General features: G+C 39.1%; 56 protein-coding genes and 1 other annotated feature (2 of these 57 only partly in view). Of the genes, 5 read left to right on the top strand and 51 right to left on the bottom strand.

From position 1 onward, the window contains the following. From pyrF to ADM90_RS04470, 13 genes are all read right to left on the bottom strand, one after another. A protein-coding gene (gene pyrF, locus ADM90_RS04530) for an orotidine-5'-phosphate decarboxylase (protein ID WP_053993861.1) crosses the window boundary here: on the bottom strand, window positions 1-303 show its beginning. Its footprint begins 402 nt before the window's first position; the window shows 303 of its 705 coding nt (coding positions 1-303); its start codon is at window positions 301-303; the stop codon falls past the left edge of the window. Further along, entirely contained in the window at window positions 303-1,214 is a 912-nt protein-coding gene (locus tag ADM90_RS04525; RefSeq protein WP_053993860.1) for a dihydroorotate dehydrogenase, read from the bottom strand. The genes pyrF and ADM90_RS04525 overlap by 1 nt, the downstream gene beginning before the upstream one ends. Next, a complete protein-coding gene (locus ADM90_RS04520; protein WP_053993859.1) occupies window positions 1,211-1,984 on the bottom strand; it encodes a dihydroorotate dehydrogenase electron transfer subunit in 774 nt (257 codons plus the stop codon). The genes ADM90_RS04525 and ADM90_RS04520 overlap by 4 nt, the downstream gene beginning before the upstream one ends. Window position 1,985: 1 nt before the next feature. Next, complete coding sequence (carB, locus tag ADM90_RS04515; protein WP_053993858.1) at window positions 1,986-5,183, bottom strand: carbamoyl-phosphate synthase large subunit; 3,198 nt, start codon at window positions 5,181-5,183, stop codon at window positions 1,986-1,988. Beyond that, a complete protein-coding gene (gene carA / locus ADM90_RS04510; protein WP_053993857.1) occupies window positions 5,176-6,276 on the bottom strand; it encodes a glutamine-hydrolyzing carbamoyl-phosphate synthase small subunit in 1,101 nt (366 codons plus the stop codon). Before carA ends, carB begins: the two co-directional genes overlap by 8 nt. Then, a complete protein-coding gene (locus ADM90_RS04505; RefSeq protein ID WP_053993856.1) occupies window positions 6,276-7,553 on the bottom strand; it encodes a dihydroorotase in 1,278 nt (425 codons plus the stop codon). The genes carA and ADM90_RS04505 overlap by 1 nt, the downstream gene beginning before the upstream one ends. Before the next feature lies 1 nt (window position 7,554). After that, window positions 7,555-8,433 carry an aspartate carbamoyltransferase catalytic subunit gene (locus ADM90_RS04500; protein ID WP_053993855.1) on the bottom strand — a complete coding sequence of 293 codons (879 nt, stop codon included), beginning with the start codon at window positions 8,431-8,433 and terminating at the stop codon, window positions 7,555-7,557. Between the two features lie 192 nt (window positions 8,434-8,625). Beyond that, window positions 8,626-9,936, bottom strand: a complete 1,311-nt coding sequence (locus tag ADM90_RS04495) for a solute carrier family 23 protein (protein ID WP_053993854.1) — start codon at window positions 9,934-9,936, stop codon at window positions 8,626-8,628. A 14-nt stretch (window positions 9,937-9,950) separates the two neighbouring features. After that, window positions 9,951-10,499, bottom strand: a complete 549-nt coding sequence (pyrR, locus tag ADM90_RS04490; protein ID WP_053993853.1) for a bifunctional pyr operon transcriptional regulator/uracil phosphoribosyltransferase PyrR — start codon at window positions 10,497-10,499, stop codon at window positions 9,951-9,953. A gap of 245 nt (window positions 10,500-10,744) precedes the next feature. Next, window positions 10,745-11,644, bottom strand: a complete 900-nt coding sequence (locus ADM90_RS04485) for an RluA family pseudouridine synthase (RefSeq protein WP_053993852.1) — start codon at window positions 11,642-11,644, stop codon at window positions 10,745-10,747. Continuing rightward, window positions 11,641-12,120, bottom strand: coding sequence for a signal peptidase II (gene lspA, locus ADM90_RS04480; protein ID WP_053993851.1), 480 nt, complete (start codon window positions 12,118-12,120; stop codon window positions 11,641-11,643). Before lspA ends, ADM90_RS04485 begins: the two co-directional genes overlap by 4 nt. A 151-nt stretch (window positions 12,121-12,271) precedes the next feature. Beyond that, complete coding sequence (locus ADM90_RS04475) at window positions 12,272-13,840, bottom strand: sodium/solute symporter (protein WP_053993850.1); 1,569 nt, start codon at window positions 13,838-13,840, stop codon at window positions 12,272-12,274. 24 nt (window positions 13,841-13,864) lie between these two features. Further along, window positions 13,865-14,200, bottom strand: coding sequence for a DUF485 domain-containing protein (locus ADM90_RS04470; RefSeq protein WP_053993849.1), 336 nt, complete (start codon window positions 14,198-14,200; stop codon window positions 13,865-13,867). Window positions 14,201-14,371: 171 nt separating this feature from the next. Here ADM90_RS04470 and ADM90_RS04465 point away from each other — a divergent pair, with 171 nt between their 5' ends. After that, a complete protein-coding gene (locus ADM90_RS04465; RefSeq protein WP_235473314.1) occupies window positions 14,372-15,613 on the top strand; it encodes an AraC family transcriptional regulator in 1,242 nt (413 codons plus the stop codon). Between the two features lie 104 nt (window positions 15,614-15,717). Here ADM90_RS04465 and ileS read toward each other — a convergent pair whose 3' ends face one another. From ileS to ADM90_RS04310, 31 genes are all read right to left on the bottom strand, one after another. After that, window positions 15,718-18,486 (bottom strand): isoleucine--tRNA ligase, encoded by a 2,769-nt coding sequence (gene ileS, locus ADM90_RS04460; protein WP_053993848.1) that lies wholly within the window; start codon window positions 18,484-18,486, stop codon window positions 15,718-15,720. A 117-nt stretch (window positions 18,487-18,603) separates the two neighbouring features. After that, window positions 18,604-18,827, bottom strand: a binding site (T-box leader). Window positions 18,828-18,915: 88 nt separating this feature from the next. Further along, window positions 18,916-19,440, bottom strand: coding sequence for a DivIVA domain-containing protein (locus ADM90_RS04455; RefSeq protein ID WP_053993847.1), 525 nt, complete (start codon window positions 19,438-19,440; stop codon window positions 18,916-18,918). Window positions 19,441-19,535: 95 nt separating this feature from the next. Continuing rightward, window positions 19,536-20,324 (bottom strand): YlmH family RNA-binding protein, encoded by a 789-nt coding sequence (locus ADM90_RS04450; protein ID WP_053993846.1) that lies wholly within the window; start codon window positions 20,322-20,324, stop codon window positions 19,536-19,538. 325 nt (window positions 20,325-20,649) lie between these two features. Then, window positions 20,650-20,931, bottom strand: a complete 282-nt coding sequence (locus ADM90_RS04445; RefSeq protein ID WP_053993845.1) for a YggT family protein — start codon at window positions 20,929-20,931, stop codon at window positions 20,650-20,652. Window positions 20,932-20,951: 20 nt separating this feature from the next. Beyond that, window positions 20,952-21,449, bottom strand: coding sequence for a cell division protein SepF (locus tag ADM90_RS04440; protein WP_053993844.1), 498 nt, complete (start codon window positions 21,447-21,449; stop codon window positions 20,952-20,954). Further along, window positions 21,433-22,137 (bottom strand): YggS family pyridoxal phosphate-dependent enzyme, encoded by a 705-nt coding sequence (locus ADM90_RS04435; RefSeq protein ID WP_053994885.1) that lies wholly within the window; start codon window positions 22,135-22,137, stop codon window positions 21,433-21,435. The genes ADM90_RS04440 and ADM90_RS04435 overlap by 17 nt, the downstream gene beginning before the upstream one ends. A gap of 117 nt (window positions 22,138-22,254) precedes the next feature. Then, entirely contained in the window at window positions 22,255-22,491 is a 237-nt protein-coding gene (locus ADM90_RS04430; RefSeq protein WP_031418925.1) for a PRC-barrel domain-containing protein, read from the bottom strand. Between the two features lie 220 nt (window positions 22,492-22,711). Further along, on the bottom strand, window positions 22,712-23,485 hold the full coding sequence (sigG, locus tag ADM90_RS04425; protein ID WP_053993843.1) for an RNA polymerase sporulation sigma factor SigG: 774 nt from the start codon (window positions 23,483-23,485) through the stop codon (window positions 22,712-22,714). Window positions 23,486-23,599: 114 nt separating this feature from the next. Then, window positions 23,600-24,307: an RNA polymerase sporulation sigma factor SigE gene (gene sigE / locus ADM90_RS04420; protein WP_083448453.1), complete on the bottom strand. Its 708-nt coding sequence runs from the start codon at window positions 24,305-24,307 to the stop codon at window positions 23,600-23,602. A 13-nt stretch (window positions 24,308-24,320) separates the two neighbouring features. Continuing rightward, a complete protein-coding gene (locus tag ADM90_RS04415) occupies window positions 24,321-25,154 on the bottom strand; it encodes a sigma-E processing peptidase SpoIIGA (RefSeq protein ID WP_053993841.1) in 834 nt (277 codons plus the stop codon). Between the two features lie 191 nt (window positions 25,155-25,345). Then, window positions 25,346-26,503 (bottom strand): cell division protein FtsZ, encoded by a 1,158-nt coding sequence (ftsZ, locus tag ADM90_RS04410; protein ID WP_053993840.1) that lies wholly within the window; start codon window positions 26,501-26,503, stop codon window positions 25,346-25,348. Between the two features lie 53 nt (window positions 26,504-26,556). Beyond that, window positions 26,557-27,840, bottom strand: a complete 1,284-nt coding sequence (ftsA, locus tag ADM90_RS04405; RefSeq protein WP_053993839.1) for a cell division protein FtsA — start codon at window positions 27,838-27,840, stop codon at window positions 26,557-26,559. A gap of 94 nt (window positions 27,841-27,934) precedes the next feature. Beyond that, window positions 27,935-28,306, bottom strand: coding sequence for a small basic family protein (locus ADM90_RS04400; RefSeq protein ID WP_053993838.1), 372 nt, complete (start codon window positions 28,304-28,306; stop codon window positions 27,935-27,937). A gap of 3 nt (window positions 28,307-28,309) precedes the next feature. After that, complete coding sequence (locus ADM90_RS04395) at window positions 28,310-29,029, bottom strand: DUF881 domain-containing protein (RefSeq protein WP_053993837.1); 720 nt, start codon at window positions 29,027-29,029, stop codon at window positions 28,310-28,312. 121 nt (window positions 29,030-29,150) lie between these two features. Continuing rightward, window positions 29,151-29,876, bottom strand: a complete 726-nt coding sequence (locus ADM90_RS04390; RefSeq protein ID WP_053993836.1) for a DUF881 domain-containing protein — start codon at window positions 29,874-29,876, stop codon at window positions 29,151-29,153. Next, window positions 29,857-30,687 carry a cell division protein FtsQ/DivIB gene (locus tag ADM90_RS04385; protein ID WP_053993835.1) on the bottom strand — a complete coding sequence of 277 codons (831 nt, stop codon included), beginning with the start codon at window positions 30,685-30,687 and terminating at the stop codon, window positions 29,857-29,859. Before ADM90_RS04385 ends, ADM90_RS04390 begins: the two co-directional genes overlap by 20 nt. 20 nt (window positions 30,688-30,707) lie before the next feature. Then, window positions 30,708-31,787 carry a putative lipid II flippase FtsW gene (ftsW, locus tag ADM90_RS04380; protein WP_053993834.1) on the bottom strand — a complete coding sequence of 360 codons (1,080 nt, stop codon included), beginning with the start codon at window positions 31,785-31,787 and terminating at the stop codon, window positions 30,708-30,710. 40 nt (window positions 31,788-31,827) lie between these two features. Beyond that, complete coding sequence (gene murD, locus ADM90_RS04375) at window positions 31,828-33,177, bottom strand: UDP-N-acetylmuramoyl-L-alanine--D-glutamate ligase (RefSeq protein ID WP_053993833.1); 1,350 nt, start codon at window positions 33,175-33,177, stop codon at window positions 31,828-31,830. Continuing rightward, window positions 33,177-34,148 (bottom strand): phospho-N-acetylmuramoyl-pentapeptide-transferase, encoded by a 972-nt coding sequence (gene mraY, locus ADM90_RS04370; protein ID WP_053993832.1) that lies wholly within the window; start codon window positions 34,146-34,148, stop codon window positions 33,177-33,179. Before mraY ends, murD begins: the two co-directional genes overlap by 1 nt. A gap of 126 nt (window positions 34,149-34,274) precedes the next feature. Further along, complete coding sequence (locus ADM90_RS04365) at window positions 34,275-36,191, bottom strand: stage V sporulation protein D (RefSeq protein WP_053993831.1); 1,917 nt, start codon at window positions 36,189-36,191, stop codon at window positions 34,275-34,277. A gap of 74 nt (window positions 36,192-36,265) precedes the next feature. Continuing rightward, window positions 36,266-38,488 (bottom strand): penicillin-binding transpeptidase domain-containing protein, encoded by a 2,223-nt coding sequence (locus ADM90_RS04360; RefSeq protein WP_053993830.1) that lies wholly within the window; start codon window positions 38,486-38,488, stop codon window positions 36,266-36,268. Continuing rightward, window positions 38,485-38,853: a cell division protein FtsL gene (ftsL2, locus tag ADM90_RS04355; protein WP_053993829.1), complete on the bottom strand. Its 369-nt coding sequence runs from the start codon at window positions 38,851-38,853 to the stop codon at window positions 38,485-38,487. The genes ADM90_RS04360 and ftsL2 overlap by 4 nt, the downstream gene beginning before the upstream one ends. Beyond that, entirely contained in the window at window positions 38,854-39,804 is a 951-nt protein-coding gene (gene rsmH, locus ADM90_RS04350; RefSeq protein ID WP_053993828.1) for a 16S rRNA (cytosine(1402)-N(4))-methyltransferase RsmH, read from the bottom strand. A 61-nt stretch (window positions 39,805-39,865) separates the two neighbouring features. Beyond that, the gene (gene mraZ, locus ADM90_RS04345) at window positions 39,866-40,297 is read right to left on the bottom strand and encodes a division/cell wall cluster transcriptional repressor MraZ (RefSeq protein ID WP_053993827.1); all 432 of its coding nucleotides are present in this window, start codon (window positions 40,295-40,297) and stop codon (window positions 39,866-39,868) included. A 254-nt stretch (window positions 40,298-40,551) separates the two neighbouring features. After that, complete coding sequence (bshC, locus tag ADM90_RS04340; RefSeq protein ID WP_053993826.1) at window positions 40,552-42,168, bottom strand: bacillithiol biosynthesis cysteine-adding enzyme BshC; 1,617 nt, start codon at window positions 42,166-42,168, stop codon at window positions 40,552-40,554. A 473-nt stretch (window positions 42,169-42,641) separates the two neighbouring features. Next, complete coding sequence (locus tag ADM90_RS04335) at window positions 42,642-43,037, bottom strand: DUF3397 domain-containing protein (protein WP_053993825.1); 396 nt, start codon at window positions 43,035-43,037, stop codon at window positions 42,642-42,644. Beyond that, the gene (locus ADM90_RS04330) at window positions 43,034-43,936 is read right to left on the bottom strand and encodes a ketopantoate reductase family protein (RefSeq protein ID WP_053993824.1); all 903 of its coding nucleotides are present in this window, start codon (window positions 43,934-43,936) and stop codon (window positions 43,034-43,036) included. The genes ADM90_RS04335 and ADM90_RS04330 overlap by 4 nt, the downstream gene beginning before the upstream one ends. Window positions 43,937-44,091: 155 nt before the next feature. Further along, window positions 44,092-44,469 (bottom strand): transcriptional regulator, encoded by a 378-nt coding sequence (locus ADM90_RS04325; protein WP_053993823.1) that lies wholly within the window; start codon window positions 44,467-44,469, stop codon window positions 44,092-44,094. Between the two features lie 110 nt (window positions 44,470-44,579). Beyond that, complete coding sequence (locus ADM90_RS04320; protein WP_053993822.1) at window positions 44,580-45,347, bottom strand: enoyl-CoA hydratase/isomerase family protein; 768 nt, start codon at window positions 45,345-45,347, stop codon at window positions 44,580-44,582. A 163-nt stretch (window positions 45,348-45,510) separates the two neighbouring features. Then, the gene (gene rpmF / locus ADM90_RS04315) at window positions 45,511-45,684 is read right to left on the bottom strand and encodes a 50S ribosomal protein L32 (protein ID WP_004224819.1); all 174 of its coding nucleotides are present in this window, start codon (window positions 45,682-45,684) and stop codon (window positions 45,511-45,513) included. A gap of 23 nt (window positions 45,685-45,707) precedes the next feature. Further along, window positions 45,708-46,241: a YceD family protein gene (locus ADM90_RS04310; RefSeq protein ID WP_053993821.1), complete on the bottom strand. Its 534-nt coding sequence runs from the start codon at window positions 46,239-46,241 to the stop codon at window positions 45,708-45,710. Between the two features lie 168 nt (window positions 46,242-46,409). On the opposite strand from ADM90_RS04310, the gene ADM90_RS04305 reads away from it, so the two are divergent. Continuing rightward, window positions 46,410-47,621, top strand: a complete 1,212-nt coding sequence (locus tag ADM90_RS04305) for a nucleotidyltransferase (RefSeq protein WP_053993820.1) — start codon at window positions 46,410-46,412, stop codon at window positions 47,619-47,621. Window positions 47,622-47,660: 39 nt separating this feature from the next. Here ADM90_RS04305 and ADM90_RS04300 read toward each other — a convergent pair whose 3' ends face one another. Then, a complete protein-coding gene (locus tag ADM90_RS04300; protein ID WP_083448452.1) occupies window positions 47,661-48,707 on the bottom strand; it encodes a SepM family pheromone-processing serine protease in 1,047 nt (348 codons plus the stop codon). A 118-nt stretch (window positions 48,708-48,825) separates the two neighbouring features. On the opposite strand from ADM90_RS04300, the gene ADM90_RS04295 reads away from it, so the two are divergent. Then, window positions 48,826-49,725 carry a hypothetical protein gene (locus ADM90_RS04295; RefSeq protein WP_235473312.1) on the top strand — a complete coding sequence of 300 codons (900 nt, stop codon included), beginning with the start codon at window positions 48,826-48,828 and terminating at the stop codon, window positions 49,723-49,725. A gap of 215 nt (window positions 49,726-49,940) precedes the next feature. Here ADM90_RS04295 and ADM90_RS04290 read toward each other — a convergent pair whose 3' ends face one another. The 4 genes from ADM90_RS04290 to ADM90_RS04275 all read right to left on the bottom strand — a co-directional run bounded on the left by ADM90_RS04290 (window position 49,941) and on the right by ADM90_RS04275 (window position 54,647). Further along, the gene (locus ADM90_RS04290; protein WP_053993818.1) at window positions 49,941-51,371 is read right to left on the bottom strand and encodes an IS4 family transposase; all 1,431 of its coding nucleotides are present in this window, start codon (window positions 51,369-51,371) and stop codon (window positions 49,941-49,943) included. 715 nt (window positions 51,372-52,086) lie between these two features. Next, entirely contained in the window at window positions 52,087-52,578 is a 492-nt protein-coding gene (gene coaD, locus ADM90_RS04285) for a pantetheine-phosphate adenylyltransferase (RefSeq protein WP_053993817.1), read from the bottom strand. Between the two features lies 1 nt (window position 52,579). Further along, entirely contained in the window at window positions 52,580-53,146 is a 567-nt protein-coding gene (rsmD, locus tag ADM90_RS04280; RefSeq protein ID WP_053993816.1) for a 16S rRNA (guanine(966)-N(2))-methyltransferase RsmD, read from the bottom strand. 73 nt (window positions 53,147-53,219) lie between these two features. Further along, window positions 53,220-54,647, bottom strand: coding sequence for a hypothetical protein (locus ADM90_RS04275; RefSeq protein WP_053993815.1), 1,428 nt, complete (start codon window positions 54,645-54,647; stop codon window positions 53,220-53,222). A gap of 56 nt (window positions 54,648-54,703) precedes the next feature. On the opposite strand from ADM90_RS04275, the gene ADM90_RS04270 reads away from it, so the two are divergent. Continuing rightward, on the top strand, window positions 54,704-55,096 hold the full coding sequence (locus tag ADM90_RS04270) for a DUF7147 family protein (RefSeq protein ID WP_053993814.1): 393 nt from the start codon (window positions 54,704-54,706) through the stop codon (window positions 55,094-55,096). A gap of 2 nt (window positions 55,097-55,098) precedes the next feature. On the opposite strand, the gene ADM90_RS04265 is transcribed toward ADM90_RS04270, so the two are convergent. After that, window positions 55,099-55,371: a YlbG family protein gene (locus ADM90_RS04265; protein WP_053993813.1), complete on the bottom strand. Its 273-nt coding sequence runs from the start codon at window positions 55,369-55,371 to the stop codon at window positions 55,099-55,101. Between the two features lie 626 nt (window positions 55,372-55,997). On the opposite strand from ADM90_RS04265, the gene ADM90_RS04260 reads away from it, so the two are divergent. Next, window positions 55,998-56,915 (top strand): glycerophosphodiester phosphodiesterase, encoded by a 918-nt coding sequence (locus ADM90_RS04260; RefSeq protein ID WP_053993812.1) that lies wholly within the window; start codon window positions 55,998-56,000, stop codon window positions 56,913-56,915. Window positions 56,916-56,962: 47 nt separating this feature from the next. Here the strand turns inward: ADM90_RS04260 and ADM90_RS04255 are convergent, their stop codons facing one another. Beyond that, window positions 56,963-57,671: the 3' portion of a tartrate dehydrogenase gene (locus ADM90_RS04255; protein WP_053993811.1), read on the bottom strand. It continues 344 nt past the right edge of the window; 709 of the gene's 1,053 nt are visible here — the last part of the coding sequence; the start codon falls outside the window, past its right edge; it ends in the stop codon at window positions 56,963-56,965.

The raw sequence follows: 57,671 nt of genomic DNA, 5'->3' as shown, positions 1-57,671 counted from the left end.
AAGTCCTTCTAGTGCGGCCTCCATCATAGGACGCCCGCCCGCAGCATGGACATTGACTAAGTCTACGCCTAATTTTGCTAGTCCTTTCATTGCAGACCCTACTGTATTTGGAATATCATGTAATTTTAAATCTAGGAAAATATCATGTCCTAAATCCTTTACTTTGCGTACAATAGTAGGTCCTTCTTGCATATATAATTCCATACCAATTTTTACGAAAAGAGGCTCATTGAACTGTTGAAGAAAATCGAATACTTCTTTTTCTCCAGGAAAATCTAATGCTAATATAGGTTTGGTGTTCATCAACGATGGCTCCTTCCGATAATATCTGCTATATGCTCTACGCCTAATGCATCAAGCTTTGCTGGTAATTCATCAATAATCGTTGGGCAAATAAAATGGTCAACAAAGTTTGCTGTGCCTACTGCAACGGCTGAAGCACCTGCAGACATAAAGTCAATAACATCCTGCGCTTCTGTTACACCACCCATACCAATAATTGGAATATCAACAGCCTTATACACCTCATAGACCATGCGAATGGCTACAGGCTTAACAGCAGGACCAGATAAACCACCCGTGCCATTTGCGATCACTGGCTTCCCTGTACGCTCATCTAATCGCATCCCTACTAACGTATTAATCATCGTAATCCCATCTGCACCACCTGCTTCCACAGCTACCGCAATATCCACAATGCTTGTCACATTTGGAGACAGCTTGACATAGACTGGTACTGCTGAAACAGCTTTTACAGCCGCCACTAGTTCGCGTGCTGTTGCTGGGTCCGTACCAAATTGAATACCACCACATTTAACATTTGGGCAAGAAATATTCAGCTCCAATGCGTGAACGTTGGGTGCTGTTGAAATACGACGTGCCACTTCTACATAGTCTGCCGTCTCTGTCCCCGCAACATTGGCGATAATCGGCACATCATAGCCCTCTAAAAATTTTAGTTCCTCACTCATGACTTTTTCAATGCCAGGATTTTGTAGCCCGATGGCATTTAACATCCCTGCTGCTGTTTCAGCAACTCTTGGTGTTGGATTCCCAGCACGCGTTTCAACCGTTGTTGCCTTAATCATAATTGCGCCTAACTTTGATAAATCATAAAGTTGCGCATATTCACGTCCAAAGCCAAAGCAGCCTGAAGCTGGCATTATTGGGTTTTTTAAATCTAAGCCTGGTAGTTGAATTGTTAAACGACTCATAGTGCCACCGTACCTTTCGGGAAAACTGGTCCGTCCGAGCATACCTTGACATAGTCTTTGTCAATTTGATCAGTTGTTTTACATACGCATGCAAAGCAAGCGCCAATGCCACAGCCCATACGCTCTTCAAATGATAGATAGCCCTCTTTTTCAGGATAAAAACCTTCTAAAGCTTTTAACATTGGTAGTGGACCACAGGAATAAAAAACATCAAATTGTGGCGCACGTGATGCTAATACATTGGTAACAAAGCCCTTTGTTCCTTTAGAGCCATCCACTGTAACATAATGTGTTTCGCCAAGTGCATTAAATTCATCCTCATAAAAGCAGACCTCCTCTGTTTGGAAGCCTAACACATGGATTGTTTTTACACCACGTGCGTTTAACTGCTTGGATAGCTCATGCAATGGAGGTACACCAATGCCACCACCTACTAGTAGTGCTGTGCCTCCCTCTTGCACCACATCTACAGGGAAGCCGTTGCCTAATGGTCCAAGCACATTGACCTGCTGGCCCTCACGATTTGTTGCTAACACTTTTGTGCCGCGGCCCTCTGCACGATAAATCATTGTAAATTCACTATTGGCTTTATCAATATTTGCAATACTAATTGGTCGACGTAAAAGCGGCTCCAATGAATCTGACACCTTGACATGGACAAACTGGCCAGGAGTCATATCCTGAACCAGTTCCCCATGAAGTGTCAGTTCGAAAATGTTTTTCGCAATTTGCTTTTGAGAGACGACCGTCATTTTCTCCTGACGTATCATATTAGTGTATTACCTCCGCTTTTGGCATTTGTTCTGCTGTAAATGTCATTGATTCGATAACACGTACCATTGCTTCTGCTGTATCTAAAGATGTGAGACAAGGTACACCATTTTCTACAGATTCACGGCGGATTCGGAAGCCATCACGAGCTGGTTGTTTGCCTTTTGTTAAGGTGTTGACAACAAGCTGAGCTTCACCATTTTGGATAAGGTCAATTAATGTTTGCCCCTTTGCACCAATCTTGCCAACCACATCCGTACGTACACCTGCCGCTTCAAAGCTTCGAGCTGTACCTTCAGTAGCTACAATGCGATAGCCAACTGTCGAGAAACGTTTTGCTAGTGCAATTGCTTCTTCCTTATCTTTATCGGACACCGTAAACAATACTGTACCTTCTGTGCGAATTTCCATACCAGCTGCTACTAAGCCTTTATAAAGAGCTTTTTCTAATGTTGCATCTTTCCCCATTACTTCCCCTGTCGATTTCATTTCAGGGCCTAGCGTAATATCCACACGACGTAGTTTTGCAAAGGAGAATACTGGTACTTTGACAAAGACACCTTTTTGCTCAGGTGCTAAGCCTGTTGGATAGCCTTGCTCTACAATCGATTTGCCAAGAATCGCTTTTGTCGCGATATTGGCCATCGGGATATTCGTAATTTTACTTAAGAATGGTACTGTACGTGATGAACGTGGATTCACCTCGATCACAAATACGTCTCCCTGGGAAATAACATATTGAATATTCATTAAGCCAATAATGCCAAGACCTTTCGCAAGGCGGGTTGTATAATCCACTAATGTATCTTTTTGTGCCTGTGTTAGCTTTTGTGGAGGATAAACAGAGATAGAGTCACCAGAGTGCACCCCTGCACGCTCGATATGCTCCATAATCCCTGGAATTAATACATGTTCACCATCACAAATTGCATCTACTTCGATTTCTTGACCTGTTAAGTAACGGTCTACTAGCACTGGATGATCTGGAGATGCTTCTACTGCGTTCTCCATATAATGGTGTAGCTCTTCTTCGTTATAAACAATTTCCATTGCACGTCCACCGAGTACATAAGAAGGACGAACAAGCACTGGGAAGCCTAAACGTTGACCAATAGCAAGAGCTTCCTCTGTCGAAATAGCTGTTTCTCCTTTTGGCTGAGGAATATTTAACTCATGCAAAGCTTGCTCAAATTTATCACGGTTTTCGGCACGATCAATATCTTCCAGCGATGTGCCTAAAATTTTCACGCCATTGGCAGCCAATTTATCTGCAAGGTTAATCGCAGTTTGACCACCGAATTGAACAACAACACCAATTGGTTGCTCTAAGTCGATAATATGCATAACATCCTCGATTGTTAATGGCTCAAAGTACAATTTATCTGAAATCGAGAAATCTGTTGATACCGTTTCTGGATTTGAGTTAATAATAATAGCTTCATAACCTGCTTCTTGAATCGCCCATACAGAGTGTACAGTTGCATAGTCGAATTCTACCCCTTGACCGATACGGATCGGGCCTGAGCCAAGTACCACAACAGAAGGTTTATCTGATTTAATGGATTCGTTTTCTTCCTCATATGTGCCATAGAAATACGGTGTTTCTGAAGCAAATTCTGCTGCACATGTATCGACCATTTTATAGACAGGAATAATGCCCTGCTCTTTGCGATAAGCATAAATAGCCTCCGGTGTTGTTTCCCAAAGCTCTGCAATTTTCTTATCGGCAAAGCCTAAACGTTTTGCTGTACGCAATACTTCTTTATCATTTTTATGGTTAGCAAGTGTTTGCTCCATATCAATGATATTTTTAAATTTATTTAAGAAGAATAAGTCAATCTCTGACCATTCATGAATTTGTTCAATTGTAACACCACGGCGTAAGGCTTCGCCAATAAAGAATAAACGCTCATCCCCAGCTTTACGGATACGTTTTTCAACCCAAGCATCTGAGTTTTCCTCAGCATGTTTTAGCTCTAAGTGTACTTGACCTGTTTCCAGTGAGCGCACTGCTTTTAACATCGCTTCCTCAAAGGTACGACCTAGTGCCATTACCTCACCAGTTGCCTTCATTTGCGTACCAAGATTACGTTTTGCTGATTCAAATTTATCGAACGGCCAGCGTGGAATTTTCGCGACAATATAATCCAACGCAGGTTCAAAGCATGCATATGTTGAGCCCGTTACAGGGTTTTTAATTTCATCTAATGTTAAGCCTACTGCAATTTTCGCCGCTAGCTTAGCAATTGGATAGCCTGTTGCTTTTGACGCTAATGCAGATGAACGAGAGACACGTGGATTTACTTCAATTACATAATAATTAAAGCTATATGGATCAAGTGCTAGCTGCACATTACAGCCGCCTTCAATTTTTAGTGCACGAATAATATCTAATGAAATATTGCGTAGCATTTGGTTTTCACGGTCCGATAATGTTTGTGTTGGTGCTACTACAATAGAATCACCTGTATGAATACCTACTGGGTCAACATTTTCCATATTACATACAACAATGGCATTGTCAGCCGCATCACGCATTACTTCATATTCAATCTCTTTATAACCAGCGATTGATTTTTCAAGTAAGCACTGTGTTACTGGCGAGTATTTTAAACCAGATGTTACGATTTCCTCTAAATCCTGATCGTTATAACAAATACCGCCTCCTGTACCGCCAAGTGTAAAGGCTGGACGAACAATAACAGGGTAACCAATTTTTGCGACAAATTTTTTCGCTTCATCTAAATTATGAATAATATCAGATTCAGGAACTGGCGCACCTAATTCGTACATTAAATTACGGAATAAATCACGGTCTTCCGCCTTATGAATCGCCTCTAATTTTGTTCCAAGAATTTCAATGCCAAGCTCGTCTAAAATACCTGATTCATCTAATTCAATCGCCATATTTAAGCCTGTTTGCCCACCAAGTGTCGGTAAAATAGCATCTGGACGTTCTTTACGTAAAATACGTGAAACAAAATCAAGTGAAATAGGCTCAATATATACTTTATCTGCAATTTCTGTATCTGTCATAATTGTGGCAGGGTTTGAGTTGATTAAAATAACGCGGTAGCCCTCTTCTTTTAATGAAAGACAAGCTTGTGTTCCTGCATAGTCAAATTCTGCTGCTTGTCCGATAACAATTGGGCCTGAGCCGATTACTAAAATAGTTTTAATATCTGTACGTTTAGGCATGTTGTTTCCCCTTCCCTGCTTCTGCTTCCATCATTTCGATGAATTCATCAAATAAGTGATTTGAATCCTCTGGTCCTGGTGATGCTTCTGGGTGATACTGCACTGTGAAAATTGGATATTTCTTATGGCGTACACCCTCACATGTACTGTCATTTAATGCAATATGTGTTAATTCTAAATCTGTAGCCTCTAATGAGTCGATATCGATGGCATAGCCGTGATTTTGAGATGTTATATCCGTACGACCTGTGCGTAAATCTTTCACAGGATGGTTGCCTCCACGGTGTCCAAACGGTAATTTAAAAGACTTTGCTCCACAAGCTAATGAAAAGATTTGATGACCTAGGCAAATACCAAACATTGGTACTTTGCCGATCAAATTACGCACTGTTTCAATACCTTCTGGCACCTCATCAGGGTTCCCTGGCCCGTTCGACAGCATAATGCCATCTGGATGCCAAGCTAAAATTTCCTCAGCAGGTGTATTGTAAGGAACAACAAGCACATCACAGTCACGCTTGTTTAATTCACGAAGAATACCATGCTTCATGCCAAAATCAATTAAGACAACTCGTTTACCACGTCCAGGAGATGGATAAGCCGCTTTTGGCGATACTTCACGTACATGATGCGTAATGGCTGGAGTTGCTTGTAATTGTGCCACAATGTCATCCACATTTACTTCTTCATCAGCAGCCGTTAAAATCGCTTTTACTGACCCTTTACTACGAATAATACGTGTTAATTTACGTGTATCAATCCCTTCAATACCTGGGATATCCTTTGATGTTAAATAGTCATCAACCGTTAAATCACAACGGAAGTTAGAAGGTGTTTTCGCTAATTCACGTACAACAAATCCACGAATAACAGGTGTAATAGATTCAAAATCATCACGATTAATGCCGTAATTCCCAACTAATGGATATGTGATAGTTACAATTTGTCCGTAAAATGAAGGGTCAGAGATGGATTCCTGATAGCCCGTCATACCTGTTGTAAATACAACCTCACCTTGTGAAGCGCGATCACTACCAAATGCCGTACCTGTAAACACTGTGCCATCTTCTAATATTAGTAAACGTTTTTTCATTACTCTGCCTCCTGATATACGATATTGCCTTCAAAAATTGTTACGACTGGCCAGCCTTTCGCTACCCAACCATTAAATGGTGTATTGCGTCCCTTTGAAACAAAGCCCTGTGCATCAACTGTTTGCTCTTTTTCAAGATCAATTAACACCATATCAGCCGAAGCACCTACTGCTAATGTGCCATATGGAAGGTCAAAAATAGCTGCTGCTTTCACCGTCATCCAATCGATTAATTGCTTTAATGACCATTTTCCTGTTTCCACAAATTGTGTATAAAGCAATGGGAAGGCTGTTTCAAAGCCAACGATGCCAAATGGTGCGCCCACCATACCACAGCATTTTTCCTCTACTGTATGTGGTGCATGGTCTGTTGCGATACAGTCAATTGTACCGTCAAGTAGTGCTACATGTAATGAATCCTTATCATCAGCTGCACGTAATGGTGGATTCATTTTCCAGTTTGCATCATCTGCTGGAATATCCATTTCTTCAAGTAATAAATGGTGTGGACAAACCTCTGCTGTAACACGAATTCCTGCTGCCTTTGCATCTCTTACTGCACGTACAGATTCCTTTGTTGATACATGGCAAACATGATAACGTGCGCCTGCTGCCTCAGCTAATAAAACGTCTCGTGCAATTTGTACAGATTCACAGATTGAAGGAATGCCTGGAAGACCAAGCTCCTTATTACGCTTTCCTTCATGCATCACACCATCGTAGATTAATGAGTTATCTTCACAGTGTGCCACAACAACCATATCGTGCTGCGCTGCGTCCTTCATTTGCTCATACATTGTAGCCGCTAGCTGAATGCCTACACCATCATCTGAAAATGCAACAGCACCTTGCGCTTTTAATTCTTGGATATTTGTTCGAACCTCACCTGAAATATCCTTTGTAAGGGAGCCATATGGGAGCACACGAATTACAGCACTTTCTTGAATAAGCCCATTAATAAGCTGCATATTTTCAATGGAATCTGGTACTGGCTTTGTATTTGGCATCGCACAAATTGTTGTAAAGCCGCCTTTTGCTGCTGATGCTGAGCCTGTCGCAATCGTTTCCTTATGCTCAAAGCCTGGCTCACGTAAATGTGTATGTACATCGACAAAACCTGGCGCAACAATAAGTCCATTCCCTTCAATAATTTCAGCATCCGCTACAGAAACGTTCTGTCCAATTGCTGTAATCTTGCCATCTGCCATAGCGATATTTACTGTTTGTAGCTCACCTTGCTCATTTACCATTTGCACATTTTGAAGTACCTTTGCCATCCTATTCTCTCTCCTTTAAAATAGTTTCGATAATAGCCATGCGTGTGTAGACACCATTTCGCACTTGCTCAAAAATACGTGACCGTTCACACTCTACTAGCTCAGAAGCAATTTCTACATCGCGATTTACAGGCGCTGGATGCATAATAATTGCAGATTCTTTCATTTGTTGCTCTCGTTCGATTGTTAAACCATATTCTTGATGATAGCTTTCTTTTGAAAAGCTTTTATTCACTTTATGACGTTCATGCTGAACACGTAGTAACATAATTACATCGCTTATTTCGATTAAATCATCCCATGAATGATGTGCCTCAAAACTTCCTGCCCATTCTTCTGGACAAAGGAAGTGGACGTTTGCACCTAAGCGCTGGAGTGCCACTGCATTTGATTTTGCCACACGGCTATGGGAGATATCCCCAGCAATGGTAATATTCAATCCTTCGAACTTACCAAACTCTTTTTTAATTGTATAAAGGTCCAATAATGATTGTGAAGGATGCTGACCTGCGCCATCTCCGGCATTAATAACAGCCACATTAATACCGCTTAGCAGCTCATTGTAATATTCGTCCTCCGTTGCACGTATCACAACTGCATCTAAACCGATCATTTCTAATGTTTTAACCGTATCATACATCGTTTCCCCTTTTGTAACACTTGAAAAACCAGCATCGAAAGGTATAACCGTACAACCAATTTTACGCTCCGCCATTTCAAAGCTTGTTTTTGTACGAGTGCTCGGTTCAAAAAATAAATTGGCTACATGGTGTGTACGAGCTAACGACGATGCTTCACCATTTTCAAATGCTTGGGCAAGATCAAGGATGTGGTGAATTTCCTCTATTGTTAAATGCTCCATCGATAGTAAGTTTTTCATTATGTGACCTCCATTCAGTTGTGTGCCATAAACGTCTATTTATGACGTTCTCTGCATAAAGTAAAAGCCCCATTGATCGCATCAATGAGGCAGAAGGAGGCGTGACAAACTATAGCAGGATCTACTCCCTACTTCAGCTTGTCCACAGCTTCCCTTTTCTTGCCTCTCTGGACAATTCATTAAAAGGTACGACTATGAATTTTTATGTTGATTCTCTTGTACAGGTATTGCCGCTTCTTCCTTGCCGGGTAAAATGGCATTCAAAAGCACGCCAATAATGGCTGCTAGTGCCATTCCCTCGACACTTAATGATTCTGAAATCACAAACTTTGCACCGCCAATACCAATCACTAAAATGACAGAGGCAATGACTAGATTACGGCTATTGCCAAAATCAATGCGATTATCCACTAACATACGTAAGCCACTCGCTGCAATAATACCAAATAGTAAGATAGAAACGCCACCAAGTACTGCGGTTGGAATGGTTGCAATCACTGCCATTGCTTGCCCGAAGAAGGATAAGACAATGGCTACAACGGCTGCACCTGCAATCACATAGACACTATAAACACGAGTAATCGCAAGGACACCAATATTTTCACCATACGTTGTTTTGGGTGGTCCACCGATCAACGCACTGAGAAATGTGCCAAGTCCATCGCCGAGCAATGAGCGGTGTAAGCCAGGCTCTTTAATATAATCACGCTCTACAACTTTCCCTAAAACAAGCTGGTGACCAATATGCTCTGAAATGGTCACAATTACAATGGGAACCATCGCGAGCAGAATTTTAGATGTAATTTCAAATTCATAATGCACACCTGGTATTAAAAAATCAGGTGTTGTAAAAAATTTAGCAGCCGCAATTGGTGTATAATCGACAATACCAATAATCATTGAGTAAATATAGCCTACGATTAATCCCATTAAAATTGGCATGGTGCTTAAAATACCTTTAAAGGCAATCGTGAAAATAATCGCGGTAAAAACTGTTACTAATGCAGCAGAGAAGTGTAAAAAGCTATAGTTGCCATCAACATTCATCGCCATATTAACAGCCGTGCCAGATAGTCCTAGACCTATCACCATAATAACAGGTCCCACTACAATCGGTGGTAAAATTTTCATAATCCATTTATAGCCGCTTTTCCAAATGATTAAAGCGACAATTCCATATGTAAGCCCAACAGCCATTGCACCAATCATTGCATGTCCTGGGTTTACACTTGTACCATCCTTATTTAAGCCACCTGCCACAAGCAAAATCGGCGCAATAAATGCGAAGGATGAGCCTAAATACGCAGGTACTTGAAATTTCGTAATTAATAGGAAGAACAGCGTAGCAATCCCACTTGTTAATAGCGCAATGGCTGGGCTTAGTCCTACTAGCTGTGGCACTAAAATCGTTGAGCCAAACATGGCAAACATATGCTGGAAGCTTAATGTCACCAGTTGAAGTCCAGTTGGTTTATCCTTAATATCTAACACTGCATTTGACATATTGCTTCCTCACTTTATTGTTCATCTTCTTTATAAATAATCACGCAATCTTCTCCATCAACTTCTTGTAAATTGACAACAATGCGTTCAGTACCTGATGTCGGCACATTTTTTCCTACATAGTCTGCTCGAATTGGCAGCTCTCGATGACCCCGGTCCACCAGGACTGCTAATTGGATTTGTGCAGGTCTCCCTAAATCCATCACAGCATCTAATGCTGCACGAACTGTTCGTCCTGTATAAAGCACATCATCTACTAAAATAATCTTTTGATTTTTTACAGTATAGTCAATATCCACTTGTTCCACATATGCTTGTTCATTTTCGTGCTTTGTTGTTAAATCGTCCCGATAAAGCGTAATATCTAGCTCGCCTGTCCGAATCGCTCGCCCTTCGATTTTTTCAATTCGTTGCGCTAAACGCTTGGCTAGAAAAGCACCTCGTGTTTTAATACCGACTAAGATACATTCATCAATGCCTTTATTGCGTTCAATAATTTCATGGGCAATACGTGTCAAAGCTCTTGTCATTGATGGACCATCTAATAATTCATTTTGTGCCATCGCCATTTCCCCCTTTCTATTGTCATATGTCCATAAAAAAACCTCTCAAGGCGAATTGCCTGAGAGGGTTATATACGTGTTGAAAAAGCATGTCGAAAAATTTGCAGCACAAATTTCCACAACACTATTATATGAACCTTCTCAGCCTCTCTGGACTGCCATTAAAGGTGAATACTATTTAGTTGTATTGTTCTTATTCACTGTCGTTAGTATAGACCTTCTTGACATATACGTCAATGCCTATTTCATAAATCCTTTAATAATTGCTCATAATCAGCAGGAAGGGGCGCTTCAAACTCCATATATTCCCCTGATACAGGATGATCGAATCCCAGAACGCCCGCATGCAGCACTTGTCCACCAAAATCAAGCGTTTTTTTCGGACCATATTTTGGATCACCTACAAGCGGGAAGCCAATATAATTCATATGCACACGAATTTGGTGTGTACGTCCCGTTTCTAAACGACATTCCACTAGCGTATAGTCACCAAAACGTTCAACAACCTGGAAGTGTGTAACAGCATGCTTACCATTATCAACGACTGCCTGTTTTTGGCGATCTTTTTGATCACGTCCAATTGGTGCATCAATTGTCCCCTTATCATGTGCAATATGCCCATGGACAAGCGCTGTATATTTACGTGTGACTGTTTTATTGACTAACTGATTTACCAATGATTCATGGGCTACATCGTTTTTTGCCACCATTAATAAGCCTGATGTATCTTTATCGATACGATGGACAATTCCGGGTCGTAGCACACCATTAATCCCTGATAAATCCTGACAATGAGCCATTAATCCATTTACCAGCGTGCCTGTCAGATGTCCAGGTGCTGGATGTACCACCATACCCTTTGGTTTATTCACAACAAGGACATCTGCATCCTCATAAACAATATCTAAATCTAAGTTTTCTGCAACAACATCCAATTCTTCAACTTCTGGTACATCAATAACAATGATATCACCAGCTTTCACCTTATATTTTGCCTTCACAGCATCGCCATTTACTTTGATAACTCCCTCACTAATCCAGTTGCCAATTTGTGTGCGTGACCATTCTGATTGTAGGCTTGAAAGTGCCTTATCAATGCGCTCTCCTTGCTGCTGTTCTTCAATAGTATATGTTACTTGCGTCATTGTTTCACCTGTCTCTTTTCTTTTTTATCTTCCACAATTAAGCCAATCATTAAAAGTACAACTGCTATCGTTAACGCAGCATCTGCCACATTAAAAATAGGGAAGTCATAGTTAATAATAGGAATTAAAACATCTGCAAAATCGACTACTTCTCCTCTAAATAAACGATCAATAAAGTTGCCAAGCGCACCACCTAACAACAGCATTAAACCAACTTGAAAAAGGGGCTTACCCTTTGCCTCTTTATGATAAAAATAGATAATCGCACCGATCACAACAACGGTTACAATACTAAATAGCCATATTTGTCCCTCTAGCATTCCCCATGCTGCGCCTCGATTGCGATGAGATAAAAGTCCAAACCATGGGTCCCACAGCGCAATACGCTCCCCATACTCCATATTTTTGACAATTAGCCATTTTGTCCATTGATCGAGTAAAATGACAAAAGCAGCCAATCCATAATATTTATACACAAACATTCCTCCGATCGCTCAACATCTAACCTATTCTACCATAACAGCATCATTCACAATAACTAATAGCATGTGAAAATCTAGCAGTGACAGCAGAAAAAAGCTATTTCCATCACCTCTTAAGCAACAGAAATAGCTATGACTTTTGATATTAAACGGTTTCAGATTCTTTTGAATGTACTCGCTTCATAAAATCATTCACATCCGCAGGTACTTTACGATCTAGCATTGATACAATAATAACCGATAGGAAACCAACAGGCACTGTCACAATCCCTGGAATTTTAAACTGTAAGAAGCTTGGCAATGTTCCCGGTAAAAAGATCATCCACATGGATACACCAAGCCCGATCAATAACCCAGCAATTGCTCCCTTCTCTGTCATCCCTCTCCACCAAATACCTAGTATAAATATTGGTGTAAATGTACTTGCTGCAACCGTAAAGGCAAGTGCCACTAAATGACCAATAGATGCATCCTTCACCAGCAGACCCAAAGCCCCATATAAAATCCCTAATAATACAATGGCTACTTTACCCGCAATAACGCGCTGTTTTTGCGTTATATCTTTTTTCATAATAGTAGCGTATAAATCGTGTGCTAGTGCCCCAGAGCTTGTAATAAATAACCCTGAAAGATTGGAGAAAATAGCTGCAAATGCCCCCGCGATTACTAAACCAAGCAGCCATTTCCCGCCTAGTGCAAGTGCTGTAGTAGGAATGACCATATTATTTCCGCCAAGCACTAAATCACGCATAACCTCTTCACTCGCTGTTCCAGAGATAAAAATAGCACGTCCTACAACCCCTAAATAAACCGCTAATAAGAAGAATGCACTAGCAATTCCGATTGCCATTAACGCTGATTTTCGAGCTGCTTTGGCACTTGGATTTGTATAAAAGCGTAATAATATATGTGGAAGCCCAATTGTTCCGAGGGCTAAACCTATCGTCATACTAACGGTTTGCCAAAATGTTGGGAAATAGAAGCCTGTCCCTGTCCAAGCAGCACCATCAAAATTGATATCTTTACCATCTAACGCATAGGGTGAAGTCCCTGTAATAGGACCAGTGAAGGAATTAATAGCTGCAAGAATTTTATCGTAATGCAGACCGCCATAAATCGCTGCGATGAGCATCACCACAAACGCTCCAAGACGAATCCATAGCTCTAAAGCCTGGTTAATCGTTGTTCCTTTCATCCCACCAATACCTACATAAAAAATCATCACAATACATGTGAAGATAATACCAAATTCATAGGAAGTCCCAAAAAACATACTTAAAATTTGGGCAGCACCTAATAATTGAGGAGCGGCATAAAAGCCTGAAATCGCTAAAACGACTACAACAGCTACTAATCGCGCTCGTTTACTATGGAAACGATAGGCTAAAAAATCAGCAACCGTAAATGCACCAAAACGTCTTAAAGGACCTGCTACAAAAATAGCTAATAAGGTTAAACCAATGGAGAAACAAAAAGCATAATAAGCCCCGTCATATCCTAATTGAAATGTTAAACCCGCAATTCCTAGGAATGTTGCTGCACTTAAATAATCTCCACCAATAGCAGAACCATTTGTAAACCAGCCAAAGCTTCGGCCTCCAACAAAGAAATCCGACGCCGTTGCATTTCGCTTTGTCATATACGTGATGTACACTATCGTCCCCATTAAAGCAATGGTCATTAACATCTTCGGTTCTAATAAAGCTGCCATCATTCAACATTTCCCCCTTCGTTACAACTACCTATTTGCTAGATCGTATTTTTTTAGGCGCTTTTCGTATAAGGCCGTATGCACATAAGCAATAATAAATGCCATAGCCATCATAATGACTGTTGTCACAAACCATGTTACGGTCATGCCACCCCAAATTTTCTTAAATGCAAATGCTGGCGCAAACCAGTTCATCACAGGAATACTAAAAATTAAAATAAAGTAAAATATCGTTAAGCCAAAACCTGTTGTAAATTCATCTTTCATAATTTTGCTAGTTGCTGCATCTAGTGGTGGAAGATCTTTCACATCCACTGTTCCAGCTTCCACATAGTCATAATCATGACTTCCTACTTCTGCCATACGTCAACTCCCCTTTCTTTATACAGTAAATAATTATCTGAAATTTCAAATTATTATTCACTACAATTATTCTATTCTATTTCTCAGACAATATAGTTATAAAATATTGCTGTATTAGTACAAAAAAATGCTATTTTAAGGTAAAATACTTTTATCATTCTATTTAAGGGAGTGGATAACATTTTAAAGGTGGCATGGTATATTGAAAGCTCATTTGATAGAAAGCAGATGGGCGCATGGCTAGAAGAGGCTTTACCAAACGCTTTTGAGAATTGTACAGAGCCACAAGCAGAGGATGAGTGCATTATCATCTACGAAATTAATCGTTTATTCGATTGGGTAAAAATCAATCGTTTAAAAAGACATTACCCTAACAGCATCATTGTTCCGATTGTTACAGAACACCTTACCTATTCAACTGGTATAGCAATTGAACTGGTTCTACCTACACTTCTAATTAAACCATTACAAAAATCAAAATTTTTACGTGCTATAAAAAAGCTCCACACCTCCTATCAGGAAAAAAAGGCTAGTACGCTTACATTACTGGAACTATCACAGCAAGTACCCCAAAGTCATGCTTCGCCCTTTAGGGAAGCATTTTTAAAGCGCCTTATACGTGGAGAAATTAATGATGAGCTAGAAATTATACAATCTGCCTCATTTTTATCAACAAATTGTATACCAAATATTGTGTTTTTAATTCAGGGCTACATTGATGTCAATGAGCAGAGAGCCATTGCTGCTCCTTATGATGCAAGTAGTATTATTACTCATGTTTTTCGCCAAAATTTTGCGGGAAAAGCACCCATATCCTTTTTATATTTTGAGCGCTATCTGCTGCTTCTTATGCGGGTTCCAGATGAATATAATTCTTTCAAGCATTGGATGGAAGGAGAGGCATGTTTATTAGAAGTTATTGAGACGCTAAAAAAAGACTATAGCATTCATCTTTTTATGGGGGTCGGCGGTGTATTTCAGGATGCTATGCAGGTGAAAGAATCTTATAGTCAAGCCCGCAAAGCCCGTAGAAAGCCACCTATCCAGAATATTCATATACGTTATTATGAGGATTTAACGAAGCACGAGCAGCTTCAAAAGGCTATTTATTATATTGAAGAGCATTATGACGAGCAAATTACAATTAGCGATGTTGCTAAATTTATTAACTTTAGCCCGACACATTTTAGCAGACTATTTAAAAAAGAAACGGGCCGTAATTTTGTTGATTATGTGGCATTTACTCGTATCATTAAAACATTACCGTTTCTACGAAAGTATGATTATACGATAGAAAAAATTTCCTCAATTTGCGGCTTTAACACACCTAATTATTACAGTTTAACATTTAAAAAATACGTGGGCATATCGCCAACAGACTACCGCCATACAAAAGAGATTTTATTTAAATAAAACGCAAACCTCCAGCAAGGAGGTTTGCGCAATAATGGGGCTATCAGGTACATTCATCACTTCCTGACAGCCCCATTTTCTTTATTCAATGAAAGTTTGTTGTTTTAAGCATAGTATTTTTCTACAACCGTTGCACAGCGCGCGCATACAGTTGGTTGTGCCTCATTAGCACCAACTGTTTCAGAAATGGACCAGCAGCGCTCACATTTCTCGCCTGCTGCCTTTTCCACAACAATCGATACATGCTCAAGTGCTAAGGCATGATCAGGTGCTTCTGCTAATGCGGCTACCTCAAATGCAGAAACAATGGAAAGCTGTGCAAAATCAATCGTTGTATCATTCAATAATGCGACAATATCGTCTTTCGCATAGACAGTTACTTTTGCTTCAAGTGATTTACCAATTATTTTAGCATTACGCGCTTCCTCTAATGCTTTTAAAATATCATCACGCACATCAATGACTTTCTCCCATTTTTCACGAAGGCTGTCAAAATTCGCTTGCTCATCTACCTCAGGGAAGTCTGTTAATTGGACAGAAGCTTCCTCGACAAGACCTTGTGCGTATAGGTAAGACCACATTTCATCTGTTGTATGTGGAATAATTGGTGTCATCACTTTCACCAACGTCATTAATGTATCGTAAATAACCGTTTGCATTGCACGACGGTCTTGGTTGTCATAGCCCTCAATGTAGACAACATCCTTCGCAATATCTAAATAGAAGGAAGATAACTCTACAGCAACAAAGTTATTCACAACATGGTAGACAGCAGCGAAATCATAACGTTCATAAGCAGCTCGCACCGTTTTTAAGACGTCTTGCAAGCGCATATAGACATATTGATCCATTTCACGAAGCTCTGCATAAGCGACACGATCTTTCTTTGGATCGAAATCGGCGATATTGCCGTGTAAGAAGCGCAATGTATTACGGATTTTACGATATACTTCGGACACTTGCTTTAGCATATCCATTGAAATACGTACATCGGCTGTATAGTCAACAGAAGCCACCCATAGACGCAAAATATCTGCCCCATATTGATCCATGACCTTTTGTGGAATAATAACATTGCCCAATGACTTACTCATTTTACGCCCTTCACCATCAAGCACAAAGCCGTGTGTTAAAAGCCCTTTATAGGGTGCATAGCCATTGATTGCTACAGATGTAATAAGGGACGAGTTAAACCAGCCACGGTGTTGGTCAGAGCCTTCTAAATAAAGGTCAGCTGGATATTTCATACCACGCTCTACTAAGACACCTTGGTGTGAAGAACCTGAGTCAAACCATACGTCCATAATATCATTTTCTTTTGTAAATTCACCATTCGGGCTACCTGGATGTGTAAAGCCTTCTGGTAATAATTCTTTCGGCTCTTTTTGGAACCAAATATTTGATCCATGCTCACGGAATAATGCAGCTACATGGGTAATTGTTTCTGGTGTAATAATGGGCTCACCATTTTCAGCGTAGAAAATTGGAATCGGTACGCCCCATGCACGTTGACGTGAAATGACCCAGTCGCCACGGTCACGAATCATATTATAAAGACGTGTTTCACCCCAAGCAGGTGTAAATGTTGTTGCTTTTACGGCCTCTAATAGCTCGCCGCGGAATGCTTCAACAGACGCAAACCATTGTGGTGTTGCACGATATATAACAGGTTTTTTCGTACGCCAATCGTGCGGATATGAGTGTGTAAAGAAGTCAAGCTTTTCTAATGCCTCTACTTCTTTTAACTTTTCTGTAATTAGTTTATTGGCATCATTATAAAAGACACCTTCAAAGCCAGGTGCTTCATCTGTATAACAACCACTATTATCAACAGGGCTAAGAATGCCTAAACCATATTGTTTACCGATATGATAATCGTCTTCCCCGTGTCCAGGTGCTGTATGAACACAACCTGTACCCGCTTCAGCTGTGACGTGTTCACCTACCATAATAAGCGATTCACGATCATAGAATGGATGCTGCGCTACAAGACGATCAAGCGCCTCACCTTTCACTTCCTGTACAACCTCATAGTTTTCCCAGCCAAGCGTCGTTGCCACTGACTCTAATAATTCTTTGGCAATAATGAATTTTTTATTAGCCACGGCAACTACGACATAGATAAATTCAGGATTTAAAGAAATCCCTAAGTTTGCTGGTAATGTCCAGGGTGTTGTTGTCCAAATAATAAATTTCGCATCTACTGGCACAACGCCTTTGGCATCTTTAATCGCAAAGCTGACATAAATAGATGGTGATTTAATATCTTTATACTCGATTTCAGCTTCTGCAAGAGCCGATTCAGAAGATGGTGACCAATAAACAGGTTTTAAGCCTTTATAAATATAGCCCTTTTCTGCCATTTTACCAAATACTTCAATTTGACGTGCTTCAAATTCAGGCTTTAATGTAATATACGGGTTTTCCCAATCACCACGTATACCTAGACGTTTAAATTGCTGACGTTGATTGTCGATTTGCTCATAGGCATACTTTTCACAAAGCTGACGGAATTCTGCTACAGACATTTCCTTACGTTTAACACCCTTGTTTGTCAGTGCCTGCTCAATTGGTAGACCATGTGTATCCCAGCCTGGCACATAATTCACATGATAGCCAGACATAGAACGATGACGTGTAATCATATCTTTTAACACTTTATTTAATGCGTGACCAATATGAATATCACCATTTGCATAGGGGGGGCCATCATGTAAAACAAACTCAGGACGACCCTCTGTACGCTCCATCTGTAATTTATTAATGTCCATGTCATTCCATTTTTCTTGCATTTTTGGTTCATTTGCCGGTAAATTCCCACGCATTGGGAAATCTGTTTTTGGCATTAATAACGTATCTTTGTATTCAACCATTAAAATTCCTCCTTAAAAATTACCAATAAAACATTGTATAGACATCTACAACAGTTATCGGCAAACATCACAATTCTTAATGCTTCTACTGGCAAATAAAAAAAGCCCTCAATCCCTAAAAGGGACGAGAAGCTTCTACTCGCGGTACCACCCTAGTTGCAGCACAATTCAAATTGCACTGCCTCTTCAAGCACGTTAACGTTGTGCACTACGAAATAACTTACTGCTTTCAGTTATTTAGCTCGGAAGTGATCTTCATTGTTAGTTGTTTGTTTGGGCTTGCACCATCCCCAAATCGCTTCACTACACCTAACAATTACTGTCTTCGTCTCTGCCTATATGCATATCTGCTCAAGTAATTGATAGTATAAAGTATATGAAATTCAAACATTCACGTCAAGTTTCAATTATAATGGGGCAAGAGAAAGGTTACAGATCTTCTGAATCTTGTGCTTCCTCTACAGACGCTTGAATTTCTGTTAAATCAATATCATATTGCAGCAAATGATCCCAATCATCTGCATTTAATAGATCGAGCTGTGCCTCTACAAGCATTTTAAAGCGATTTCGGAATACCTTGGATTGTTTCTTCAGCTCATCAATTTCAATCGTCACCTTACGTGCCTTTGTTAACGCCTCATTGACAATTCGATCAGCATTTTTCTCAGCCTCTTTCACAATAAGCTTTGCCTCTTTTTGTGAATTTCTACGTACCTCATCTGCTGCCTCTTGTGCCACAACAATGGATTTTTGTAAGGTTTCTTCTAAGGAGTTAAAATGCCTCGCTTGCTCTAAAGCAATTTCTAACTGTCGATCAACTTCTTTTTTTTCACGCAATAAAATTTCGTAATCTTTAATAATCTGATCTAAAAATTCATTGACCTCGTCCTCAGCGTAGCCCCTGAAGGTCTTTGTAAACTCCTTATTATGTATATCAATAGGTGATAATGGCATACAATCCTTCTCTCCTTTACGTGTACATTCGTATTTCCTATTATACAATTGTTGCGACAACTTAGCAGTAAAAATTAATGAAAATTACTTCAATTTCAAGCTTTTTGGGCCAATCGACCGATTTGTAGACGAATTTTATCTTTTTTTGTACGGCCTTCAGTCATAATAATTTTAACACGACCACTTCCTCGTACCGATAAAATATCACCCTCTTGTAATTCAAAAGCAACAGTATCGCGCTCTGTCCAATTAACACGTACTTTGTTCCCTGTAATAAGCGCTTGTGCTTTTTGACGTGAAACGTTTAAAACCGTCGCAATAATCACATCTAAACGCATCGAAGACACCGTATGAGATTCTTCCAACCATTCGTCCTCATTGATAAGCAGAGGCTCCATTTCCTTCATTGCCTCTACATGCACCTTCACTTTGCCAATGCCTGTTAAATGTAAACGAACATATTCTGCAACCTCTTGTGCAACAACGAATTGCACTTGATGCTCATTCACGCGAATATCCCCAAACTTACCACGATTTAAGCCCAATGCTAGCAATGCACCTAAAACATCAGGGTGTCGTAGCTGAACAAATTTTACAGGATAGTGTATCGTAAACGCTACAAACTGAAAATCATCCTCAGTTGGTTCATAATAAGTAGGAAAAATCAGCATACGCTGCCTCTCCGCCTCATCAAATAACCCTGCACTCGCTATTTTTAAGGTATCATTCTGTCCAATAATCGATGTCACAATAAAGCGCTGTCTGGGGTCAAGAAAATCCGTTAGCTTTGGTGCATAGCGGTCTTCCACCTCACGCTGCCAGTTGATCACTTGTTCAATAAAGGGCTGTTCTTCTTTTCGAAAATGCTGAATTAAATGTTCCATTTTTCTTATCTCCTTTGTTCCCTATTCTTCTCCATTTTATGGGCTAGCTAAACGTTATAACGTGGGCTGTGCCATTATTTCAAGCGAACTGTCCGGCATTTGATGGGAGACTATCCGCTTCTTCTATCCATTCTATTACTTTATTTCCTTCTCTTTCGATCATCTATCATGCACATTCAGGGTTCTATCTGCTACATTTCTCATCCTATCCATCACTTTTAGCATTTTATCCTATATAGTTCAACGGGCTTTCTGCCACCCTCAGCCATTGATTCATCGCTTCTCACAGCACTAAAAAATCCTCACTACATTGTGAGGATTTTTTTTAAAGAAACATAAAGTATATTTTCTGAATGACTATATAAAGCCCTCTTTCTATAAAATTCAACATAAAGATCGCCACGATTGGTGAAATATCAATCATGCCAATAGGTGGAATAAATCTTCTAAAAATTCCTAAATACGGCTCACATACTTTTGCCAGCATGCGTCCAAATGATGAATTTTGAGCGGCAGGCACCCACGACATTAAGATATATATAATTAGCAAAAATGAATAGATCCTAAATGCTAATGATACATATTTAAGTATAATCAAAAAAGTCATATAAACTACAATCCTCGCTATTAATTATCGTCTAAAATAAAGTTCGTAATTTCCCCGGTTACTTCTACATTATCTGGTGTGCAAAGGAAAATATCTTTACCAATTCGTTGAATATCTCCTCCAAGGGCATATACTGTACCACTTAGAAAATCAATAATTCGTTTTCCTTGCTCACGTTCAATGCGTTGTAAATTAACAATTGTGGCCCGTTTATTTTTTAAATGCTCTGCGATATCTTGTGCTTCCGCATACACTCTAGGCTCAATTAAAACAACTTTCGCTCCTTTAGAGTTCATTGCTGCCTGTAAGCTGACAATATTGTTAGGTGTTGCTGTACTTTGTGGCATAATTTCATGAATGGGTGCTTTGCGTTCTTTCATCACTTTTTTAGGCTTTGCTGTGTGAATTGGTTGCTGCTGATGCATGGGCTGTTGCTGTTGAATAGGAGCTTGCGTGATCTCTTCTTCTAATTCCTCTTCAAGGTAAAAGAAGTTTTTAATTTTATTCTTCATGCTCATCCTGTTCCCCTCTTTCATTTCCAACAAGAGCCGTACCGACTCGAACAAAAGTAGCCCCTTCCTCTACCGCAATTTCAAAGTCATTAGACATACCCATTGATAACTCGGTACAAGGCGCATGTGCGAATCCTTGCTCGGCTATTTGCTGTTGACATTGTTTTAATTGCTTGAAAACAGAGCGAATAAGTGCTTTGTCTTCTGTATTTGGTGCCATTGTCATTAAACCTACAACTTGAATTTTTGTAAAGCTTGTTAATGTTTCTATAAAAGGTAAAACTTCTTTAACGGTTAAGCCATGTTTAGATTCTTCTTCTGAAACATTTACTTGTACAAAGCATTTAACAGGTTTTTCTGCTCGTTTTTCAATTTCTTGTGCCAAACTCAAACGATCTAAGGAATGTAAATAATCAATGTGGTGAATGACTTGTTTTACTTTACGTGTTTGTAGTGACCCAATATAATGCCAACGTACATCGGCTTGAATTACTGCAATTTTATGATTTAAGCCTTCAGGTCTATTTTCTCCTAAATGAATGAGTCCTGCATTAATTGCTTCTTGTGTTCTTTCTACAGAAACCTCTTTTGTTACTGCAATAATTTGAACATTACTAGCATTACGATTGCCTCGTTTTGCTGCTGCTATGAGTAAATCATTTATTTTGCTTAAATTTGTTAAGATTTTTGTCACTGTTTTTCCCAACTTTACAACAATAGTTTCTCTTATTGTAACAAGCAATGATTGATTTATCAATGAATAGCCTGACCTATATCAGCATAAGCTCGCATAAAAAGCGAATCTTCTGTCTTATGAGAGTGCCTTGACTAAAATAACATCCTTACCAACGACAAGCACATCTTTCATATACACTTTTCTTACAGATTCTTCCCCTTTAAAAAAGCCAAGATACTTGCGGGGCTCTGCAATCAAAAATGCCGTAACATAGCCTGTTTCTTTCGATACTTCAGCATCTACAACAAACCCTATAAAACGTCCATTTCCTGCTTCAATTACTTCTTTTTGCTGTAACATCGAGAATCGCAATAAAATTCCTCCTCTATCTATTACGTTTATCCATCCATCTATTCCTATCATAAAATGTTGCCATCACTTTATATTTATGTATCAATTGTTCATTGAATGAGGAGAAAAACAAACTTGTTGAGAAACGATCTAGCATTATAAAACATCCACTCTTCACTCTGCCAAAGATCGTTTTTCAACCACAGAAAAATGCGCACCGAATAGTTGGGTGCGCATTCTTTTATTTGTAATCTTTTTGCATTGTTTCAATTGCATTTTTTTCGAGGCGTGAAATTTGTGCTTGTGAAATGCCTAATTCCTTGGCAATTTCGGTTTGTGTTTCACCATAATAAAAACGCTTTGCCACAATCATTTGCTGGCGTTCATCTAACTTTTGTAAGCTTTCCTTTACCGAGACATAGGCAACCCATTGATCCTCTGATACATCATCATCACGTAATTGGTCCATCATATAAACAGCGTCTCCACCATCTGAATAAATAGGCTCCTGTAGAGAAACTGGATCTTGAATGGCATCTAAAGCAAATAACACGTCCTCTTTTTTCATATCAATCATATCAGCAATTTCTTCAATCGTAGGTTCTCGCAAATTATCAGTTATCCATTGCTCTTTTGCCTGCATTGCCTTGTAGGCTATATCTCTTAAAGAACGAGAAACTCGCAATGCATGATGATCACGCAGATGGCGACGAATTTCACCAATAATCATTGGTACAGCATATGTCGAAAATCGTACATTATGCTTTAAATCAAAATGATCAATGGCTTTCATAAGGCCAATACAGCCTACTTGAAATAAATCATCTGCCTGTTCACCTCGATAGGCAAATCGACCAACAATACTTAGCACTAACCTTAAATTGCACATCACAAGCTCTTCTCGGATTTCCGTTTCTCCAGCTTGTAAACGGATAAAGAGCTCCTTCATTTCCTCGTGCTTTAAAATTGGCAAAGTCGATGTATCTAAGCCGCAAAGATCTACTTTTGTTCGCATATTCGATTCCTCCGGATGTTATTCTCTGACTAAACCGTGACATCAGTTTGTCCGAGAGCAACAAGAATATGCACAAAAGCTGCGACCAATTTTAGGTAGGTTAAATTTCCCTTTCTATGATATCGGTTGATTTAAGTTTTCACGTAAATCTTGAATAATTTTCTTTTCTAAGCGGGAAATATAGGATTGAGATATTCCTAAGTGATCGGCAACCTCTTTTTGCGTCATTTCCGCCTTTCCATTGAGACCAAAGCGACATTCCATAATATAGCGTTCACGTGCACCGAGTAAATTAATCGCATGGAACATATGCTGCCGTTCAATTTTTCTCTCTACATTATCTAAAATAATATGCTCTTCTGTTCCTAAAATATCTGATAATAATAATTCATTTCCATCTGCATCGGAGTTGAGTGGTTCATCTAATGAAACCTCACCCTTCATGCGACTTGTTTTTCGTAAATGCATTAAAATCTCATTTTCAATGCAGCGTGATGCGTATGTTGCAAGTTTAATATTTTTATCTGTATTGAATGTTTCAATCGCTTTGATTAATCCAATAGAGCCAATACTAATTAAATCCTCAATTGGCGTACCTGTATTATCAAAACGTCTAGCAATATAAACAACAAGACGCAAATTGCGTTCAATTAGTGTATCTCTAGCTCGTAAATCACCATTCATAAAGGATGCAATCACTGTAACTTCTTCTTCTCGACTTAGTGGCACTGGCAATGAATCATTTCCCCCTATATAGTACGTTTCACGACTTCGAAACTTACTCCATAATTTTTTCAAGCTAGCAAGTAGCCTAAGAAGCAATCGTTCTCCCCCTCTATGAGTTATTTGAAAGCGCTGAAAAATGTAAAATTGCTGCTGTGCTATGTGGAAAATTTTTAGCTTTTTTGGTTAATACGATATATTCATTTGTTTTCACTTGTGAAGGCTCTCCCTTGATATGCCATTCTTCAAATCGAAAACCAAGTACAACGGTTTGCTGCTGTACAGTATTAACATGGATAAATCGTATATAACGCTGATAATCTTCTGTAAACATGGATACATTGTACGGATCGGTTTCTTGCCACTCCATTAAGGATTTGCGGAAAGCTTCGGGTAAATGTGGTCGTAAAGCTGTATAAGACACAAAGTGAACAGGTTTTCCTGAAAGAGGCTCAATCGCTTGATTGCCTGTATCAACAAAGGCTGTGAGCGGTATTGTTGCACCAAAAATTCTCAGCGTTGTATCAAAGACAAATCGACCACTTAAGCGCTCAAGCTTAACGAAACCCCATTGCTTATAAAATACAATAAGATTCGCTACTGCAAGCAAGAAGCATATACTAATAAAATGAGTGACAGAAAGATTTTTTAAATAAGGTTGTACAGCTGTTAATAGACCACCAATCACAATGGTTGCTGTTAAAGCAATAGGACCTTGCTTTTGAAAGCTTCGAAGCTTAAAGCGAAAAGCTATACCAATAAGTAATAAAAAGCTTAACACCGTTGTCCACAGCATTTGACCGCCAATAACAGCTACTAAGCTACTGCAAATCGAACTCATTAATAATCTTGAATTCTTCACAAAAACTCCTGTTACTCTTGCCGTAAACGTGAGTATCGCTAGATTAAAAAGCGTATTAATGAGCACCAGCCATTCTCCATACATAACAGCCGCCTCCTACATACAAAGTTAGCATGTTCCTCCCACAAATATTGTCAAACAATCGCATCATTTTCTGAAAATGTTTTGACAAAAAACATGGTTTCCTTACACATTTGAACATGCTCACCACCAATAGAAAAAGCTCGTATTCTACATATGTAAAATACGAGCTTTTTAGAAGTTGTCTATTTCATTTACCCACGATTTTTACGATTGCGTAAAAATGCTGGTACTTCAAGCATATCATCTTGTGCATAATTTTGTTGATTTTGGCGTGGCTGCTCTTGTTGCATAGGCATTTCTTGTCGTTGTTCACGAATAGGAGCCTGTTGCTGTGGAGCAGATTGTCTATTTATATTAAGTGACGGTTTTGGTGTACTGCGTTGTTGCTGTAAAGCTTCCTCTGAAAAACCTGTCGCAATCACTGTCACAATGATTTCATCTTTTAAATTTTCATTAATTACCGAGCCGAAAATCATATTGACTTCTTCATCGGACGCAGAGGCTACGATATCTGCCGCCTCTTGGACTTCAAATAAGCTAAGATTCGAGCCGCCTGTAATATTCATAAGAACACCTTTAGCACCATCAATTGACGATTCAAGCAACGGACTGGAAATCGCTTTCTTCGCTGCTTCAGAAGCTCTGTTTTCGCCTGTAGCAATACCAATACCCATTAATGCAGAACCCTTGTTAGACATAATTGTTTTCACATCGGCAAAGTCTAAGTTAATAAGACCTGGTGTAGCAATTAAATCTGAAATACCTTGTACACCTTGACGTAAAACATTGTCAGCTTCTCTGAAAGCTTCTAACATCGGTGTAGATTTATCGACAATTTGTAGGAGCTTGTCATTCGGAATAACAATCAGTGTATCCACTGATTCCTTCATACTGCCAATACCACCAATTGCCTGTGTTTGACGTTTACGACCTTCAAAGGTGAATGGACGTGTCACAACACCCACTGTAAGGGCTCCTAGCTCACGAGCAATTTGTGCAATGACTGGCGCTGCACCAGTACCTGTTCCTCCGCCCATACCAGCTGTTACGAAGACCATATCTGCACCACGTAATACCTCTTCTAGCTGCTCACGGCTTTCTTCTGCAGCTTTTTTTCCTACCTCTGGATTTGCTCCGGCTCCTAATCCCCGCGTTAGCTTAGCCCCAATCTGAAGCCTAACCTCCGCCTTGGATAAATTCAATGCCTGTGCATCCGTGTTCACTGCTATAAAGTCAACACCTTGTACACCATGCTCAATCATGCGATTGACAGCGTTGTTACCGCCGCCACCAACACCTATGACCTTTATTACTGCAAGTTCATCAACACTTGTATCAAATTCTAACATCTCTTTTTCCTCCCACGGTAACTCGACTCTGTATCATTCATTACGCATTCTAGTTAATCAAAAAACTTATCAAATAATTTTTTTGCTTTCCCGATTACGCTTTCTTTTGGTTCTGAAGGTGTAGAATACTCTTGCTTTTTATGTGTAGCTGCTTGAGCTCCTACAACTGCATATTCAACAGGCTGCGTATTCGTACTTTTACCGTAAAAATCATCTTCTAAATGGGCGTAACGAATAAGTCCAACTGCCGTCGCAAATGAAGGCTCTCTAACGCCAATATAATCGGGTGTATAGATTCTTACACGCGTTTGTAGAATTTGACGTGCTAATTGGGCGATACCTTCAAGCTTTGCAACACCACCTGTTAAAACAACGCCACCTGGTAAATCTCGAACACCTAAACGTGCTAATTCGTCAATCACTAACTCCAATAATTCCTCTAAACGAGCACCAATAATTTCTGATATATAACGCTGGCTATACTGGTCAGTAGAATCTGTACCCACAATGGGCACTTCAAAAACTTCATCATCGGATGCATCGTCGTAAAAGGCATGTCCAAATTGGTGCTTTATTTGCTCTGCTTGCTCTGTTGGGGTTTTTAAAACGATTGAAATATCTTTCGTTATATGATCACCACCGACTGGTATAACACCTGTATGCGTTAACAATCCCTCTTCAAATACAGCGATTGTTGTAGAGCCACCTCCCAAATCAATAAAGGCAGTTCCTTGGTTCTTTTCGTCTTCTGTTAAAGCGAAGTAGCCTGCTGCTAATGGCTGCAAATATATTTCTCGTATACTTAAACCAGCCCGCTCCACACAGCGAAGAACATTGTGTAGGAGCGTTTTGGATGTTGTTATCATTGTTGCATCCATTTCGAGACGGATGCCAATCATCCCACGAGGATCTTTAATTTCATCGAGATTATCCACAATAAACTGTCTCGGAATGATGTTCACTAATTCACGTTCAGGAGGTATTGACATGACTTGTGCAGATTCTACCACTCTGTCTAAATCATCATCTGTAATTTCTCTGTTTTCACTATTTACAGCGACAACGCCTTTAACTAGCTGTAACATCGTCTGGTTAGCAGGAACGCCTAAAACGACTTCTTGAATTTGATAACCTGTCATTCGTTCGGCTTGTTCTACTGCTTTTCGAATAGATTGAACCGTTGCATCAATATCAACAATTGCACCTTTTCGAACGCCATTCGATTTTACATTTCCGACGCCAATTACATGTAATTGTCCGTCACTCATTTCACCGATTAATACCTTGATAGAGGACGACCCTATATCAAGAGAAATGTATAAATCTTGCTGATTCAATTCGCTGCACCTCCTTGGAAATACTCTTATTTTCATTCTATTGTAAATTTAGCATAATGTCTAAGCAAATCGGGTATTTTGGTCAATTTTTCTCTTATTCTACGGGAGTTTTCTTATTATTGTGACGTTTCTTATCTATGCGTATTAGTAAAATACGCCTAATTATTGCTATATTTTGGAATAAACGTACACCAAAAGCGAAAATGGCTGCTAAATACAAATCTATCCCTAAATTCACGCCTAAAAAGGCTAATCCTGCTGCGAGCACAATATTAAAAAAGAATCCTGATAGAAATACTTTGTCATCATATACTTGTTGTAATTGAGCACGAATACCACCAAATAATGTATCTAAAGCTGCTAACACAGCTATTGACAGATAATTTTCATACATAGAGGGGATTTGTATATTTGTTAATAAGCCAAGGGCAAGTCCAAATATCAAACCTAAAAATGGTAGCCACATATATTAATCTCCTTTTTTTACCTCTGCTAAATAATCATTTGTCAATGGCTGATCAAATGCTGGTATTTGTAAGTGTTCGATGGGCTCTTCAATCACTAATTTATAATTATCTAAATAAAACGAATCAATAAATGTGGAGGCTTGTAGCGAATTATACATTTTTTGAGCTGCCTTAAAATCGCTTGTCCCAACATAAATTGCAAAAGGTGGCGAAGAAAGTGGTAGACTATTCACCGTTGTCCTTCCATTAATGTCTCGAATAGCGGTTGTTTGAACAACACGATTTCCGTCTATCGAAACACTTGTAGCATCGTTCTTAAAAAGCTCATTTAATAACTGTGTTAATAAATCTGGTGAAATTTCTTTTATTTCGTAACCCATTGCTATTAATTCAGCGGCTGGTTCAACACGAAGTATCACCCCTGGCCCCTTGACTTCCGTCAGGCCCGCCTGTAGCTTTAAACGATTGAATGTTTCTGTTAAAGCTGCCTGCTGATTCACTTTTTCAGATTGCTCATAGCGACCCACTACTTCCTGCAGTGAGCGAATTTCTGCCAGTAATGTGGAATGTCGTTGTTTTTCTTGTGCTAATTCCTCTCTGATTGCCCAAATATCTCGTGTATCTCGCTCAGCTGGTTTTTGCATGGTATTGTACTGTACCGCTATCATCAAACCGATAATAAATAGCACGATCGTTATTCGGGTATACATATTTCTTTGCAAAATAGCCCCTCCTAGACGTATCGTATGCCTCCTTAGAATACGATCCTAAATTGTAAATTTCTACAATTCCCCACTTATTGGAGGCTAACATTGGACATTCAATGTGAAATAGAGCTTGTCCTTAACTTTCTACTTTTACTTTTGGCATTGTCAGCTTCTGACTTTCTTCTAGTGACACCACGATGTTATCGTTTAATAACTGATCGACTACACCACCATTTAGATTTAAAGAAGCCAATAATGTTTTAGCATCACCAATCGCTTCAATGACAAATGGAGCGGGATGCTGTGTACCATCAATTGTTATCACTGGACCATTACAGCGAATATAGGAGGTAGCCATTACACGTTGTCCATTGATGGCAATTGCTTGAGCACCTGAAATTTTAAGCTCATTTAGCAATTTAAAAATATGGCTTTCATGGACGATATAATCATTAGGATTAAAGGATTTTGGATCATAGTCACCATCTTGCAATGTGATGCGTACGCCCTTCCCCTCACCCTTTAACTCACCAAGTAATAGCCGTAAATCCTCAGCCTGCTCCACTAGCTTTTGATAGGCTTTTTCATCAGCAGCAAATGATTTTTCATATTTCCGAATTTGTTCTTGTAGACTGTTTAACTCCTCAGAAAGTTCCTTGTTGCGTTCCTGCTGTGCGATTAGCTCCTCACGGTACGACTCTTCTTGCTCAAAAAGCTCGGAATCTATGGTGCCGGCTTCACGTTTATCTTGCGCCTGGTTGTATGAATAGCCAATAATAAATCCTGTTGTTATACAAACAATCAATAATTCAAATTGTTTTCTAGTGAAAAAACTTCCCTTGCTATTCTTCTTGTTGTTCATCTTCTGTCACTTCCTGGTTAACCATTTCCCCATCTACACCAGCTCCCATGTCGAGGTCTAGCTTATTATACTCCTCATTAAAAGGTCGATAAAAGGAGCCAACCTCTAAATCGATGACACCTTTTTCCAAGTTAGCAATTTGTGCTACAATTGAAGGGTAATAATTTAACTTTTCCGCTAATGTTTGAACAACCGCTCGTACTTCATAGCCATCATTCATATAAAGCTTCACTGCATTTGGATTCGTTTCATTATTATTTGTGTTAACCTGAGAAATCAAAGCTAATACCTCTGGCTTTAACTGGGCTAGTTGCTCCACAAGCTTATGAATCGTTTTTTCGCCAGTTATGCCAAGAAAAACAGGGGCATCAATGGGATAATCATTACCTGCTTGCTCGAAACGCTTGCCATTTTCAAGCAAAGGATAATAGGTACCGTCACCAGCTAAGTACGCAACTTTTTTCCATTCTTTAATAGTAATCGTAACGCCTTGCAGCCAATTACGCTTCACATGAGCTTCCTTTACCCATTCATCCTTTAGTAACTGCTTTTCAATATCTTCGACTTTAAAACCCCACATCGATTTACCTGGTGCAAGCGTACTCACTTCCAAATAGTATTGCTTATCTGCAAGCTTAGCCCCATCGACAGTAATTTTCTTAATATCGCTGTACGGAGATTGAAAATAAAGGAGTACCGCTAAAACAATAAAGAAAAGTAATATGAGTACGATAAATTTCCGATTTGTACGCTTTTTTCGTCGCTTTTTTAGCGTAGGTATACGATCTTCTATATCAATTACTTTCTCCAAAAAGTACCCCTCCTTTATATTTATTTCGCTAATTGATAAATAATACCTATTATTAACCACATTGTTACTAAAGATGTTCCGCCGTAGCTAATAAAGGGCAATGTTACGCCTGTTACTGGCACTAAACCAATTACTACAGCTATATTAAGAAACGCTTGCACCATCAGCATTGTCACAAGCCCTATAATGGCATAGTAGGATGTTCGTGTTTTAGCCTGTACAGCAAATTTATAGCCTGCATAAATAACAAGTACAAAAAGAGCTAGAATAACAAGACCACCGATTAATCCAACCTCTTCTAAAATAATGGCATAAATAAAATCATTTTGCGGCTCTGGTAAGTATAAAAACTTCTGGCGACTTTGACCAAAGCCATGTCCAAAAATCCCAGCTGGTCCAATTGCCATTAGTGATTGGACCGCTTGAAATCCACTTACCAATGGATCAGCCCAAGGGTCAAGAAATGCCTCTATTCGTTTGAGTCGGTACGGTGCTGTCACAATCATCCCTACTAATCCTGCAATGCCAGCCAGCATAATAATGGCATATAGCTTTAAAGGATAACCTGCCACAAAAAATAATAAAAACACTGAAACGACTAGAATAAATACAGAACCAAAATCAGGCTGCAACATAATAAGCGCAACAGGTAAAAGCAAAATCAAGCCATGACACCAATTGACAATCGGTGCTCCTGTTTTATGTTGTGCCAGTATATGGCTCAAATACACAATGACTGTAATTTTCGCTAGCTCTGCTGGCTGAATTGTTAATGGACCTATACCAATCCAGCTTTGAGAGCCATTTCGTACAAGTCCAATTCCTGGGATTAGCACAAGGACAAGTAAAATAAGCGAAAATATATAAGCCATTTTCCAAAAGGATTGCTCTCTTAAAATATTTAAGCGAATCGTGATGAAAAACACGATCATAGCGACAACAAAATAGACACTTTGCTTCATATAAAACGGCATTTTTCCACTATAATGAATGGCACTCCAATACGTACCTGCAGAATAGACGAAAATAATGCCGATTATTGATAGCATCAAAGTTGTGACGAGCAATAAGTAGCTTTCTTTCCCTCTCAGTAATGCCATCCTTCCAAGTCAAGTATATTCTAAAATAGTTACAGCGCCATTACAGCTTCATTACAGCATCAATAAAAACATCGCCACGTATTTCAAAGCTGTCATATTGATCCCAACTTGCACATGCTGGCGATAATAAAATTACATCACCCTCTGCTGACATCGGTGCTGCATAATGTACAGCATCTTCTACATTTTGGGCAATAACTGTTTGTGAAACACCACAGGATTTCGCAAACTCTACAAAACGTAAACCCGTTTCGCCAAATGCAACAACACCTTTTACATGATGCATACAAGGGCGTAATTCTTCAAAAGAGTGCCCGCGATCTAAGCCGCCTGCTAGTAAAATAACAGGTACTTGGAAGGCATCTAATGCACTCTTTGTAGCTAAACAGTTTGTTGCTTTGGAGTCATTGTAAATCTTTCGACCATTCCACTCACGGACAAATTGTGTACGATGTCTTACACCCCCAAATGTCGCTAAAACTTCTTCCATTTTTTCTTTCTCACAACCGATTAATATACAGGCGGCAACGGCTGCTAAAATATTTTCTAAATTATGCTTACCTGGCAGGGCAATATTTGCGCGTTCCATATATGGTTCTCCTTGCCAGTAAATCATTGTATCATCTGCACTAATACCATTTTCTGTTCGGCTGCTCACACTAAATGGAATTTTTTGCGCATTTGAACGTGCTGCATAATCCGCAACAATCGATTGATCCGCATTATAAATAAAATAATCACTGCTATCTTGATTACGCGCAACAGCAAACTTTGCTTGTGCATAATTATCAAATGTCCCATGATAATCGAGATGAGCATCATAGAGATTTGTTAAAATAGCAATTTTAGGCTTAAATGTTTGCGTCCCCATTAATTGAAACGAAGATAACTCTGTCACAATAACATGATCCTGCGTTGCTTCTTTCGCTACACCACAGGCTACCGTGCCGATATTACCAGCAATTAACGGATTTTTATTACCTTTATTGAGCATATCAAAAATTAATGTTGTCGTTGTTGTTTTACCATTTGAGCCTGTAATACCAATAAACGGTGCTTCGCTAATTAAATAAGCAAGTTCAATTTCTGTCCAGACAGGAATCTCTCGGCTAATCGCATCTGCCACAATGCGATTACTATAAGGAATCCCTGGATTTTTCACTACTAATTCAAAGCCCTCATCAAGTAAATCCTCAGGATGGCGGCCACAAATTACTGTAATGCCTTTTTGTAATAAACCCTGTGCATCTGGGCTTTCATCAAATGGTTTAGAATCATTGACTGTTACAAAGGCGCCAAGCTCATGTAAAATTTCAGCAGCTGCCACACCACTTTTGGCTAGGCCTAACACAAGTACCTTTTTATGTTGTAAATCTGTATAGTTTTTCATTAAAACGCCTCCGATAAGACTGCAATCAATGCTACTGCTAGGGCAGTTGACCAGAACACAAGCACTACTTTCCATTCTGACCACCCTGATAATTCAAAATGATGATGGATAGGACTCATTTTAAAAATACGTTTCTTTCGAAGCTTAAAGCTACCTACCTGCAAAATAACAGATAATGTTTCAATCACAAATACCAAGCCCACCAACAATAGTAAAAACTCTTCTTTTACTAAGACTGATACCATTGCTAATGCGCCACCTAATGCTAATGAACCTGTATCCCCCATAAATACCTTTGCTGGATTAGCATTAAATAGTAAAAATCCTAATAATGCGCCTGTTACAGCAAATGCAAATAGAGCGATATCTGCTTGGCTTTGGAAGAGCGCAATAACACCAAATGCGGCAAAGGCAATAGACGCTGTTCCCGCTACTAATCCATCCAAGCCATCCGTTAAATTCACTGCATTGGAAAAGCCTACTAACCAGAAAATTAAAAAGGCTACATAGAAAACTTCAAGATCAATTATCCACTCTGTAAACGGAATCGCAAGCGTCGTATCAAACGATGCGATATGCAGAAGGAAATAAGCAAGAATGGCAATAACAATTTGACCAATCAGCTTTTGAAGTGAGGTTAACCCTAAATTTCGTTTAAAAACAACCTTTAAGCCATCATCCAATAAACCGATTAATCCAAACCCTGCTAATACTAATAGCAGCACAATGGTTTGGGTTGTTAATAAGTCTAAAAAGCTACCTACACCCACAGTTGTTAGGAGGATAGAAATTAAGAAAATAATTCCTCCCATCGTCGGTGTACCAGCTTTTTTCATATGGGATTTTGGCCCTTCCTCACGAATACTTTGCCCAAATTTTAGACGGCGAAGAAGTGGAATACAAATTGGTGCCAGGATAACTGTTACTATAAAAGCAAGAGCTAAAATGGTAAGTGTTGTTGCGAGTTTCATTGAAAAATCTCCTTTAAATCTTGTTTCACTTTCTTCTCTCGGAAAAAAGCATAAACTTTCATTGTATTTATTACTACCCTTCATAATAATAGTGGTTTTTTCCCATTTTTTAAAGGTAAAGTTATATTAGTTCTCCAAATATAAATGAATGGTACCATCTTGTTTGATAACACTATCCACTTCAGGCAATTGATTGCCAATTTTAGTGCCCTCTCCATGCCATTCTATACGGAATGGATAAAATTGCTTAGCAATATCATCTTTTGTTTGACCGATAAAATTCGGTACCTTCACAGTAATTGGATCCCCATAACGATAATCCTTTTCTAGCTGTTCCTTTGATTTTTCAATACCAACAAAAGGTGCAACATCCTCAATAATTTGCCCAACAATAGGTGCTGCTACAACTCCACCAAATTGTGTTGTCTTTTTTGGATTGTCAACTGCTACATAGACTACGATTTGTGGATTGTCTGCTGGGGCAAAGCCAATAAATGATACAATGTACTCTCCACTTATATAACGGCTATTTTCAACCTTCTGAGCCGTTCCTGTTTTACCACCAATTCGTAAGCCATCTCGAAAGGCTTGTCGCCCTGAGCCATTCGCCACTACAGACTCCAATGCACCTCGAACCTTTGCAGAGGTTTCCTCTCGAATCACCTGATTTTTAACAGTTGATTTCGTTTCTTGTATAACCTCTCCTGTTTTTGGATTAAAAACCTTTTTTACAACATATGGCGTATAAAGCTTGCCCCCATTGATAGCAGCTGCCACCGCTTGCACCTGTTGAATCGGTGTAACAGCTACCCCCTGCCCAAATGACGTTGTAGCCTGTTCTACTGGTCCAAAGGCTTCCTTCGAAAATAAAATACCTGAAGCTTCACCAGCAATATTAGAACCCGTCTTTTGACCAAAGCCAAAATCTTTAATATATTGCAGCAAGCGTTCATTGCCTAGTCGCTGTCCTAGTTCGATAAAGCCTGGGTTACAGGAGTTTTCAACTACCTCTAAAAAGGTTTCATGACCATGACCCTCACGCTTCCAGCATCGAAGCTTAGCACCAGCAACCATTGTATACCCTGGATCATGAAATGTATCGTTTTCTAAATCCACTAAATTTTCTTCCAATGCTGCACTAAGGGTAATAATTTTAAAAGTAGAGCCTGGCTCATAGGTCATCCATACCGGTAAATTTCGGTTATAGATAGCTGGTTCTACTAACTGATAGTCAGTAGGATGAAAAGTTGGATAAGAGGCTAATGCTAAAATTTCGCCATTATTTGGATTCATCGCAATAGCCAAGGCCTGATCTGCATCATAGCGCTTCATTGCCTGCGATAATTCACGCTCAACAACTTGCTGGACATCCACATCAATAGTCAGCTCAATCGTTGCACCATCCTCTCCTGCTTTCCAAGCACTTGCAACATTAGATAAATTATTGCCCTTAGCATCCGTAAAAAGACGAATTGCAGAAGAGTTAGCGGTTAAAAATTTATTATATTCATATTCAATCCCAGCTAGGCCCTGTGCATCATAGCCTGTAAATCCTAAAAATCGAGAAAGCATTGTACCATAGGGATAATCTCGTGAATAATCCACGCCACTATAGAGCCCTTCAATTTGCATACCTTGTAATTTCACTGCTTTTTCATAGGGGATATTTTTTCCTTCTGGCGCAAGCTTGACTAAGTAATCTTTTTTCATCATCTTCTCGAGAAGCTTCTCTTTATCCACTTCTAAAACTTGTGCAATCTTTTCGGCTGCTCCTTCAATATCCTTACTTTGAGCAGGCATAAAGTATAAAGTTGGTGCTAGCTTATTCGTGACAATACTTTCACCATCACGATCTGTAATATGCCCTCGTTCATTGGCAAATGGAATTTCTCGATCCCAGTTTTCTTCTGCCTTCTTCGTCAGTTCTTTTTGATCCAATACCTGCAAAAAAAACAACCGAATAATAATTGCCGCTACTACACACATAAACAGCACATATAAAATTCGTAAACGCTTTTTAGAATGGATAGAAATCCACTTCATTCGACATCACACCTTGTTTTTTACAACGTATGAAATAAAGTGGACTTCTATTCAGCGTTATTTTCACCCTCTGCTTACTCCAGCTCTTCTTCTGAGACTTCTCCCTCAGTAGCAGCTTCAACATCCTGTATAAAACTTTCAGCAGGCGTTTTAAGCTTGACAACAATTGGTGAACGATCATTAATAATCGTTCCTGCTGAGACACTTTGACTAGCAACAAAGCCCTCACCGAAAATTTCCATTTCTATTCCTGCCATTGCCTTGTAAACAAGTAAATTCCGCAATGACCAATTCGTAAAGTCTGGTAATGTACTATCACCGTCTGTTTTTAAAAATACAAAACTACCTTTTACAAGTTTTTGAGCATCTTTTGGATATTGATCAATAATTTGACCGCCACCACCAATAATTATTGGCTGTAAACCATCATTTGCTAACTCTACTTGAATAGCCTCCGCATTGCGGTCTGTATAATCCTGAATGCTCACCTGATCCACATGCTGGACATCACCAGGATTAATATTTAGATGCTTTAAGCTATTTAACATAACAGGATTAAATACTTTTGATACAGGCACTGAACCTTGCTCGCCCTGTTTTAATTTCGGTTTTTTCACGGAAACATAAACAATCAACTGCGGATCATCTACAGGAGCCAAGCCTAAAAATGAATAAAGATATTGATTTGAAAGATAACCACCACTTGCTTTTGGAATTTGGGCAGTCCCTGTTTTCCCTGCTACCTCGTAATCCTCTAGTACAAAATCCTTTGCTGTACCTTTTTCAGCTGTTAATGTAGACGCAAGAATTTCTCGTACTTGTTTAGCCGTATCAGCTTTAATTGGCTGTCCCTTTTCAACAGGTTTATGGTTTTGAAGAACTTTTCCTGTCGATGGGTCTACAATACGCTCAATAACGTATGGCTGCATCATTTTGCCATCATTTGCGATAGCTGTCATTGCTTGTACTAGCTGAATCGGTGTTACAGTAGAACCTTGACCAAAAGTAGTCGTTACGCGTTCAACTGGGTATTTGGATAACAATGTACCTGTTGCTTCATTTGGCAAATCAATACCTGTTTGCTGGCCAAAACCAAAGCGATCTAAATAATCAAAAAAGACATCTTCACCAATAATTTTTAATAGGTGTGCCATCGCTGTATTGGATGACAGTTGAAATCCTTGTAAATAGGTAATCGTGCCCCACCCTCGACCATTATTATGGTCTTTAATTACCTGATCAAGCACCTTGTATCTACCTGACGCATAGGTTGCATTTGGTGGCCATGTACCTGTATCAATCGCCGAAGCAAGCGTGAATGTTTTCATCGTTGAGCCAGGTTCAATGGTCTCCTCAATCACTTCGTTGAGCCACTTCATATTTTGGCTATCTCGTGTTTCAGGGTTAAATGTAGGGCGCTGGGACATCGCTAAAATTTTCCCTGTTTTCGCATCTGCAACAACCGCTGTCATCGCTTCAGGGCTATATTCATTTTCAACCTTTGTCATTGCTTCTTCTAAAAAGCTTTGAATGGTTTTATCAAGTGTTAAATAAATATCATTACCGTCTTTTGCAGGTGTGACCATTTTCTCACTATTCGGTAGCAAGTAACTAAAGGCATCTGTTTCATACTTGACCTTACCATTCACACCTGTTAGTTCCTTATTATACGTATATTCAAGACCCATTTCGCCTTTTGTAATGATCGTTCCATCGCCGTTATCCTTTTTTAATGCATAGCCTATTAAATGTGAGGCAAATACACCATTAGGATAATAACGCTTTAAGTCATTCACAAATAAAATACCTGGTAATTTTTCGTCTTTGATTTTCGTCATAACCTCATAACTAATGCCTCGACCTGCACTACCAAACTCTACTTGATATAGGGGCTTCCCATCACTTCTATAACGGTTATTTAACTTTTTAAGAATATCCTCTTCCTTCAATTCAGGAATATGTTTAGCTAAAACTTCTGCTGTTTTTTCAGCATCCACAACATGTCGAGGATCTTTTGCATTTGTTGTAGCCGCTTCACTTACAATTGCCACCAATCGATAGCTTAATGTATCCTCTGCTATCACCTGACCATTGCGATCATAAATCTTTCCTCGATTGGCTGTAATAACACTTTCTTTGCCATACTTAGCTGCCGCTTTGGCAGCTAGCTCCTGTCCTTCTATTTGTCCTGTCGCTTGAATGGTCACCATTCTTGTAAATAATAGAAAAAAGAGCCCTCCATAAAAAATTAATAATAGAAAGGCTCCCCATTGGAATCGAAATCTCTTTTTTTTCATTCTCCCGGCACTACCTTTACATTTTTCTCATTTTGAGTTAAACCGAGTTCTTCCGCTTTTTTCCATATATTTTCATATGTAGAAAGTTCACTTACACGAACTGTTAAGTCAACATTCTTTCTTGCCACTTTATCTGCTTCAATTTCAATTTTTTGGATGTCCATACTTGTTGTTTGGATAGCTGCTTGCTTATTTAGCACGAAGATGCCTAATACAGCGATCATACCAACTAATATGAGTAGCATTGTTTTTTCAAACTTCTGGTTTGTTTTTTTACGACGTCTGATAGTGGGTTGTGGACTAGGTGGTGTTATTGGTTGTTGCACTTGTTGATGTTGGTGCTGCCTTACACGAACTGCTGCCATTTACTCACGCCCTTTGTCGTTAATTTTCTCTACCACTCTAAGCTTTGCTGAACGTGCACGATTATTAACCGCCAGTTCCTCATCAGAGGGAACAATCGGTTTTCGTGTAATAAGCTTTAAAGTTGGTTTTTTGTCATCAGGAATTACAGGTAAATTTGGTGGTAATTCCGGTAATGACGATGCTTCCTTAAAAATGGTCTTGCATAGGCGGTCTTCCAATGAGTGGAACGTAATAACACTGATACGTCCACCTACGTTAATCATATCAATCGCATCGACTAATGAATCCTCTGCTGCGCCTAGTTCGTCATTGACAGCAATTCGTATTGCCTGGAAAACGCGCTTCGCCGGATGTCCACCCTTTCGGCGTGCCGCTGCTGGAATACCCTCTTTAATTAATTCTACAAGTTGACTAGTCGTTTCAATCGGCGCTTCCTTACGTGCTGCTTCAATTTTACGAGCCACTTGCTTTGAAAACTTTTCTTCCCCATAACGGAAAAATATCCGCACAAGGTCTTCATATGCCCACTCGTTGACAACCTCAAATGCTGTAAGTGCTGCTGTTTGATCCATACGCATATCAAGCGGAGCATCATGGTGATAGCTAAAGCCTCGTTCAGGTGTATCTAACTGTGGAGAAGATACGCCTAAATCATATAAAACACCATCAACCTGCTTGATGCCATGAGCCAGTAGTTGCTCTTTTAAATAGCGAAAATTCGAATGGATAAATGTTACACGCTCTATAAAAGGTGCTAATCGAATTTTTGCATTTTCTATAGCCGTTGTATCCTGGTCGAAGCAAATTAAACGACCTTTATCGGATAATTGTTGTACTAAATATTCACTGTGTCCTGCACCACCTAGCGTACAATCCACATAAATACCATCAGGATCGATGTTCAACCCATCAACAGTTTCTTTTAATAACACGGTTGTATGATCGAACATACCACTCGCTCCTCTCAGGCCTTAACCTTAGTTAGCTGTCGCTAACCTATCTAATCAAAAGTTAAAAATCAAAGCCAATCATATTTTCTGCAATTTCATTAAAAGATTGCTCAGACTCACTAAAGTACGCTTCCCAGGCATCCTTAGCCCAAATTTCAATGCGATTGGAAACGCCTAACACTACACATTCCTTCACAAGATGCGCATGCTGGATAAGTGTAGCTGGGATATTAATACGTCCTTGCTTGTCTATCTCTACCTCAGTTGCGCCAGAAAAGAAAAACCTCGCAAATGCTCGTGTATCCTTTTTAGTCATCGGTAAATCTTTTAACTTTTCTTCGAGTTTTCGCCATTCATTCATAGGATAGCCAAATAGACAATTATCGAGACCTCTTGTAACCACAAACGTTTCGCCTAAAGCTTCACGAAATTTTGCCGGTACGGTTAATCGCCCTTTCGCATCAACGGAGTGTTGATATTCTCCCATGAACATACTACTCACCCCACTTTATTAAATAATGTACCACATCCCCCCACTTTCCTCCACTTTTTTTAAAAAAAACTTGACATTTTTACTCTTAATGTGTAATTAGACCTTTAGGAAATTATTTGACATATGCTAAATGACATAAATAAAGAGCTACCCTTAGTAGGATAGCTCTTGATATACTATTTTTCTCGACATTATTCATCAAATCTACATCGTATCAAATTATTATTTAGGTACAAAGTAGTCAGTATTTGAAATTATAAATAAAGTATATAGTGGTGTTTACCGATGCTGTATTGTTGCTTTAGCATTTCTCGCATAAACATAGGTCCAAACTCATTGAAATATTGATATGGATTATAGGCTCTCTCTTGAAATCCATCATTTGGATACAGTTCATTTTGCAATGTCGTAAATTTCCGGATTGTGGTTTCATGCTTGTTAAGGACCATTTGCTCAATTTTTTGCTGTAGGTAGTCAAATTGCTTGAGATGATGCTCTTGATTTTTTATAAGTATTTTATCTAAATAGAGATGTTGTTCTTCTAAATAGGATGTAAGCTCCTTATACTTTTCTGTAATCATTTGCTGCATCGTTTGAATTTGACGCTTCGCCTCATAATCCTGCACATCGGCAATAAAGCGCTCCTTCAGCTGTAATGCTTTCCCATCCCATACATCCGCAACCGATAGCTGATACTCACGTAATAATTGCTCAACATGACGAGTTACAATTGTAATATGCAGACGAGGTGCGAAAATCGGCATTTGTAGATCTAACACAGCAAAGGCATTTTTTAATGTTGCCCAATACGCTAACTCTCCTGGACCACCAACAAATGCCAACACAGGCAATGTCATTTCCTGCATTAATGGACGAGTCACAACATTATTACTTAAACGTTCAGGCTGCTTCTCTGCAATCTCTAAAAGCTCTTCTCGAGAAAGCTTAATATTTGCTGCTAAATTAACAAAAAGCTTATTTTTTCTCTCTAAAAGATGGCGCTCCCCATCCTTCACGTAGAATAAATTAGCTGCTTCATTGGTTGCTAAAATGGGCTTGCCATAGCCAGCATGTGCAAGCTCCTCTTCCTTTTGGGTTACAACCCTCGCAATTTCTTCACTGTGCTGAATAATACGTGCAAAAGAGTTACTTTCATATTGACGCAATTGCAAATCTGCTGCATCCATTAACAGTAAGCCCTCATCCTTAAACAATCGATTCATCAGTTGCGCAAAGAAATCTGTAAATGTTTCACTCACATTTAATGCATCTACTAGTTGTTGTATTAATCCTTCGGTAAACGCTGTTTCGCCATAATCTTTCACAATGCTATTGATCAATTGTGTCATTGCCTCTTTATTTAGCGCTGTTGCAGATGCCATTGTTTTGCGTTTCGAGCGCTCACTATATGCACGTTTTTTAAGTGCTTCACCACGTACTGTATAAGTATGATTAATTTCATCTAAATCATGATCTTCTCCAGCTATCCAAAAGACAGGAACAATAGGCTGCTGTAGCTTTTCACTTTGTTCTTTTGCTAATGCAATCACCGAAATCGCTTTATGAACTGAGTAAAGAGGACCCGTTAAGATACCTGCTTGCTGCCCACCGACTATTACCAGAGCTCCTTGCTCTAATTGTTTTAAATGTTCATTCGCTTTGTTCGATAGCCCCAGTGGCTCCATAAATTGGCGGATAATTGCTGTTAGTTCTTTTTGGTCACGGGTGTGCTGTTCTAAATACGCTGCTCTTTTCTCAAAAGCTCGATCATTATAATCATATTCAAAAAACCCATGGATGGCAGTATTTGGCGCCCAATAATCTGCTAGCACATGATTTTTGATCGGTGCTTGGATAGACTCCAGTTTCATTTAACAAAAACTCCTCTACTCGCTAAATCATTTTCTTATTTTAATGAGAAATTGCTTCCATTCATGCTATTCACATTGCTGCCGCTTCATTTTCACACAGAAAGCATTTTAATGCTGAAGTTGCGTGACAAAGGTACATTTTCAACAGCAGAATAATCCTACTCTATGCTTCTAGCACTAGGATTTAGTCAATATTCCCATTTGTATAGAATATTTTTTATTACCACTCACAATAAACGCATGCCAAAACACTTGTGTCCATTCTATTAAAATACAAAAGCTTTTCGCTTTGGTACTCGCTTTCTATAGGCTTTTCTTTGTTGTGCGATTGTTCCTGTCGAGAGCCTTACATCACCGCCCCAGGCTCTTGCCTACCTTCTATAGAAATAGCAATCATCATGTTTGCTTATTTAGAGTTACTATTTGAATGCTACTATTTTAACGCTTATAGCGCCAACATCAAAAGAAAATGCTTACGCCACCTGTAAATATTCTACAATGGATTGAATAACACCTATTATACAAATAACAACATAGGCTGTACTCAGTATTAAAAACAAAAAACGCCATATTTTTTTTAATAATAGCTTTACTTCGAGCTCCTTTTTTGTCCGCCAATCAATATATGTAAAAATCATGGCCATCATTATTGCCAGCATCACTAAAAGTGCTCCTACATTTATATGCCAAAGCACACCAATTGCTAAGGGTACTGAAAAAAATAAGCACAATGTTGTAATATCTGATGCTGCGCCAAATGCATGTGTGCCACGAATTTTAATTTTTCGACCAATCAGATAGACAATGATAAACAGGATAATTGGGCAAAAAATTATGATACTAATGATGATATGTAAAAGGTCTTTCAACTTCGTTCACCGCTCTCCTCTATGGCAAGTACTTGGTGATATAGGGTACGCAAAGTAGGTAAATTATGACCATTCGCCAAGGCTTTGCTAAGAATAACGCCAACAATTGTGTCAATCTCACTTTTTCTACCCTGCATACGGTCTGCAAGCATAGATGATGTGTTTTTGGCCGTTTTCCTACATAAGTCTACCACATCGTTAAAGGATATAGTGTGTTCAATATTTGTAAAAGCTTCTGTAAGCTCCTTATAGATGGTTTGCATCAACAGAAAGGCTTGTTGATTTGTCACTAGCTCCCCATTCTTCACTTGTAATACAACCGTTAATGGATTAATTAAACTATTAAATATGGCTTTTTCAAAGAGCATTTGCTCCGCATCCTCAACAACGTCTATAGGAAGCAAACGATTTTGTAGTTGTAGCACCTGCTGAAAGGCCTGTTGCTGTCCACGCCCTATCGCAATTTTACAAGAGCCAATCCCGTTATGCTGAACTGTAGATTGCCCTAACACGCGTGCACCGAAAGCGACAGAGCAAAAGGCGATATTATTATGTGGCAACCTAAGTGCTTCCTCAAAATGCGCTAAACCATTTTGCATAAATAACAATGGTGTATCTTTTGATAAAGCAATAATTTGTTCGTAGAGCTTCTGTAAATGACCATATTTAACAGCAAGTACGATTAAATCTTGTGGTGGTAAAGTAGCTAAATTCGTAGTAGCCATAACCATATGGATGGTGGTTGTTCCATCCACATTCATCCGTGTTAACTGATGTGTATTCAGTTCATCTACCTGTTCCTGTCTTCTTACCACCAATGTGACAGACATACCAGCTTCAGCGAAAAAGCTTGCGATTAACTGCCCAACCGCTCCAGCACCAATAATCGCCACCTTCATCATCCCTCTCTCCTTTCCTTCCTATAAGAACAAGGTGCCTCAGAATTTTCTAAGGCACCTCCTACACATATTCTTCTATTATACAGGATGGATGAATTGTTGACGATATACAGATAGAAAAACCACTACACTTCCTTTTGGTTGCTCTATTGATGTTAATCTTTCATCAACGAATATCCTTGCTGCAGCCATTTCACTAACTTATCATGTTCATTTTGCAATTCACGGTGCTTCATTTCAAGATTTTGATAAGCCTCTGTTAATTCGTCAAAACTTGTCAATGCCAATTTCAAGTGACTTCGCATAGATTGCTGCGGCTGATTGCGTACGGCTAATAGTGACTGACTATATTGACTACGCAGTGTTTTATTCCATCGAAAACCACATGCCTGTTTTGTACGGCCTAATTCTGCAGCGGCTAATTCAAAGGCTTCTAGCTGTGTTTTGCCATTTTGTACATTATGCAATACAATTTCTGCTAGTCTTTCATCGTCTTCCTTTGTCCATTGATCTTTTCTTTTTTTCAATTCCATAATCTATCACCCTCGCATTTTTTACTACTATATGCAAAAGCAAGCAAAATAGAATCATTGCATGAAAAAAGACAATGATGAAGTTTTCCCCTCACCATTGCCTCTATCCCTTATTGATTGTTCTTCTTCGTCAAGAAATTATTAACAGCCTCGTGATGTGCTTCACTCTCCCATAATTTTGCACAGGTGCGCACTTCCTCCATCACACGCTTATACATATTGCGCTCACGCCACTTACGAAGCTCAATTTCTTTATAGGCTTTATGAACAGATGGATGAATCTTTCGCATATGTTCAATAAAGTCGTTTAATGCCTCTTCTTTTGAGCCTTCAAAAACACGCATTGCCCATCCTATGTCATATAGTAGCTGTGCTGGATAAGGCTTGGCATCCACTAGCATCTTCATTGCACGATCATGACGCAAGCCTCGCTCAAATAGATATGTACCTCCGCCCCAGCCACTTGTAATAGCTAAGGTTCCTTGAATAAAACCACATTTTGCATGACTGGCTAGTAGACGAAAATCACAGGCTGTAGCAATTTCACAGCCTCCACCAACAGCCGTCCCATTAATCAGTGCGATAGTTGGTACAGGAAGCGTTGCAAGATCATATAAGATGTTCCCCATCTTGCTTAACATACCAAATGCCTCATCCTCTGTTTCCAATGAATGAAACTCTGATAAATCTCCTCCTGAGCAAAATGATTTATCGCCTGCACCTGTTACTACTAAAAAGCGTACATCCTCATGCTCACGAATATATGTAATAACTTCCTGTAATCCATTCATTACCTCATCATTCACAGCATTGCGCTTTTCCTCACGATTAATCGTAAACGTCATAATGCCATCATCATTATCAATCTTATAAGACATATTATTACCCCCTTTGTTTCAATAAATAAATTGTATCATACAATTATTTTACTATTATAAAGAACTTCATAATCAACGAAATATTCCGTCTTTTCAAGCTAACAAAAAGGCTAGTAAAGAGCCATGGTCTCTCTACTAGCCTTTTAAGTGAGCAAACACTGTATTATTTGCTAACTACTTCTTTACCTTTGTATTGTCCGCAAGCTTTGCAAACACGGTGTGATAATTTAGCCTCACCACAGTTAGGGCAAGTTACCATACCAGGTACAGATAATTTGAAATGCGTACGACGCTTTCTTTTTGCAGTTTTAGAAGTTCTTCTAAATGGTACAGCCATTATGGCACCTCCTTACAGATCGTCTATTCGTCTGTTTGATCAAAATACTTAGCTAAAGCAGCTAGTCTTGGATCCACTTTTTGTTCGTCAGCTTTTTTGTGTAGCTCTACGTCTTCGTCTGTTGCATAAGACCAATTTTTTCCACCTTGCACTTGTCCTTCAGAATCTTCCTTGAACACTTGCATAGGTATCTCAAGTAACACAAGCTCCTCGAGAATTGGCTTCATGTCGATGACTTCACCATCTATATAGTGAATGTCTCCATCATCGTCTCCTCGTTTATCTTCGTCAATCCAGCTAAAAATTTCAACTGTCTTAACTTCAATTGGAAACTCAACATCCTCCCACGTGCGAGCACATGGTAGTGTTAACGTGGCTGTCACAGTTAACTGACATGTCATTTGCGATGCACCAAAAGTACATAGCCCTTTTACATGAACGGGCGAAATTGCTCGAATATCCTGGTTTCGCTCCATCACTTCGTCCAGTTGGACAAAGGCATCAATTGGCATCCCGTTTTGACGGTATTTCGATAATTGATGAATTGACCATTTCATTCGTTAATCACCTCGAGACAACACTGTTGATTATATAATGTGTAAAAATAGATGTCAAGATAATTTCTTGTCACCATAAAAAAACCCACCTATAATTGTATACGATTAAACGCATAATTGCGTCTAATAAGTTTACAACAAAAACATAATTAAATAAGGAGGGATGGCATGCAGGCAGTTGGAATTGTTGTTGAATATAATCCATTTCACAATGGACATGCCTATCATTTAAAGCAGGCTAAAAAAGTAGCACAGGCAGACGTTGTGATTGCTGTTATGAGTGGAACATTTTTACAGCGTGGAGAACCCGCTATGGTGGATAAATGGACACGTACTCAAATGGCGCTAGCTGGTGGTGTAGATATTGTAATTGAGCTACCTTATGTCTATAGTACAGCACCCGCGACAGATTTTGCTAAAGGCGCTATTTCATTATTAAGCGCTGTCGGCTGTGAGGCTTTTGCGTTTGGCAGTGAAGATGGTTCGATCCAGCCATTTTTAAATACATTTGAGCTCATTAACAATCACCGAACTGAATATAACGCACTCATTAAAGACAGTCTTAAAACGGGTGCAAGCTATCCGAAAAGCTTATATTATGCCTATGAACAGCTTTCTCAGAAGTTCCCTGCTTCATACATTGATCTTGCACAGCCCAACAACATACTTGGTTTTCATTATTTAGAGGCAGCGAAGGCTCTCGATCTTCCTATCCAGCCATTGACGATTCCACGTATCACAGCGGGCTATCACGATGCGCTACAAGAAGATGCCCCCATCGCTAGTGCCACAGGGATACGGAAGGCACTTGCTACTAGCCACTCCTTACAAAGCGTGCAGCATGTTGTTCCTGAGACATCTTTTCAATATTTAGCAAATTGGCAGAAAAAATATTGTACATTTGCCAGCTGGGAAGCCTTTTGGCCATTGTTGCGTTTTACGATTATGCGCCATACGCCTACTGAGTTAAGTCGCTATGCAGAAGTAACTGAAGGCATTGAAAACGCCATCCTAAAAGCAGCCAAAATAAGCCAATCGTTTAGTAGCTTTATGGAAAAAATAAAATCCAAACGCTATACGTGGACACGCCTACAGCGCATGCTTACACATATCTACACAGGCTTTACGAAAGAGCAGCTCCAAAGCTTTCAAGCCCCCTCTTTTGTTCGTTTACTCGGCATGAGCGCCGTAGGGCAGGCTTATTTAGGGCAGCATAAAAAGCATATCGAACTACCGTTGATTAGTAGAGTAGCAGCTACGAATGATGCCATGCTCGCCATTGATATCCGTGCGGCAGAGCTATACAATTTAAGTATAGAGCAAGGATCAACAGACTATATTCTGCCGAAGGACTTCCAAACACCCCCTATTCGCTTTTAAACAGCGGAAAAGAGATGCTAGTGCGCTTCTAGCATCTCTTTATTCTGGCTGTAGCTGCCTTAAATAATCAATCGCATCATCCACTGTTTTCACTGGAACGATTGTCATCTTTGTGCCGATTTCTTTTGCCGTCTTTACTGCTGTTGCATAATTCGATTCTAGCTCTGGATGCTTTGCCTTGATATCTTCAGAAATTTCATCATTCGGTGCAAAGAAAATTTCCATACCATCACGATCAGCGGCTATTACCTTATAATCAATCCCGCCAATTCTACCCACAGAACCATCTACAAGCATTTCGCCCGTACCTGCGATAGCATAGCCTCTTGTTAAATCCTCATCAAGTAACTGATCTAAAATTTCAAGCGTAAACATTAAGCCAGCGGAAGGTCCGCCAATATCCTCTGTTTTCATTGTAACCTTTGGATTTGTCTGAATTGATTTGCTTTCTGTATAAGAAATACCCAATCCTGCACGATGCTCGTTTGTATTAGGAATTTCCTTTAAGGTAATAGTGACTTGCTGTTGCTCCTCATTACGTATAAATTGAATGGTTACCTGATCGCCAAGCTGCTTAGGTGTTAAAAGATCTACAAGCATTTGCTGACTTGTTATTTCTTGCCCATCCACCTCAATGATTTCATCGCCAGCTTTTAAGATCCCATCAGATGCCCCACCATCCAATACATTTAATATAAAAACACCATTAAATTGAATCTTTGTCTCTAGCCCTGCTCTTTGAAAAGCTACATACTTTGCATTGAATTGGGAATCAGACATTAATTTTAACTGTCGAATATTATATTCTTCATCATCTTCTAACGGATTACGCACCTGCTCGATATCCATAAGCTTTTGATACTTTTGCAATTTCGCCCATGCATAAGTAAATGGTGTAGCTTGCTGCATCGCGACAGTCATTAAGCTTAAAGACCCCACACTATCTGCCCCTTTACTATCAACAGTCACAAATTTACTGACATCATACGCACTACCAGGCTTCATAATATACGCGTCTAGTCGGTATAACATCGAAAAACAAATAACGACTAATAACACCACATAAATACTAATTTTTCTCTTCAATTCCACATACCTCCTAGGACGCCTACAAAACCATATGTTCATGTTTTTGTCTTTCACACATATATTGATTTTAGCATTTGCCTATGTGAATGACAAAAAGTTGAAACGAGATGATAACATGTTTGCTACAATTCAAATAGTACTCTGCTTAATTCTTATTCTCTTACTCTTGTTATTCCCACAAACTGCTCATAGTGGTACTGATTTAGGTCTCAATCTTTTTATGGAAGCTCTATTTCCGTATTTACTGCCATATCTTGTATTAACACAATGGCTGCTACGTTTAACAGCCCCTATGCGTACAAAAACAAAACGAGCTTCTTTATACGTACAAGCATATATCATTAGTGCCCTTGGCGGTTATCCGACTGGCGCAACAACTATTGTTTACTTAAAAAACAGTGGCCAGTTACACCTGAAGGAAGCAAATTTTTTACTCGCTGTTTGCCATGCACCAAGTCCACTGTTTGTACTTGGTTTTGTAAGCCTTGACTTACTACACAGTCATACGTTTGGATGGTTATTTTTATGTTTACTACATACTTTTAATATTTGTTGTTTAATAACAGGTTACTTTTTATTTCGCAAAACTGATCCACCTAACATCTCCGTACACAATACTCCATTATATACTGCGCCTTTCTCAGAAAGTATTAGAGAAACAGCTCCAACCATCCTTTTAGTTGGTACGACCATTATCTTTTTTACAACGATTCAGACCATTGTGCAAGAGGGCTTAGATCAAATGCTCCCTGCACTTCCCTATACGATTGAGCTTTCCATCGCAGCTATCCTAGAGGTTACAAATGGGCTTCAAATGACTGTCACAGCCTTTCCAGACCTTCCCTATACCTCTTTGTTAGTTGTTATTTTATTAACTATGCAAAGTATTAGCATTCATTTACAAATTTTTGTTATTGCCAAATCTGCTAAGCTCGCTGTACGTCCCTATATAAAGCTTCGCCTTCTTAGCATAATCATTGTTCCAACTATTTATGCTCTATTTTTTCTGAAATAGCACTGACTTGTTTAAGCAATCAAATCTAATGCTCTCATTCTACATGCTATCCATCTATCCTTCTCAAAATTCTATCCATCATTTTGCAGGTTTTACCCCATCCCCATCAATCTAACAACGTAACTAGCTAGATTCGAATCGTTTCTTTCTGATAACTAACCAGTGCACGAAAAACAAGCATGCCAAATAAGCCTCGAAAAAAGCGTTTTTTTTCGCTAGGCAGCTTGTCTAGGCTTCACCGTCGTTTCATACACAACACCTAAAATATCAAAGACCGTCATCTTTTTAGCTCGATGACACTTCCGACCGTTCTTTGAGAGTAGCTGATACAAGCGATGCAAAATTTTTACCAGTTCTTCTGCACCGGCTGCCATCGCTCGGAAGAATAACGGAAAGTAATCTTTAATCATATAAATCGCCTTGTATTCACTCAGCTCCTGCTTTTTCTTTTCGAGCAGGAGCTGTCGCATTTGAAACATCGTCGAAGAACACAGGAGAATGGCAATGAGCTGTCCGTATAAATGGCATTCTAAGCGTTCTCTTTTCATCGTTTTACAGGCATGAATTTCAAAAAAAGACTTCCACGTTTTAAATAAAATTTCAATCTGCCAGCGAAGCGAATACAGGGCATGCACGTCCTTCGTTGGGACTTCTTTAGGTGATGTGTTCGTGATGTAGACGTTCATGCCCATTAAGCGTTTACTTTTCTCCTTCATGACAATGCCCTTCTTCTTTTCACGAATGGCTTGGTTTTTCAAGCGTGTTTGCGTTTGGTCGTCGGTTAAACGATGCATAATGACACGTGCTGGTAGCTTTTGATTTTGCCCAATGTAAGCCTCCTGAATTTCAATTGTTTCACCAGGCGTAAGTTCAGCCATCATTTGTGCCATATCGAGTTGAATATATTCGGTATGCTTTTTCAACGTCCCATTTTTGAACGTTTCTGGCGCAGGGTTCTTGATATAAATCCGTGTATTGAGCTTCAGCCGTGAGATATAGTACGCCTTTTTCTCATGAATGACCTGTAAGTCGCCTAAATCGAAGTAGCCAAGATCGCGCAGGCATACATCGCCGGCCTCGACCGTTTGAAGACAGATGGTTCCGTACGTTTTATCATTGTTTTTTCCTGGTCCAACATGTACGTTCAGAAATTGACCACTGAGTAAGTCGTATTCCAATTGGATTTTTACACCCGCCGTGTTACTACTGCCACCCGATCCTTGATACTCACGAGCGAACGCATCTGGCAGTTGAAACACGGTCGCATCTAAAATACGGATTCGCTTAAACCGAGACATCAAGGTGTCGGGGAGTGATTGGTTGGCACAGAGCTTTTGTGCAAGCAGCGTGCGAAAGACCTCTCTAAGATAAGCGACAGCTGCCTGGTTAAAGCGTTGATTCAAACCTTCTGCACTCATCAATACGCCAGTTGAAGCTTCTAGCCGACTACACAATTGTGTAAGGGATGTACTGCCAATTTCCTGACTCAACCAGACACAAAGGGCAATGAGTTCACTCGCTTGATACTTACTCGCGCGCTTTACAAAGCCAACGCGTTTCGCAATGTCTTTTAGCACGGTTGGAGATAAACACGCACGTAACTCTTGTGCAAAAAGATTCAGTTCATTGGATAGGATTCGATTCATCAAAAACGCCATCCTTTCTTGTAAACTACTGCTGTTAAAGAAAGAATAACGTTTTTTTCATTTTTGGGGTATTGATGTGCTTAGCTTGATGGATATGAGGTCCTACCCCCAAACAAAACACTGGTATATCTTTCTACACGACCCAAGGAGGATTTATTTACTTGGGTCTATTTTCACTACGACACAAAATTGAATACCCTCACATTAGCGACGAGACGTTATCCATAAACACAAATGTTAAACGATGAAAAAATAATAAATTTATTTATAGGGGCTATGGATATACTGGGTAACATAAATCTAACTGTAAGTTGATAAAGTGTATACTCTAGTGATCGAAACAGCGAAAAAATAAAGGTGCAGTAGATAGTGGAAAATCAATATAACATATTAAAAACAGAGCCTCTACGGTTTGATGAAAAATATCTTCAAGAGTATATGAAAATCTAAAGAAGAGGTATTTTGTCATTAATTTAGTAGGTACTAGTTTATTTTTCACTGTAATCTTAGCTGTTGGCTTCCATAATGTCAGACATACTATACTCTTACTAGATGCATATAAATTATTAGCAAAAAATGAACTATATACTACGAGATTTAGCTTTAAATTCCAATAAAAAAAAGTTAATTGATGTTTGTAACACGACTTGTTGAACTAATATGGTTACGCATGCAAAAAAGAGGATGTCCACTACAATGACACCCTCTTAAATATTTATTTTGTAAAGCCATATTTTTCTTTTAAAGCCTGTGCCACATAAGTAGGTACAAGTTCGTCCACATTTCCACCATATTTTGCAACCTCTTTGACAATGCTGGAGCTTAGGAATGAGTATTGATTTTTTGTCATAATAAAAAATGTCTCAATGGTTTCATCTAAAAAGCGGTTCATGGAAGTGATTTGCATTTCATACTCAAAATCTGAAACTGCTCGCAAGCCACGAACAATGGCTTTTGCATTTTTTTCCTTCGCATAATCTATCAAAAGACCTGAGGAGCTCTCTATCCGAACATTCGGTAATGCTTTTGTTACTTCAGCCATTAACGCCATACGTTCCTCTACCGAAAACAATGGCTGTTTCGCGGAATTATTTAAAACCGCTACATATACGACATCAAATACATCTGCCGCACGGTTAATAATATCTAAATGCCCCAATGTGACAGGGTCAAAACTTCCAGGAACTACAGCAATTTTCTCTGACAACTTATTCTCCCTCTTCCTCTGTATAGCGATAAACTGATATGATTGTTCCGCCATAGGTTTCTTGTCTGTTTAAGCTAAATTCTCCAAAGCTTTGAGGTAACTGTACCTCTTTTGCATGTTCACATAAAATAATACCATCCCGTTGAATTTTATGATGATCAACAAGTATTTGCACTAAATCATAATACTCTTTTTGATGATATGGTGGATCTAAAAAAACTAGCTTAAATGTCAGATCACGTTTTAAGAGTGCTTTCACAGCACGTTTCGCATCAATACGAAATAGCTCTGCATACTCCTCATAGCGGCATTTTTTTATATTTTCTTGCAGCACATGGAATGCCTTTGCATCTTTTTCAATAAAGATTGCTTGCTCAGCACCACGACTGAGTGATTCAATACCTAAGCCACCGCTTCCAGCAAACAAATCAAGTGCGATACCTCCATCGAAAAACGGACCAATCATATTAAAAATAGATTCCTTTACTTTATCAGTTGTAGGTCTTGTTGTATTGCCAGCTATTGCTTTTAGTGGCATTCCTTTGCGCTCTCCTGCTACAACTCTCATATCAGCCTATCACCATACTTTCATCTATATAAAGAATTTTTGCAGCGGAAGACCATATCTCCCGCTGCAAAAATTATTGTTGCTCTTGCATGGATACTTGAATTTGTTTATCCTCCTTTCGTAATTCAACTAGGAATAAACGTTGTAACCATGCTTCTTCCACATAATAACGATCAGCAATTTTAATAATGGGTTCAGAAATTGTTGAATACCTGCGCTGATTAAATACATAAAAGCCATGATCCTGTGGAAATCGGAATGTACGACTGTCACTATTTACATAATAGCCGTGCTCCCCTTCTCCAACCGAATAGCCTAAATAAGGCAATAATGTATCGGCCGTGTACAATATTTGACCCTCATATAAAATAACATGCACATCTTCTCTTTGTGTCCCATCGACATATACACTACGTGCATCCTCAAATAATAACGGATATGTGCCCTGTTCTTGAGCTGCATTTAAGGTAAAATAAGATGTTTTAACATCAGTACCTAACACTTGTGATAAATGCTGATCCATTGTAGCTAGTGTGATTGGTTCATCACCCATATTTTTTAATGTGTCCTGCCAAGCTTGCTGCTGACTAGCTGTCATATAGTCATTTAATGTCTGAACAATTTTCTTTGCCTTATCTGTACCAATCACATCATTCACTAAATAGGATGCCACCACTTCAAGTAACCATTCTGGTGCATCTTCAAATGTAAACTGTGATTTTATTTGTGACAAGATTACTTCCTGTTTCACAGCTTCCACAGTCAATGTTGGTAAAAACAACAACCGATCGTCATGGGCTATTACGGGACTTTTTTCTTGGATAATCGCAATATGTTCATCACTTAAAAACTGTATATTTTCTAGTGCTTTAAGAAATTCCTGTGAAACTGCTTGCTGTGCATAAATCGATAAGACAGGTGTTTTCTCTTGAGGTGCTAGCCCCCCTGTTTGCCAATAAATATCATGAACGGTACCATATCCGCTAAACATTACATAATTAACAAGTGCTAGTTTCTGCTGGCCGACTAAAGGTAGACCTGTCACCCATTGTCCCTCAACCTTACTATCCGTTGAAATATGAACAATAGTGTAGGACGCTTCCCCATTTGTTAATGTGGCAAAAATATTTTGAAGTAGCATCTTATTTTTTAAGCCACCCTTGATTGGAATTATGTATGAGACAGATTGTGATTTTGCTTCTCCTTTTGCAAAATAAGAAACTTCCTCTGATAAACGATCACAGCTTTTTTCATTCTCGATAAAGCAACTAGGGTTTACCGCTTTCTCTGGCCATTTAATTTTTACCTTTTGATTCGGTAAATTTTTAAAATGCTGTCGAATATCTAAACTATTTTCACGATAGACAATTTCAATTTCCTGAGAGTAATGAAAATCTTCTCCGCCTGTTTCTAAATCGGATGAATAGGCATGGTATTGGAAAAATAATGCCCCTGCAATAATAAGTGCTAAAATGGAAAAAAAGCTTAATGCAAATTTCATGTGCTTGACCTCCCGCAGCATGATACTATAAGTATTGGAAAGGATGTGCAATTATTATGCCACAACAATTTATAGAATTAGGAGAAGGCTATGGTGATGTTTACGAGCTACTCGAAATTATCAAAACGAATCAGGAACGCTTTCATCAAGCCTTTATACTAACCTCTACTACTAAGGAAGGTAAAAAGGTTCTCTCACTAGCAGCTGCACTCAAAGCAGTTGGCGACAGTAAATTTATGCCGATTTATATTTGCCGCGAAGGCATTCCATTTAATGAAGAGCAACCAACAAAGCGCCAAAGCAAGTTTGAGGCACAAATAGAACAACTTAATCGAAAAGTAGTTGTTGTAGAAATAAAGCACTCATCTATATTTTCGGAGCCAAAACTATTTTATCAATACTTAATCGGTATATTAAGATTAAATAACTATATACCTGTATTATCTTAAAGCTATAGACCTACTTTATAGTCATATTCCTTTGCTTTATCCGGTTTTGCATTTTCATATTCTGTTTTGACAAATGGACGATAAGACGCCACAACGTCTTTCACAAATGGAAGGCGTTGTAGTTTTGTTGTCATCATATCAATGTCCTCACGATTGCAATAAAGCACCACATATTTTTGCCTTCTCGAAATATAAAGCACATGACCATATTTTCGAAGAGATTTGGCATGTTTTAATTGATGGACATAAACGATTAGTCCTTGTCGTTCGTTCATCTATATTCGGCGCAGAGACCCCTTCCTTCTAAGCTAAGCAAGGGAGAGGGGAGGAATCGCCTTCTCTCCTTCCAATTTTAAAATTTACATTGTTTTAAATAATTGAAGCGTAGGTGCGTAAAATGCTGATGCACTGCTCGCCAGCGTAAAATATCCCTTCGCCAACGTTGGAAGGGCTGTTTTTGCATACAGCACTGCCTCTACTCATCAGCACCTTTAACTTTACACGACAAAGCTTGGAACTAGGGAGGCGTTGACCTATCCAATGTTGTACATGAATACTTAGTCTAGTCAATTAGGGCTGTTTTTACAAGCCCTCACCTTAAGTGTTCATTAAGTGGTAGGTTATTGACAGTGGAGTCCCTCATTTCTTACCTAAAAGAATACCATAGACCAGAAAATGATAGCAACAGAGTTTAGCTGACAGAATGCTCAAATTTCCGTTATAATGAAAAAATATAGTCGTAGTAATTCGAATTGCCATAAGTTAAACTATATTTGAACCACTGTTGAGGTGGAAAATAAATTGACATAAAAACATCATCTTGCACTTATACTAGTTACTAGTTTTATAAAGCCCCTTTACTACAAGGGGGTATGAAAGTTAATTATTAAGGAGGACAAACATGGGTAAGAAAACAAAAATTGCGCTTGCAATCGCAGCAGCAAGTGCAGCAGCTTGGGCTGGTAGTAAGGCTATTTCGAAACCACAGCAACGTGAAGGTAAGCAAGCATTACAATTTGATCGCCCCATCATTCTTGCACATCGCGGCGGAGCTTTATTAGCGCCTGAGCATACAATGGTTGCATTTGAAAAAGCCGCACAATTAGGTGTAGAGGGCTTTGAAATAGATATACGTTTAACGAAGGATGAGGAAATTATTGTTTTTCATGACGACACTGTTGAGCGTACCACTGATGGCTACGGACTTGTAGCTGATATGACATTAGCAGAAATTAATGCCTTCAATCATGGCTATCACTTTAAAGATTTAGACGGCACTTTCCCATATCGGGAAGATTCACTAAATGTTGTGACATTACGAGAGCTGCTTGAGGCTTACCCAAATATGCTTGTTAATATTGATATAAAAGATGCTCCAGATACATACGAAGGAAGTTTAATGCCTTCTAAGCTGTGGCGTTTAATTGAGGAACTAGGAGCGGAAAATCGAGTTGTTGTCACAAGCTTTTATGGTGAGCAAATTGATCGCTTTAATTTATATGCACAAAATCAAGTAGCACTTGGCGCAGGTGAATCAGATGTACGCAAGGCATTTGCTTCCTTCTCAAGTCAATTTGGACATTTATATCATCCCAAAGTAGATGTCTTCCAAATTCCAACGAAATCAGGGGTTATCGCCTTAGATTCACCAAAGTTTATTCAGTTTTTAACTAACTTAAATATTCCTGTTCATTATTGGACAATCAATGATATTGATATAATGAAAAAATTAATTAATAATGGCGCTAAGGGCATTATTACAGATCGTCCTGATGTTGCGATAGAGCTATTACAAGCCGATGCTGCCGTTGAACAATAAGAGGAAAAGACACAAATCCACGAATTTGCTCGTGGATTTGTGTCTTTTTATGTTAACTCATGCAAAACTGCATCTGTGACCTCTCGTAATGTTGCTGTTCCACCCAAATCAGGTGTTTTTATGCCTTGTGCGAATGCTGTTTCAATCGCATTTAATATTTGGGTCCCCACTTCGGGATAACCAAGGAAATCGATCATCATTTTCCCAGTCCATATTTGTCCAATTGGATTAGCAATTCCTTGCCCTGCAATATCTGGTGCAGAGCCATGGACAGGCTCAAACATAGAGGGATACTGCCCTTCTATATTTAAGTTTGCTGCTGGTGCAATGCCGATGCTACCCATAATTGCACCACCTAAATCTGTTAAAATATCTCCAAACAAATTGGAGGCTACAATGACATCAAAGCTTTCTGGCTTCATTACTAAAAATGCGGCTAATGCATCAATATGATTAGATGTTTGGGCTATTGCTGGATATTCTTTACCTATTTGTGCAAACACCTCATCCCAAAATGGCATACTATGTGTAATGCCATTAGATTTCGTCGCACTTGTTATATGCTGACGCCGACTTTGGGCAAGCTCAAAGGCATAGCGTATCGCACGTTCTGTTCCCTTTCTTGTAAAAACAGCATTTTGAATGGCTACTTCCTCTTGTCCACTATGTAATCTCCCACCAATATCTGCATACTCTCCTTCCGAATTTTCCCTAACAACAATAAAATCAAAATGATGCGGCTGTCGTAAAGGTGAA

Origin of the sequence: Lysinibacillus macroides, assembly GCF_001281525.1 — a bacterium.
Taxonomy (GTDB): domain Bacteria; phylum Bacillota; class Bacilli; order Bacillales_A; family Planococcaceae; genus Lysinibacillus; species Lysinibacillus macroides.
The sequence above is the reverse complement of the archived record's forward strand: the minus strand, read 5'-3'. Positions and strand labels throughout refer to the sequence as shown.

Bases quoted from the DNA above. Each gene is read 5' to 3' on its own strand.
- ADM90_RS04520 (WP_053993859.1), bottom strand. From the start codon at position 1,984: ATGATACGTCAGGAGAAAATGACGGTCGTCTCTCAAAAGCAAATTGCG.
- ADM90_RS04260 (WP_053993812.1), top strand. From the start codon at position 55,998: ATGGGTAAGAAAACAAAAATTGCGCTTGCAATCGCAGCAGCAAGTGCA.
- ADM90_RS04495 (WP_053993854.1), bottom strand. From the start codon at position 9,936: ATGTCAAATGCAGTGTTAGATATTAAGGATAAACCAACTGGACTTCAA.
- rsmD (WP_053993816.1), bottom strand. From the start codon at position 53,146: ATGAGAGTTGTAGCAGGAGAGCGCAAAGGAATGCCACTAAAAGCAATA.
- ADM90_RS04505 (WP_053993856.1), bottom strand. From the start codon at position 7,553: ATGGCAAAGGTACTTCAAAATGTGCAAATGGTAAATGAGCAAGGTGAG.
- ileS (WP_053993848.1), bottom strand. From the start codon at position 18,486: ATGGTTGAATACAAAGATACGTTATTAATGCCAAAAACAGATTTCCCA.
- ADM90_RS04440 (WP_053993844.1), bottom strand. From the start codon at position 21,449: ATGAGCATGAAGAATAAAATTAAAAACTTCTTTTACCTTGAAGAGGAA.
- ADM90_RS04470 (WP_053993849.1), bottom strand. From the start codon at position 14,200: ATGGCAGAAGTAGGAAGTCATGATTATGACTATGTGGAAGCTGGAACA.
- sigG (WP_053993843.1), bottom strand. From the start codon at position 23,485: ATGCGAACAAAAGTAGATCTTTGCGGCTTAGATACATCGACTTTGCCA.
- ADM90_RS04445 (WP_053993845.1), bottom strand. From the start codon at position 20,931: ATGACTTTTTTGATTATACTTAAATATGTATCATTAGCATTTAGGATC.
- ADM90_RS04455 (WP_053993847.1), bottom strand. From the start codon at position 19,440: ATGCCATTATCACCTATTGATATACATAATAAGGAGTTTACAAAGACC.
- ftsL2 (WP_053993829.1), bottom strand. From the start codon at position 38,853: ATGGCAGCAGTTCGTGTAAGGCAGCACCAACATCAACAAGTGCAACAA.
- ADM90_RS04290 (WP_053993818.1), bottom strand. From the start codon at position 51,371: ATGAATCGAATCCTATCCAATGAACTGAATCTTTTTGCACAAGAGTTA.
- ADM90_RS04525 (WP_053993860.1), bottom strand. From the start codon at position 1,214: ATGAGTCGTTTAACAATTCAACTACCAGGCTTAGATTTAAAAAACCCA.
- ADM90_RS04400 (WP_053993838.1), bottom strand. From the start codon at position 28,306: ATGTGGCTACCATTTTTAGGTTTGATATTTGGACTTGCCCTTGGCTTA.
- ftsW (WP_053993834.1), bottom strand. From the start codon at position 31,787: ATGGCATTACTGAGAGGGAAAGAAAGCTACTTATTGCTCGTCACAACT.
- ADM90_RS04325 (WP_053993823.1), bottom strand. From the start codon at position 44,469: ATGGAATTGAAAAAAAGAAAAGATCAATGGACAAAGGAAGACGATGAA.
- rpmF (WP_004224819.1), bottom strand. From the start codon at position 45,684: ATGGCTGTACCATTTAGAAGAACTTCTAAAACTGCAAAAAGAAAGCGT.
- ADM90_RS04305 (WP_053993820.1), top strand. From the start codon at position 46,410: ATGCAGGCAGTTGGAATTGTTGTTGAATATAATCCATTTCACAATGGA.
- ADM90_RS04270 (WP_053993814.1), top strand. From the start codon at position 54,704: ATGCCACAACAATTTATAGAATTAGGAGAAGGCTATGGTGATGTTTAC.
- ADM90_RS04500 (WP_053993855.1), bottom strand. From the start codon at position 8,433: ATGAAAAACTTACTATCGATGGAGCATTTAACAATAGAGGAAATTCAC.
- ADM90_RS04330 (WP_053993824.1), bottom strand. From the start codon at position 43,936: ATGAAGGTGGCGATTATTGGTGCTGGAGCGGTTGGGCAGTTAATCGCA.
- ADM90_RS04310 (WP_053993821.1), bottom strand. From the start codon at position 46,241: ATGAAATGGTCAATTCATCAATTATCGAAATACCGTCAAAACGGGATG.
- ftsZ (WP_053993840.1), bottom strand. From the start codon at position 26,503: ATGTTAGAATTTGATACAAGTGTTGATGAACTTGCAGTAATAAAGGTC.
- ADM90_RS04275 (WP_053993815.1), bottom strand. From the start codon at position 54,647: ATGAAATTTGCATTAAGCTTTTTTTCCATTTTAGCACTTATTATTGCA.
- pyrR (WP_053993853.1), bottom strand. From the start codon at position 10,499: ATGGCACAAAATGAATTATTAGATGGTCCATCAATGACAAGAGCTTTG.
- mraZ (WP_053993827.1), bottom strand. From the start codon at position 40,297: ATGTTCATGGGAGAATATCAACACTCCGTTGATGCGAAAGGGCGATTA.
- carB (WP_053993858.1), bottom strand. From the start codon at position 5,183: ATGCCTAAACGTACAGATATTAAAACTATTTTAGTAATCGGCTCAGGC.
- bshC (WP_053993826.1), bottom strand. From the start codon at position 42,168: ATGAAACTGGAGTCTATCCAAGCACCGATCAAAAATCATGTGCTAGCA.
- ADM90_RS04485 (WP_053993852.1), bottom strand. From the start codon at position 11,644: ATGACGCAAGTAACATATACTATTGAAGAACAGCAGCAAGGAGAGCGC.
- murD (WP_053993833.1), bottom strand. From the start codon at position 33,177: ATGAAAAACTATACAGATTTACAACATAAAAAGGTACTTGTGTTAGGC.
- mraY (WP_053993832.1), bottom strand. From the start codon at position 34,148: ATGAAACTCGCAACAACACTTACCATTTTAGCTCTTGCTTTTATAGTA.
- ADM90_RS04475 (WP_053993850.1), bottom strand. From the start codon at position 13,840: ATGATGGCAGCTTTATTAGAACCGAAGATGTTAATGACCATTGCTTTA.
- ADM90_RS04415 (WP_053993841.1), bottom strand. From the start codon at position 25,154: ATGTATGGAGAATGGCTGGTGCTCATTAATACGCTTTTTAATCTAGCG.
- carA (WP_053993857.1), bottom strand. From the start codon at position 6,276: ATGAAAAAACGTTTACTAATATTAGAAGATGGCACAGTGTTTACAGGT.
- ADM90_RS04360 (WP_053993830.1), bottom strand. From the start codon at position 38,488: ATGAAAAAAAAGAGATTTCGATTCCAATGGGGAGCCTTTCTATTATTA.
- ADM90_RS04265 (WP_053993813.1), bottom strand. From the start codon at position 55,371: ATGAACGAACGACAAGGACTAATCGTTTATGTCCATCAATTAAAACAT.
- ADM90_RS04390 (WP_053993836.1), bottom strand. From the start codon at position 29,876: ATGAACAACAAGAAGAATAGCAAGGGAAGTTTTTTCACTAGAAAACAA.
- ADM90_RS04450 (WP_053993846.1), bottom strand. From the start codon at position 20,324: ATGGAACATTTAATTCAGCATTTTCGAAAAGAAGAACAGCCCTTTATT.
- ADM90_RS04295 (WP_235473312.1), top strand. From the start codon at position 48,826: ATGTTTGCTACAATTCAAATAGTACTCTGCTTAATTCTTATTCTCTTA.
- rsmH (WP_053993828.1), bottom strand. From the start codon at position 39,804: ATGTTCGATCATACAACCGTGTTATTAAAAGAAACTGTTGATGGGTTG.
- ADM90_RS04365 (WP_053993831.1), bottom strand. From the start codon at position 36,191: ATGAAGTGGATTTCTATCCATTCTAAAAAGCGTTTACGAATTTTATAT.
- ADM90_RS04320 (WP_053993822.1), bottom strand. From the start codon at position 45,347: ATGTCTTATAAGATTGATAATGATGATGGCATTATGACGTTTACGATT.